General features: G+C 75.1%; 47 protein-coding genes and 2 pseudogenes (1 of these 49 running past the window's edge). 15 read left to right on the top strand and 34 right to left on the bottom strand.

The window, feature by feature from the left end; all coding sequences use genetic code 11:
• Window positions 1–632, bottom strand: partial view of a transferase gene (locus ACZ5OX_RS18530; RefSeq protein ID WP_465631056.1) — the 5' portion only. 577 nt of this gene lie to the left of the window's left edge; 632 of the gene's 1,209 nt are visible here — the first part of the coding sequence; its start codon is at window positions 630–632; its stop codon lies beyond the left edge, outside the window.
• Window positions 633–906: 274 nt separating this feature from the next.
• Between ACZ5OX_RS18530 and ACZ5OX_RS18525 the strand changes: the two are divergent.
• A pseudogene (locus ACZ5OX_RS18525) lies at window positions 907–1,752 on the top strand (aminotransferase class I/II-fold pyridoxal phosphate-dependent enzyme); the annotation flags it as partial.
• Between the two features lie 157 nt (window positions 1,753–1,909).
• Here the strand turns inward: ACZ5OX_RS18525 and ACZ5OX_RS18520 are convergent.
• The 3 genes from ACZ5OX_RS18520 to ACZ5OX_RS18510 form a co-directional block, all read right to left on the bottom strand.
• Window positions 1,910–2,782, bottom strand: a complete 873-nt coding sequence (locus ACZ5OX_RS18520) for a serine hydrolase (RefSeq protein ID WP_465631054.1) — start codon at window positions 2,780–2,782, stop codon at window positions 1,910–1,912.
• 97 nt (window positions 2,783–2,879) lie between these two features.
• Window positions 2,880–3,521 (bottom strand): DUF1707 SHOCT-like domain-containing protein, encoded by a 642-nt coding sequence (locus ACZ5OX_RS18515; RefSeq protein WP_465631052.1) that lies wholly within the window; start codon window positions 3,519–3,521, stop codon window positions 2,880–2,882.
• A 453-nt stretch (window positions 3,522–3,974) separates the two neighbouring features.
• Window positions 3,975–4,550 carry a TetR/AcrR family transcriptional regulator gene (locus ACZ5OX_RS18510; RefSeq protein ID WP_465631050.1) on the bottom strand — a complete coding sequence of 192 codons (576 nt, stop codon included), beginning with the start codon at window positions 4,548–4,550 and terminating at the stop codon, window positions 3,975–3,977.
• Between the two features lie 101 nt (window positions 4,551–4,651).
• On the opposite strand from ACZ5OX_RS18510, the gene ACZ5OX_RS18505 reads away from it, so the two are divergent.
• Together ACZ5OX_RS18505 and ACZ5OX_RS18500 are read left to right on the top strand one after the other, a co-directional pair.
• Entirely contained in the window at window positions 4,652–5,887 is a 1,236-nt protein-coding gene (locus ACZ5OX_RS18505; RefSeq protein ID WP_465631048.1) for an MFS transporter, read from the top strand.
• A gap of 59 nt (window positions 5,888–5,946) precedes the next feature.
• Complete coding sequence (locus ACZ5OX_RS18500; protein ID WP_449808291.1) at window positions 5,947–6,336, top strand: nuclear transport factor 2 family protein; 390 nt, start codon at window positions 5,947–5,949, stop codon at window positions 6,334–6,336.
• A 76-nt stretch (window positions 6,337–6,412) separates the two neighbouring features.
• Here ACZ5OX_RS18500 and ACZ5OX_RS18495 read toward each other — a convergent pair whose 3' ends face one another.
• From ACZ5OX_RS18495 to ACZ5OX_RS18480, 4 genes are all read right to left on the bottom strand, one after another.
• Window positions 6,413–7,303 carry a phosphotransferase gene (locus ACZ5OX_RS18495; RefSeq protein ID WP_465631394.1) on the bottom strand — a complete coding sequence of 297 codons (891 nt, stop codon included), beginning with the start codon at window positions 7,301–7,303 and terminating at the stop codon, window positions 6,413–6,415.
• Window positions 7,304–7,491: 188 nt separating this feature from the next.
• Window positions 7,492–7,941: a nuclear transport factor 2 family protein gene (locus tag ACZ5OX_RS18490; protein WP_465631046.1), complete on the bottom strand. Its 450-nt coding sequence runs from the start codon at window positions 7,939–7,941 to the stop codon at window positions 7,492–7,494.
• Window positions 7,942–8,122: 181 nt separating this feature from the next.
• The gene (locus ACZ5OX_RS18485; RefSeq protein WP_465631044.1) at window positions 8,123–8,875 is read right to left on the bottom strand and encodes an HAD hydrolase family protein; all 753 of its coding nucleotides are present in this window, start codon (window positions 8,873–8,875) and stop codon (window positions 8,123–8,125) included.
• Window positions 8,876–8,937: 62 nt separating this feature from the next.
• Window positions 8,938–9,510 (bottom strand): hypothetical protein, encoded by a 573-nt coding sequence (locus ACZ5OX_RS18480; protein WP_465631042.1) that lies wholly within the window; start codon window positions 9,508–9,510, stop codon window positions 8,938–8,940.
• Window positions 9,511–9,611: 101 nt separating this feature from the next.
• Between ACZ5OX_RS18480 and ACZ5OX_RS18475 the strand changes: the two genes are divergently transcribed.
• Window positions 9,612–10,622, top strand: coding sequence for a DUF2510 domain-containing protein (locus ACZ5OX_RS18475; protein ID WP_465631040.1), 1,011 nt, complete (start codon window positions 9,612–9,614; stop codon window positions 10,620–10,622).
• A gap of 163 nt (window positions 10,623–10,785) precedes the next feature.
• On the opposite strand, the gene ACZ5OX_RS18470 is transcribed toward ACZ5OX_RS18475, so the two are convergent.
• The 5 genes from ACZ5OX_RS18470 to ACZ5OX_RS18450 form a co-directional block, all read right to left on the bottom strand.
• Window positions 10,786–11,307, bottom strand: coding sequence for a hypothetical protein (locus ACZ5OX_RS18470; RefSeq protein ID WP_392872370.1), 522 nt, complete (start codon window positions 11,305–11,307; stop codon window positions 10,786–10,788).
• Complete coding sequence (locus ACZ5OX_RS18465) at window positions 11,304–11,858, bottom strand: hypothetical protein (RefSeq protein WP_465631038.1); 555 nt, start codon at window positions 11,856–11,858, stop codon at window positions 11,304–11,306. Before ACZ5OX_RS18465 ends, ACZ5OX_RS18470 begins: the two co-directional genes overlap by 4 nt.
• 99 nt (window positions 11,859–11,957) lie before the next feature.
• Entirely contained in the window at window positions 11,958–13,547 is a 1,590-nt protein-coding gene (locus tag ACZ5OX_RS18460) for a hypothetical protein (protein ID WP_465631036.1), read from the bottom strand.
• Window positions 13,548–13,626: 79 nt separating this feature from the next.
• Complete coding sequence (locus tag ACZ5OX_RS18455; RefSeq protein ID WP_465631034.1) at window positions 13,627–14,463, bottom strand: leucyl/phenylalanyl-tRNA--protein transferase; 837 nt, start codon at window positions 14,461–14,463, stop codon at window positions 13,627–13,629.
• The gene (locus tag ACZ5OX_RS18450) at window positions 14,460–17,852 is read right to left on the bottom strand and encodes an amino acid adenylation domain-containing protein (RefSeq protein WP_465631032.1); all 3,393 of its coding nucleotides are present in this window, start codon (window positions 17,850–17,852) and stop codon (window positions 14,460–14,462) included. The genes ACZ5OX_RS18455 and ACZ5OX_RS18450 overlap by 4 nt, the downstream gene beginning before the upstream one ends.
• A gap of 273 nt (window positions 17,853–18,125) precedes the next feature.
• Between ACZ5OX_RS18450 and ACZ5OX_RS18445 the strand changes: the two genes are divergently transcribed.
• Window positions 18,126–21,356, top strand: a complete 3,231-nt coding sequence (locus tag ACZ5OX_RS18445; protein ID WP_465631030.1) for an EAL domain-containing protein — start codon at window positions 18,126–18,128, stop codon at window positions 21,354–21,356.
• Window positions 21,357–21,440: 84 nt separating this feature from the next.
• Here the strand turns inward: ACZ5OX_RS18445 and ACZ5OX_RS18440 are convergent, their stop codons facing one another.
• The 3 genes from ACZ5OX_RS18440 to ACZ5OX_RS18430 all read right to left on the bottom strand — a co-directional run bounded on the left by ACZ5OX_RS18440 (window position 21,441) and on the right by ACZ5OX_RS18430 (window position 26,517).
• Entirely contained in the window at window positions 21,441–23,237 is a 1,797-nt protein-coding gene (locus tag ACZ5OX_RS18440; RefSeq protein WP_465631028.1) for an alpha/beta fold hydrolase, read from the bottom strand.
• Between the two features lie 172 nt (window positions 23,238–23,409).
• The gene (locus ACZ5OX_RS18435; protein WP_465631026.1) at window positions 23,410–24,630 is read right to left on the bottom strand and encodes a putative PEP-binding protein; all 1,221 of its coding nucleotides are present in this window, start codon (window positions 24,628–24,630) and stop codon (window positions 23,410–23,412) included.
• Window positions 24,631–26,517 carry an FAD/NAD(P)-binding protein gene (locus ACZ5OX_RS18430; RefSeq protein WP_465631024.1) on the bottom strand — a complete coding sequence of 629 codons (1,887 nt, stop codon included), beginning with the start codon at window positions 26,515–26,517 and terminating at the stop codon, window positions 24,631–24,633.
• Between the two features lie 154 nt (window positions 26,518–26,671).
• Between ACZ5OX_RS18430 and ACZ5OX_RS18425 the strand changes: the two genes are divergently transcribed.
• Window positions 26,672–27,166, top strand: a complete 495-nt coding sequence (locus tag ACZ5OX_RS18425) for a hypothetical protein (RefSeq protein WP_465631022.1) — start codon at window positions 26,672–26,674, stop codon at window positions 27,164–27,166.
• A 34-nt stretch (window positions 27,167–27,200) separates the two neighbouring features.
• Here the strand turns inward: ACZ5OX_RS18425 and ACZ5OX_RS18420 are convergent, their stop codons facing one another.
• Window positions 27,201–27,467: a hypothetical protein gene (locus ACZ5OX_RS18420; RefSeq protein ID WP_465631021.1), complete on the bottom strand. Its 267-nt coding sequence runs from the start codon at window positions 27,465–27,467 to the stop codon at window positions 27,201–27,203.
• A gap of 256 nt (window positions 27,468–27,723) precedes the next feature.
• Here ACZ5OX_RS18420 and ACZ5OX_RS18415 point away from each other — a divergent pair, with 256 nt between their 5' ends.
• Window positions 27,724–28,956, top strand: coding sequence for an alpha/beta hydrolase family protein (locus ACZ5OX_RS18415; RefSeq protein WP_465631019.1), 1,233 nt, complete (start codon window positions 27,724–27,726; stop codon window positions 28,954–28,956).
• Window positions 28,957–29,116: 160 nt separating this feature from the next.
• Here the strand turns inward: ACZ5OX_RS18415 and ACZ5OX_RS18410 are convergent, their stop codons facing one another.
• The 4 genes from ACZ5OX_RS18410 to ACZ5OX_RS18395 form a co-directional block, all read right to left on the bottom strand.
• Window positions 29,117–29,878: a hypothetical protein gene (locus tag ACZ5OX_RS18410; RefSeq protein ID WP_465631017.1), complete on the bottom strand. Its 762-nt coding sequence runs from the start codon at window positions 29,876–29,878 to the stop codon at window positions 29,117–29,119.
• Between the two features lie 89 nt (window positions 29,879–29,967).
• Window positions 29,968–30,528: a PadR family transcriptional regulator gene (locus tag ACZ5OX_RS18405; RefSeq protein ID WP_465631015.1), complete on the bottom strand. Its 561-nt coding sequence runs from the start codon at window positions 30,526–30,528 to the stop codon at window positions 29,968–29,970.
• Window positions 30,529–30,594: 66 nt separating this feature from the next.
• Window positions 30,595–31,140 carry a hypothetical protein gene (locus ACZ5OX_RS18400; protein ID WP_465631013.1) on the bottom strand — a complete coding sequence of 182 codons (546 nt, stop codon included), beginning with the start codon at window positions 31,138–31,140 and terminating at the stop codon, window positions 30,595–30,597.
• Window positions 31,141–31,293: 153 nt separating this feature from the next.
• Entirely contained in the window at window positions 31,294–33,336 is a 2,043-nt protein-coding gene (locus ACZ5OX_RS18395; RefSeq protein WP_465631011.1) for an oxidoreductase, read from the bottom strand.
• Between the two features lie 224 nt (window positions 33,337–33,560).
• On the opposite strand from ACZ5OX_RS18395, the gene ACZ5OX_RS18390 reads away from it, so the two are divergent.
• On the top strand, window positions 33,561–34,784 hold the full coding sequence (locus tag ACZ5OX_RS18390) for an FAD binding domain-containing protein (protein ID WP_465631009.1): 1,224 nt from the start codon (window positions 33,561–33,563) through the stop codon (window positions 34,782–34,784).
• 45 nt (window positions 34,785–34,829) lie between these two features.
• On the opposite strand, the gene ACZ5OX_RS18385 is transcribed toward ACZ5OX_RS18390, so the two are convergent.
• Together ACZ5OX_RS18385 and ACZ5OX_RS18380 are read right to left on the bottom strand one after the other, a co-directional pair.
• Window positions 34,830–35,405: a TerD family protein gene (locus ACZ5OX_RS18385; RefSeq protein WP_049650185.1), complete on the bottom strand. Its 576-nt coding sequence runs from the start codon at window positions 35,403–35,405 to the stop codon at window positions 34,830–34,832.
• A gap of 143 nt (window positions 35,406–35,548) precedes the next feature.
• Window positions 35,549–35,965 (bottom strand): hypothetical protein, encoded by a 417-nt coding sequence (locus ACZ5OX_RS18380; RefSeq protein WP_465631007.1) that lies wholly within the window; start codon window positions 35,963–35,965, stop codon window positions 35,549–35,551.
• Window positions 35,966–36,149: 184 nt separating this feature from the next.
• Here ACZ5OX_RS18380 and ACZ5OX_RS18375 point away from each other — a divergent pair, with 184 nt between their 5' ends.
• Window positions 36,150–36,443, top strand: coding sequence for a hypothetical protein (locus ACZ5OX_RS18375; RefSeq protein WP_449788631.1), 294 nt, complete (start codon window positions 36,150–36,152; stop codon window positions 36,441–36,443).
• Window positions 36,444–36,584: 141 nt separating this feature from the next.
• Here ACZ5OX_RS18375 and ACZ5OX_RS18370 read toward each other — a convergent pair whose 3' ends face one another.
• Together ACZ5OX_RS18370 and ACZ5OX_RS18365 are read right to left on the bottom strand one after the other, a co-directional pair.
• On the bottom strand, window positions 36,585–38,168 hold the full coding sequence (locus ACZ5OX_RS18370; RefSeq protein WP_465631005.1) for a glycerol-3-phosphate dehydrogenase/oxidase: 1,584 nt from the start codon (window positions 38,166–38,168) through the stop codon (window positions 36,585–36,587).
• On the bottom strand, window positions 38,165–38,767 hold the full coding sequence (locus tag ACZ5OX_RS18365) for a TetR/AcrR family transcriptional regulator (RefSeq protein ID WP_465631003.1): 603 nt from the start codon (window positions 38,765–38,767) through the stop codon (window positions 38,165–38,167). Before ACZ5OX_RS18365 ends, ACZ5OX_RS18370 begins: the two co-directional genes overlap by 4 nt.
• A 74-nt stretch (window positions 38,768–38,841) precedes the next feature.
• Between ACZ5OX_RS18365 and ACZ5OX_RS18360 the strand changes: the two genes are divergently transcribed.
• Both ACZ5OX_RS18360 and ACZ5OX_RS18355 read left to right on the top strand, forming a co-directional pair.
• Complete coding sequence (locus ACZ5OX_RS18360) at window positions 38,842–40,410, top strand: FAD-binding oxidoreductase (RefSeq protein ID WP_465631001.1); 1,569 nt, start codon at window positions 38,842–38,844, stop codon at window positions 40,408–40,410.
• A complete protein-coding gene (locus tag ACZ5OX_RS18355) occupies window positions 40,407–41,315 on the top strand; it encodes a diacylglycerol kinase (protein WP_465630999.1) in 909 nt (302 codons plus the stop codon). The genes ACZ5OX_RS18360 and ACZ5OX_RS18355 overlap by 4 nt, the downstream gene beginning before the upstream one ends.
• A gap of 105 nt (window positions 41,316–41,420) precedes the next feature.
• Here the strand turns inward: ACZ5OX_RS18355 and ACZ5OX_RS18350 are convergent.
• A pseudogene (locus ACZ5OX_RS18350) lies at window positions 41,421–41,594 on the bottom strand (DUF6342 family protein); the annotation flags it as partial.
• A gap of 149 nt (window positions 41,595–41,743) precedes the next feature.
• On the opposite strand from ACZ5OX_RS18350, the gene ACZ5OX_RS18345 reads away from it, so the two are divergent.
• Entirely contained in the window at window positions 41,744–42,892 is a 1,149-nt protein-coding gene (locus tag ACZ5OX_RS18345; RefSeq protein ID WP_465630997.1) for a Cmx/CmrA family chloramphenicol efflux MFS transporter, read from the top strand.
• Window positions 42,893–43,134: 242 nt separating this feature from the next.
• Here ACZ5OX_RS18345 and ACZ5OX_RS18340 read toward each other — a convergent pair whose 3' ends face one another.
• The 4 genes from ACZ5OX_RS18340 to ACZ5OX_RS18325 all read right to left on the bottom strand — a co-directional run bounded on the left by ACZ5OX_RS18340 (window position 43,135) and on the right by ACZ5OX_RS18325 (window position 48,459).
• Entirely contained in the window at window positions 43,135–45,660 is a 2,526-nt protein-coding gene (locus tag ACZ5OX_RS18340) for an FtsX-like permease family protein (protein WP_465630996.1), read from the bottom strand.
• Window positions 45,657–46,520: an ABC transporter ATP-binding protein gene (locus tag ACZ5OX_RS18335; protein ID WP_465630994.1), complete on the bottom strand. Its 864-nt coding sequence runs from the start codon at window positions 46,518–46,520 to the stop codon at window positions 45,657–45,659. Before ACZ5OX_RS18335 ends, ACZ5OX_RS18340 begins: the two co-directional genes overlap by 4 nt.
• Window positions 46,521–46,625: 105 nt before the next feature.
• Entirely contained in the window at window positions 46,626–47,420 is a 795-nt protein-coding gene (locus ACZ5OX_RS18330) for an aminotransferase class IV (protein ID WP_465630992.1), read from the bottom strand.
• The gene (locus ACZ5OX_RS18325; RefSeq protein WP_465630990.1) at window positions 47,413–48,459 is read right to left on the bottom strand and encodes a GNAT family N-acetyltransferase; all 1,047 of its coding nucleotides are present in this window, start codon (window positions 48,457–48,459) and stop codon (window positions 47,413–47,415) included. The genes ACZ5OX_RS18330 and ACZ5OX_RS18325 overlap by 8 nt, the downstream gene beginning before the upstream one ends.
• Before the next feature lie 301 nt (window positions 48,460–48,760).
• Between ACZ5OX_RS18325 and ACZ5OX_RS18320 the strand changes: the two genes are divergently transcribed.
• Window positions 48,761–49,963: a hypothetical protein gene (locus ACZ5OX_RS18320; protein ID WP_465630988.1), complete on the top strand. Its 1,203-nt coding sequence runs from the start codon at window positions 48,761–48,763 to the stop codon at window positions 49,961–49,963.
• Window positions 49,870–51,042 (top strand): glycosyltransferase family 4 protein, encoded by a 1,173-nt coding sequence (locus ACZ5OX_RS18315; RefSeq protein WP_465631392.1) that lies wholly within the window; start codon window positions 49,870–49,872, stop codon window positions 51,040–51,042. The genes ACZ5OX_RS18320 and ACZ5OX_RS18315 overlap by 94 nt, the downstream gene beginning before the upstream one ends.
• Here the strand turns inward: ACZ5OX_RS18315 and ACZ5OX_RS18310 are convergent.
• From ACZ5OX_RS18310 to ACZ5OX_RS18295, 4 genes are all read right to left on the bottom strand, one after another.
• Complete coding sequence (locus tag ACZ5OX_RS18310; protein ID WP_392872484.1) at window positions 51,014–51,376, bottom strand: hypothetical protein; 363 nt, start codon at window positions 51,374–51,376, stop codon at window positions 51,014–51,016. The two genes, ACZ5OX_RS18315 and ACZ5OX_RS18310, sit on opposite strands and share 29 nt — an antisense overlap.
• 68 nt (window positions 51,377–51,444) lie before the next feature.
• Window positions 51,445–52,101, bottom strand: coding sequence for a response regulator (locus ACZ5OX_RS18305; RefSeq protein WP_465630987.1), 657 nt, complete (start codon window positions 52,099–52,101; stop codon window positions 51,445–51,447).
• A complete protein-coding gene (locus ACZ5OX_RS18300; RefSeq protein WP_465630985.1) occupies window positions 52,086–53,396 on the bottom strand; it encodes a sensor histidine kinase in 1,311 nt (436 codons plus the stop codon). The genes ACZ5OX_RS18305 and ACZ5OX_RS18300 overlap by 16 nt, the downstream gene beginning before the upstream one ends.
• Window positions 53,397–53,406: 10 nt before the next feature.
• On the bottom strand, window positions 53,407–54,405 hold the full coding sequence (locus ACZ5OX_RS18295) for a DMT family transporter (RefSeq protein WP_465630984.1): 999 nt from the start codon (window positions 54,403–54,405) through the stop codon (window positions 53,407–53,409).
• A 105-nt stretch (window positions 54,406–54,510) separates the two neighbouring features.
• On the opposite strand from ACZ5OX_RS18295, the gene ACZ5OX_RS18290 reads away from it, so the two are divergent.
• Window positions 54,511–55,395: a LysR family transcriptional regulator gene (locus tag ACZ5OX_RS18290; RefSeq protein WP_465630982.1), complete on the top strand. Its 885-nt coding sequence runs from the start codon at window positions 54,511–54,513 to the stop codon at window positions 55,393–55,395.
• Window positions 55,396–55,808: the final 413 nt, after the last annotated feature.

Raw genomic sequence — 55,808 nt, 5'->3', positions numbered from 1 at the left:
AGGGTCTCGCCCGGCCGTCCCACCGCGATCACCGGGCCCACGGCGCCCAGCGCGGCGGCGAACTGCACCTCCCGGGTGCGCAGGCCCGCCGCCGTCCGGGCGTCCTCCCTGGCGGCGGCCTCGTCGTCGAAGCTGCGCAGGTAGAGCACGGGTCTGCGGCCGTCCCGCAGCAGCGCCTGGGCGGCCCCGCGAGCCGCGTACGGGCGGGTGCGGCGCAGGACCAGGAGTCCGGCCCCCGCGGCGGCCGCACCGCCGACCAGCAGCAGGAGCGACACCCTCGGCGGGAGTCCCTCGCTCCGCTCCGACGCCGCGACGGCGAGGGCTCCGCCCCCGGACAGCACGCAGCCGGCGGCCTGGGCGATCCGGACGGCGCGCCGCCGGCGCGGCTGCGGCGTGCCGTACCGGTTGACCAGCGCGACGATCTCGGCGACCCCGGACCGGCGGCGGTGGCGCAGCCACAGGGCGGGCCCGAGCAGCGCCAGGGCGACCGCCCCACAGCACCACGCCCCCACCCTGCTCCCGCGCACCTGCTCGCCCATGCCCACGTTGACCAGCAGGTGCAGCGCCGCATAGGCCGCGGTGACCGCGACCGCCGTGATCGACCGGGCGACCACGCGGAGCCGGGACGACACGTCGATCCACCCCCTAGCCTTCGCGCAGCCCTTCGAGCGGTCCTGCGCGCAGCGCCTCGAGCCAACCCGGCGAACAGCCGATTGAGCAGCCGGTTGAGCAGGACCCTTCCATGCGATACCGCAACCGGCGGACCGTCATGCGTGTGCGACCGGTACCCGTTTCCCGGCGCACGCCCCGGGCGGGCGGTCTTGTGCCCGCGCCGGGTCGCGGTACAGGCTGGCGGCCGACCCGGCCAGTCGACGCCCTGGAGGTGCGGTGCCGTCCCTGTTCCGCATGCTCGACCTGCACGAGGCCGTGGAGCGCGAACGGCAGCACCCGGACGGGCGGCTGTTCGTCTCCGACTACAACGGCGGGCACCCGTTCGTCGCCGACTACCTCGGCCCGCTCGCCCACACCCCGCCGTACCTGCTCGGCGACGTCACCCGCTACTCGGCGATCGACGAGGACCGCGCCCTGCGGGCCAAGATCGCCCGGCTGCACAGCGCGTACGACGAAGTGGAGTACGGGCCGGAGCAGGTGATCCCGGCGGGCGGCTCCAGCAGCCTGCTCGGCACCTTCTGCACCTGGCTGCAGCTGAGCGGCGTGCGGCGCGTCCACTACCTGCCGCCCGTCTACTACAAGTTCGCCTACTTCTTCCGGAAGTTCGGCATCGAGCCGGTCCGGGTGAGCGAACTGCACGCCCGACAGGAGGGCTTCGCACCGGAGTTGCCCGAGGAGCGGACGGTGCTCCTGCTCACCGATCCGCTCTGGTACGCCGGGCAGCCGGTCCCGGCCGGGGTGCTCGAGCGGATCGGCGAGTGGCAACGGGCCACCGGGTCACTGGTGTTCGTGGACGGCACCTTCCAGTACCTGCGCTGGGACGGCGGCCGCCGCGAGGAGAGCGCCGCCCTGCCGGCCGACCTCACGGTACGGCTGGTGAGCCCCACCAAGTACCTGTCCATCCACGGCTACCGCTGCGCCCACCTGCTCGTCCCCGAACGGCTGCGCGAGCCGCTCGCCGACCTCCACATCAACCTGCACGGGGACGTCACGGTCGCCGACCGCCTGTTCGCCCACCGCGCCGCCGACCTGATGCTCGACGGGGAGGGCAACCGGCGGCTGGTGGAACACATCCGGGCCAACCACCGGCGGATCCTCCGCAGCGGCGCACTACGGGACCGCGCGCCGGTGGACACCGGGTACTTCCTGTTCGCCCGGGTCGCCGCCCCGGCCGCCCGGCTGCTCGCGCTCGACGAGCGGCACTTCGAACTCACCGGCCACGAGGGGTTCGTACGGATCAACCTGCTGAACGAGGCGGCGCTGGACGGGCTGACGGCTCCGGGCGCGCTGACGGCTCCGGGCGGACCGGCGTCGTCGGGCGGGCCGGCGTCGTCGGGCGGACCGGCGGCGCCGGCCGGCTGATCTGGTCCCGGCGGTCCCACACCGCCTTGGAGATCCGGGCGAGCAGCCGGGCCGCCGGGTCGGTGCGGTCGGTGCCGTCGGCGAGCCGGCCGGTGTAGCAGACGGCGATCAGGTAGGGCGGGCAGTCGGCCGGCTGGACCAGGCCGACGCTGAGCCGGACGCCGGGGAACCAGCCGTTCTTGAAGGCGATCCGGGTGTTGGAGGGCAGGCCGGCGGCCAGGTCCACCCGGAACTCGTTGCACTCGAGGAGGGCGAGGAGTTCGGGCTCCCCGGCGAGCGAGCGCAGCAGCCGCACCAGGTCGTGGGCGCTCACCCGGTTGTGCACGCCCTGGGCGCGCGCCGCGTAGTCCTCGATGCCGCGCGGGGTGGAGCTGTGCGTGGCTCCGGCGCGGCGCCACACCTCGGCGACGGCCTGCGGGGTGGTGCGGGCCAGGCAGATGTTGGTGGCCAGGTTGGAGGAGTGGGTGATCATCCGCTCGGCGAGCAGGCGCAGCGGCACGTGGGTGCCGAGCAGTTCCCAGGGCAGCGGATCGCTGTCCCAGTCCGGGTCGTTGCCGAACTCGCCGCCCACGACGGACTCGAAGCGGTTCACCACCGGCACCTCGGCGTCGAGGTTCGCCCCGCCGCGGCAGAGCGCCGCGAGCACCGCGACCTTCATCGTGCTGGCGGCGTCGTGAAGTTCGTCCGGGTTGTGGACGAACACCGGCTCCGCTCGTTCCGCCCAGGGGGCCACCACCACAGAGAGCATGGAGGAAGGGTAGGGGAGGTCGGCGCCGGACCTCGACGGTTGCGGCACGCGACACGAACCCGGCGCTCCCGTGTGGCGCCCCGCAAACGCGACGCGTTCACCCGTTCGCGTTCCTCCGCGGCAGCCCCCGGCCGGCGGTCCTGCGCGGCTGCCGCACGACCACGCGGCCGTGGCGTTTGGTGCCGACCAGCTCCACGCGCAGGGTGGTCGGCACACCGGAGTCCGGCGCCCGGCGGTTCCTGACCCGGCTGAACTCCAGTGCCAGGCCGTCGGAATCGACCACGATGCCCGGCCGGGTGATCAGCGTCAGGGTCTTGCCCTCCATGTCCAGGTCGATCCGCAGGGTGTCCTGGGTGATCACCGCCTCGGTGAAGTCGAGGGTCACGTCGCACCACTCCACAAAGAGCTCCAGCCGGCGCGGCACCACCCAGCGGCCCTCCCGCCGGACCGGGCTCCACCGCTGGTCGATCCGCAGGACGTCCTTGACCTCCGCCACCACCCCGTCGGCGGAGACCGACACGGCCGGCAAGTCGGCGGTGAGCCCGGCCAGTTCGCCGAGCGTCCGGGCCGACAGCGCGACCTCCAGGCGCTCGTCCAGCTCGTCCGGGGTCAGCCGGCCGTCACCCGCCGCGACCCGCAGCAGCTCGGCCACCCGGTCCCGGTCGGCGTGCGAGGCCCGCATCGCGGACTGCGGGCCCCGGCCGGCCTGCGTCCCGGTAGGCACGATCTCTCCCGGCATGGTTCCCGTCCTGAACTCGACGATGGTCTTCGCGCGTTGCTCAGCGGCGCGAACGAGAACTCACGATATATCGCGATAGGGCTTCTCGCCAGGCCCGCTCGGCGGGGCGCGCCGCGGGCGGCCCGCGGGCTCACCGGCATGCGGCAGGTGTGCAGTCCGCCCGCCCGCGCGATGGCGCCCGCGCCGTCGTCCGCACGGGGCTCGGGACCGGGGATCTCCCTCGGACCTCCTCGTCGCGCTCACCCCGGCGTCAGTTGACGAAGTGCGTCAGTTGACGAAGTAGCTGAACCCGACCGTCGCCACGGACGTCCCGGCGGCGATCTCGCGCGTCAGTGCCCCTGGCAGTTCGCCGCGGAGTACACGTCGCCCTTCGGGCCATGGATCCCCCTGCCACCCTGTCCATGTCAGAACACCGGCCCCCCGAAGCGACGACAGCACCCGGCCCCGGGAGGGTCACGCCTGCCCGGGGTGCGCCTCTCCGGCCGGCAGGGCCCGGACGGCGTGGGCGATGTCCGTGCGCAGCCCGTCGAGGGTGTGGTCGGGGCCGAGGATCATGCGGCGGAGCTGGGGCATGGCGAGGCTCCAGCCGACCATGCCGAGCGTGAGGAACAGTCGCGCCCGGGGGTCGCCGGTGTCGTCCGCGGACCGCGCCGCCCGGAGCTTGTCCTGGTAGTGGCGGGTGCGGGCCTCTTCGCCGGGGACGGGCTGGTCGCCGAGTTCGAGGGCTTCCCACAGGAGCAGTCGCAGGGCCTCGGGATGGGCCAGGTGGTAGTCGAAGAGGCGCTCGGCGTACGCGGACAGGTCCTCGTCGCCGGGCGGGACGGCCTGGGCGAGGTCGGCCATGAGGCGTTCGAGGACGGCGGCGAAGAGCCTGTCCTTGTCGCCGAAGTAGTCGTAGATCGCCCGCTTGTTGGCCTGGGCCTGGGCGGCGATGCGGTCCACGCGGGCGCCGGCGACGCCATGCGCGGCGAATTCGGTGGCCGCCGCCGCGAGGATCCGCTCCTTGGTTGCCGTCGAGTCGTACGCCATGGAGCGATGGTAACGAACCGGTTCGTTTGACGTTCCCGCGACCGGTCTGCCACGCTCACGTCGAGCAACCGAACCAACTAGTTCGTTCGATAGGAGTGGTGATGCCCCGGACCGATCCGTCCGCCCCGCCGTCCCCCGCAGCCGCGCCCCGGCCCGCGCCCGCCGCGCCGGGCCGGCGGCTGCCGCTGGTGATGGCGCTGGCCTGCGGCGTCAGCGTGGCCAACGTCTACTTCCCGCAGGCCCTCACCCCGCTCGTCGCCGACGGGCTCGGCGTCACCCCGGACACCGCGGCGAACCTCGCCACGGTCACCCAGCTCGGCTACGCCGCGGGGATCTTCCTCCTGGTGCCGCTCGGCGACCGGCTCCCCCGCCGTCCGCTGATCACCGTGCTGCTGGCCGTCACGGGCTGCGCGCTGCTGGCCGCCGGACTCGCCCCCGCCGCCGGTCCGCTGGTCGCGGCGGGCGCGGTGGTCGGCCTGGCCACGGTCGTCCCGCAGCTGCTCCTCCCGCTGGCTGCCGGCCTGGTCGCGCCCGACCGGCGCGGCACCGTGATCGGCACCCTCCAGGGTGGCCTGATCGGCGGCATCCTGCTGGCCCGCACCTTCGGCGGCGTCCTGGGCGAGCACCTCGGCTGGCGCGCCCCGTACCTGGCCGCCGCCGCCCTCACCGGCCTGCTCGCCCTCGTCCTCGGGCTGACCCTGCCCGGCACCGCGCCGGCCGTCCGCGACCGGTACCCGGCCCTGCTCGCCGACACCGTGCGGATGCTGCGCACCGAGCCGGGCCTGCGCCGCTCCGCGCTCTGCCAGGCCGCGCTCTTCGGCGGCTTCAGCGCCGCCTGGACGGCGCTCGCCCTGCTGCTCGCCGGCCCGCACTACCGCCTCGGCGCCCAAGCGGTCGGCCTGCTGGCGCTGATCGGGGCGGCGAGCATGTTCTGCGCCCCGGCCGCCGGACGCCGGGTCGACCGGTACGGCCCGGACCGGGTGAACGGCTGGTGCGCCGCCGCCACCCTCGCCGCCGCCGCGGTGCTCGCCGGGGGCAGCGCCGGCGGCGCGCCGGGCCTGGTCGCGCTGGCCGCCGGCCTGCTGCTGCTGGACGTGGCGGTGCAGTGCAGCCAGGTCGCCAACCAGGCCCGCATCTTCGCCCTGCGCCCGGAGGCCCGCAGCCGACTGAACACCGCCTACATGACCTGCTCGTTCCTCGGCGGCAGCGCCGGATCCTGGCTCGGCATCCGCCTGCACGACCGGCTCGGCTGGCCGGGGGTCTGCGGTCTCCTCGCGGTCTCCGCGGCCGCCGCGCTGACCGCCCTGAGGGCCGGGGGCGGCCGCCGGGGGCGGTGAGCCTCACCACGACGTCACACCAGCACACCGTCAAGTCACCATCTCCCGAAGGATCTTCCATGACTTTCCCGGCCATGCCGCCCGCCGTTCTCCGGTTCTTCCAGGCCTCCCAGGAAGGCGACGCCGACGCCTGGGCGGGCGCCTTCGCCGAGGACGGCGTCTTCCACGACCCGGTCGGCACGCCGCCGATCACCGGGCGCGCCGCGATCCACGAGTTCATCGCCTCCGTCCTGCCCGGCTTCCGCCCCTTCCTGGGGCTGACGCCCCTGGAGGCGCACACCGTCGGCAACCACGTCGCGGTCTCCTGGCGGGGCGCGGCCGTCGCCCTGGACGGCAGGCCGGTCAACTGGTCCGGCATCAACGTCTACGAGCTGGACGACACCGGGCTCATCCGGGAGGCCAGGGCGTACTTCAACAGCGCCGTCTTCCGGGCCCAGCTCGCCGGCTGACGCCGCTCGGCGCGTACGGCCGAGCCGGGGGCGACTCCGGCCCGGCCGTCAGCCGTGATCCGTCAGCGGTCGGCGGTCAGCCGTCCAGCAGGTGCAGGGCCTGGCGCAGGTTGTGCTCGGCGATGCCGGCCATCGCCTCGCGGGCCGGGAAGTCCCCGTCGAGCAGGCGCAGCGGTCCCGCCGTCAGCGAGAGGCGCTGCGCCGGCGCGTAGAGGGCGAGCCGGTCCTCGTCCAGGCCGTCCGCCGCCAGCGGAAGGTAGCCGGCCTCGGGCAGGCGGATCCGCAGGAAGACGTGCTCCCACTCGGCGTCGAAGTACATCGCGCCCTCGACGTCGATCAGCACCGGACGGCCTTCGGCATCCACCAGGACGTGGTCGGGCCCGAGTTCGCCGTGCACCACGCTGTACTCGGCGCGGGGCCGCACCGCCGCCGCCAGGGCCCGCAGCCGTTCCGCGAACCGGTCCCGGACTTCCGCGATCCGGGGGTCGCGGGCCGCCGCCTCCGCGAGGTCGCGCAGCGCGCGGTCCAGCACGACGCCCTCGCAGGACGGCCCGTGCGAGGCTCCTCCTCCGTCGACGACCGCCACCTTCCCGTAGCCGGGCGCCCGGTGGCCGCGCATGGCGTCCAGCGCCTCGCCGAGCCGGGCCAGCACCGGGGCGGCGGCGCGCGGGTCGCGGGCGAGCAGCTTCTCCAGGTTCTCGCCGGGGACGTCCTCGACGATCGCGAGGTCGCCCGTGCCCGGGGCGCCGTCCCGGTCCCCGGCGCGCCGGACGAACCGGAGCGCCGGGACCCGGACGCCGAGCGCGTCCAGCCGTGCGTGCGCGGCCTCGAACAGGTCGAGCCCGAGGCCGGGCGAGAACGGGTCGGCGAGGTCGTCGTCCCCCTCGGCCGCCGGCCAGTAGTTCTCGGCGCCGGCCCAGCGGTAGGCGATCGCCGTCGTCCCGTCGTCCATGAAGAGGCGGTACACGCCCTTCTTGCTGCCGCCCGCCAGCCGTTCGACCGACTCCAGTCGCCGCCCGGCGCCCAGCGCGGCCCGTGCCGCACCTGCCAACAGCTCCCGCACCGCTGCCCGCCCCTCCTCGGCCCGGCCGCCTCCTTCGGGCCGGCACGCCCTGTCGCCGACCGCCCGACTACCCACCGCCTACTGCCTACTGCCTACTGCCGGATGTGGCGGCTCAGGTCGCCGACCAGGGTGATCCGCACCCGCCGCTCCGCGAACCGCCACCGGCCGTCCTCCCCGCGCGCGAAGCGGTCGTTGTACCGGCCGGCGGCGATGGTCCGCAGCGGCAGCTCGGGCAGTGCCTGCAGCACGGTGACGTACGAGCGGGCGACCGCCGTCCCCGCGCGCTCGTCGACCTCGACGACCACGTTGGTGGTGACGTGCTGGGTCCGCGGCGTGCCGTCGGCGTGGACGACGATCATCCCGCGGAACATCGCCTCGATCGCCTCGCTCCCGCTCACCGGCTCCCCGCCGCCGACGAAGACGGCGTCGGCGAGCAGGGCGCCGAGCCCCGCGAAGTCACCGTCGTCGACGAGTTCGGCGTAGCGCGCGATCAGGGCCTCGATCGCCCGGTGGCTCTGCACCGGGTCGGCAGGTGTGGACATGCTCTCCCCCAGGGGTCGCGCGGCGGTCATCTCCCCGAACCCTCGCACATCTTGATCACGCGCCGGAAAATCACTGGCGGGCCGGTGCCCGGCGCGGCGGCCGGGGCGGTGCCGGGGCGGCCTGACGCGGACGGCCCGGGCGCCCGGCGGTCACCGGCCGGACGCCCCGACCCGACGACCCCTATGCCAGCCGGGAGATCTCCGCCGCGACGGCCTCCGGTTCGGCGGCGACGGTGACGCCGGCGACGCCGTCCAGGCCCGGGTGGGTGCCGACCCGGACGGAGTGCCGCGCGTTGCGCAGCAGGTCGAGGTCGTTGATGTCGTTGCCGAAGGCGTCGTAGGCGTCGATCCCCAGCGAGGTCAGCGCCTCCCACTTGTTGGTGGTGCCCGGGGCGAAGTCGATGATCGCCTCGTCGAGGTGGTGGTTGACGTTCAGTCCGAGCGCGCGGCAGGCCTCGGCGAGGCCCGGGAGGTCGGTCGCCTCGACCACCAGGAACTTGACCACGGCGGAGAGTTCGGCGAGCTCCACCCGGCGGGCGAGGCCGCCCTGGTCGACCCGGCCGCGGATCGGGTGGTCGGCCGGTCCGGTGTAGGCGTAGTCCCAGGGGCCGTCGGCGAGGTAGCCCGCCCGGAACCGCTCCACCTCGCCCAGCAGCCGGCCGAGTTCGTCGGCCTCGAACGCGGTCCGCGCCCGCACCTGGCCGTCGACGGAGACCAGGCTGCCGTTGCCGCCGATGAGCGTGGCGGTGGGGAACGCCCCGTCGAGGACGGGCAGGAGGTCGCGGACCGGCCGGGCGGAGGCGAAGACCAGCTGGTGGCCGGCCTGCTCGCAGGCGCCGAGGGCGGCGAGGATCCTGCTGTCGATCGTCCTCCCGTCGAAGCAGAGCGTGCCGTCGATGTCGAAGACCATGGTGCGGGCGTTGGAGGAGATCATCGGATGATGCTATCCAGGCGGGTGCGCACCCGGTCCACCACCCGTCGTCTGCCCGGGCGCTCCTACCAGTAGTCGGCCATCAGCTCGTGGTCCACCGTCATGGCGGCCCGGTCCAGAGCGGGCAGGCCCAGGTGGTCGCAGATCAGGGCGGTGAGCCGCTGTTCGCGGTCCTGGGCCCCGGAGCACTCGCCCCTGGGGTCGAGCCCGGCCGTCGTGACGAGGGAGACCAGCCCCTCGGGCAGGCACTCCTCGGTGAACAGGGTGTTCTCGTAGCTGACGGAGAAGGAGAACCGGCCGTCCCGGAAGTGGTACGCCTCCGGGCCGTGGGCCTTGCCGATGCAGGGGTTGGGCACGAACACCGCCAACTCGGCGCCCTCGGGGCAGAGCCCGCGGTAGTCGACGACGCCGTAGTCGTCGCGGGCGTGGTCGAACAACGGGTGCACGATCACGCCCCAGTCGCCGGGCGCCGGGTCCCCGCCCCGGGCGAACGGCGGGCGGCGCTGCGCGATCAGCCCGTCGGCCACTGCGGCCGGGGTGGTGCCCCTGAAGTACACCAGGACGGTCTCGTCCTCGCCGTGGTGCCGTCCGCGCAGCCAGTCGATCGGGCCCCGGTGGATCCAGTCGTAGTCGGTCATGGCCGGCACCGTAACCCTCGGCACCGACACCGCCCGTCGGGTGCGACGAGCGCGGCACCCCTCCCACCGGGGGGCGGCCCGCCGCCGGGTACCGTACGGCCGTGAACAACGCGACGCCTCCCGGGTGGTACCCGGTCCCCGGTCCGGACGGCGCCCCCGGCCACGAGCGCTGGTGGGACGGCACGGCCTGGACCAACGACGTCCGGCCGGTCCAGGGCGGCGGCTACGGCTATCCGGGCCTGGAGGCGCACTCCGGGCCCCAGGCCCACCCGGCACAGCAGCCCTACCCGGCGCAACAGGCCTACCCGGCCTACCCCGCGCAGCCGCAGCCGTACCCCGCCGTGAACCACGGCCACCCCGGCCCCGGCTACCCGCCCGTGGCCCCCGCCCCGCAGCGGGTCAGGCCGGGCGTGGTCATCGCCGTCGCGGTCGCCGTCCTGGCGGTCGGCGGCGGCATCGCCGGGCTCGCGCTCAGCCACGGCGGTGACCCGGTGGCGGACCCGACCACCGACCCCACCGTCTCCGTCAGCCGCAGCACCGAGCCGACGACGAGCCCGAGCCCCACCCCCACCCCCGCCCCGAAGCCGTCCACGCCCAAGCCCGCCCCGGTCCTCAGGACCACCGTCGCGGACCAGCAGCACTCGATCACCCTCCCGGTGTTCGAGGGCTGGGAGGTGGCGGCGAAGGACACCCCGCAGTGGTCGGTCTACCTCGGCAGCGGCCGCTACACCTGTGCGAACGGCAAGGCCTGCATCCGCGGCCGGTTCTCGGTGGAGAAGAACACCATCCAGGGCGACACCCCCAAGGCGGCCGCCGACGCCGCCATGCCGACCGTCGCCAAGCAGATCTTCAGCGGGATGACCTCGCAGACCGACTACGGCTCCGGCAGCCTCGCCGTGGCCGGCGTGGCCGGCTACGCCACCCGCTGGCACATCACCAACGCCGACGGCACCCAGGGGTACGTCCTGCTGGCCGCCCTCCCCGCGAAGGGCGGCGGCTACGTGGTCTTCGACGGCGGCGTGGACGACGACCCGGCCGCCCCGGACGTCTCGGTGCTGGACCAGATCCTCCTGGGCGTCAAGAAGGACGACGCCCCGACCGCCGGCACCTGACGCCGCGTTCCGGGGCCCGGCGGCCGGTCGGCTCCACGGCCGCGGGAACGCTCCGGGAGCCGCCGGGCGCGAGGAGGACCGGCTCGGCCGTGTACGGGTCCGGGGAGCGCGCCCGGGTCCCCGCGTCCGCCGCATCCCCCGTCGAGACGACGCCGCTCCCGGGCTACGCGGGCTGGTCGCCCGGGAGTTGCTCCGGCGTGGAGGGCATCGGGAGCACCCGCGGGCGGGCGGTGAGGCGGTCGCTGCGGCGCAGGACGAAGACCACCGGCAGGGCGATCAGGCTGGGCCCGGCGAGCAGGCCGGCCAGCCACTGGCGGCCGGCCAGACCGACGACCACCGAGCCGACGAGCATCCCGGCCGCGAGCACGAAGCCCGCCACCAGGCCGCCGAGGTAGAGCTGGTGGGCGCGCCGCTCCTTGCCCTCCTGGGCGGCGATCCGGGCGCGCTCGGTGACGTGCTCCTCCCGTATCCGGGCCGCCTCGAGCGCCGAGGCCGACGCCGCCCGGTCGCGTTCCAGCGCCGCCTGGTGGCGTTCCCTGGCGCTCTCCCTGGCGTGCTCGCGCTGGAGTTCCAGTTCGAGGTGCTCCAGGGCCACCCGCAGGTGCTCGGGCGGAAGTTGGGCCCACTGGGTGGCGATCTCCAGGGCCGTCGGGCGGCGGGTGCGGCCCTCCTCGGGGGTGGTCACCGGTCGTCACCTCGGGGCGTGGGGGCGGTTCGGTCGGGGTTGCGGGCGGCGCCGGGCGGCGGGCCGAGGCGGAGGAAGAGCCGCTCCAGGCCGTCGGTGACGGTCTCGGCGGCCACGGGGGTGAGCGGGTCGTCGGCGTAGTCGAGCAGGGGCCGGTACCGGGCCCCGGAACCGTCCCCGGCGACCACCGCGTCGTCCGCCCAGGTGAAGACGCTTCCGGCGACGACTCCGACGTCGCCGACGTCGCCGTGGTGAAAGACCATCCCCGTACCCGGAGTCGGCGCTCGGCCCGCAGGACGGGCCCCGGGCCCGGTGAACGCCCTGCCCGCGGGTACGGGGCCGCTCGGCAGCGCGGCGCGCGTGTTTCTGCGGCGTCCGGCCCCCCACGCGCCCGGTCGGTCCGGCGCCGGCAGCGACAACGCGGCCAGCACCGCCGCCGCCACCGCCGGGACGACCACCCACCAGCCGATCCCGGTGGCGGCGTGCAGCACCAGCGTCCCGACCCAGACCAGGACGGCCACCCCGCCGAACACCCGGCGCCTGTTCCCCACCTCGCTCCCCCTTCCGTCGGTCCGAGCCTACCCACGACGAGGGCCCCCCGGTCGGAGAACTCGACCGAGGGGCCCGTGGGATGACGGCAGGTCAGTGGATCAGCCGTGCTGCGGCGCCGGGAGCGTGGCCGAGCCGGCGAGCAGCGGCCACTCCCGGTGGAACGGCGGCAGCGGCAGCTTGCCCTCGATGATCGGGGTGCCGAAGACCTTCAGGTGGGCGAGCAGTGAGCCGTTCAGGTCGATGCCGCCGACCAGGGACCAACTTCCCGTCACCTGCGGCGGGTTGCCGGAGGAGTCGGCGACCAGCGAGCCTTCGGCCCGGGCGCTCAGGTAGGGGGCGACGCGGGTCTCCACGCCGACGGTGTCGTACAGGCCGAGGCTGATCTCGGCGCCGAGCGCGGCCCGCACGCCCGCCTTGCCGGTGAGCCGCACGTGCACCGGGGTGACCTTGGTCTCGGCATCGGTGACCGGGGTCCAGCCCTTGCCGCCGGTGTAGTCGGCGCGCACCGCCCAGGTGCCGGTGGCGTCCTGCTCGGCCTCCAGGTGGACCTGGCCGTCGGCGCTGACCTCCAGGTAGCAGGTGAGGCCGAGGTTGACGACCACCGGCAGGCCGGCGACGGTCAGCACCGGGCTGGCCTGCAGCTTGGCGAAGGGTACCCGGACGGGCGCCGCGCCGGTGCTGCGGGCGGCGTCACCGGTGACCTTCCACTGGGCGTGGGCGCCGAGGTCGAAGCCGATCGAGGCGGTGCGCGGGCTGCCGGCCGCCGCACCGTGGTAGGCGAAGTGGACGGCGGGGTGGAGCTGGAGCGAGCCGGACGCGTCGAGGCTCGCGCCGTCGGGCAGCGGGACGGGGGCCTTGACGTTCACTTCGAGGGTGCCGGAGGCGTCGGCCTGGATGCCGCCCGCGGTCAGGCCCGCGGTCGCCTTGAGGTCCTTGACCAGCGGGGTCACGGTGATGCCGCGCGGGTCGACGGGGACGTTGCCGTCGGCCTCGGTGCCGCCGAGGAGTTCGGCCAGGGTGGCCGGACGGGTGGTCAGGGCGAGGGTGTTGCCCGGGGCGGGGCGGACGCCGGTGACGGCTACCAGTGCGCCCTGGGGTGCGGCGGTGGTGGGCGGGCTGGCGATCAGCTGCCCGGGCTGGACGGCCGCCGTGGCCGCGGTCGGGCCGGCACCGGGCGAGGCGGAGGCGGCGGCGGGAGCCGAAGCGGACGCGGACGCCGAGGCGGAGGCGGAGGCGGAGGCGGAGGCGGAGGCGGGGGCCGAGGCTGGGGCCGAGGGCGGGGCGGCCGGCTCCGTCGCCGACAGCACCGCCGTCCCGGCCGCCGGGTCGTACGCCGTCAGTTGGAGGTTCCTGGTCGCCGCGGTGACGGCGCCGCCGTCCTTGCCCGGGCTGCCGATGGCGGCCTGCCGGTCGCCGGCGGGCGCGGCGGTGACGGGCGCCTTGCCCGTGGTCGGACGGCCGGCGGCGGGGGTGCCCGCCTTGGCGTGCGGGGTGCCGCCCGAAGGTGCCGCGGCGGCGGCCGGGCTGCCCCCGGCGGCGGTCGCGGCCGGGTCGGCGACGGTGGCGGCGGCCGGTGCGGCACCGGCCTGGGAGGGGCCGGGGCTGGTCGGCCCGCACGCGGCGGCCCCGGCGAGGACGAGGGTGAGGACGGCGGGGCCGGCGGCCCTGCCTATGGAACTCTTGAACACGCGGCGTCATGTTACTGACGAGGAATAAGTTTGTCGAAGACAGGCCAAAAAAGCCAACCCGATCAGGTTTAACCACAGGTCAGCCGGGCTTCCCCAGCCGCGCCGCCGGCAGCGGCGCCCCATCGGGAACCCCACCCCCGCCCCCGTCCGTCAGCTCCGCGAGGTACCGCGAGCGCGCCATCGGCTCGGCCCCGAGGCTCCGCACGTGCGGCCCGTCCCACTGGGCGTCGAGCAGCCGCCCGCCCGCCGCGGCGAACCGCGCCCCGAGGTCGGCGACGGCGACCCGGGCGGCGTCCGGGCGGCGGTGGAACATCGAGTCCAGGCTCAGCACCGGGCCGACCGCGATCCCGAACACCCCGCCGATCAGCTCCTCCCCCTCCCAGACCTCCCCGCTGTGCGCCGCCCCCAGCTCGTGCAGCCGCAGCAGGACATCCGTCAACTCCCTGGTGAGCCAGACCGGTTGGCGCCCCTCGGCGCAGCCCTCCAGCACCCGGCCGAAGGCCCGGTCCGCGCTCGTCCACCACGAGGACCGGTTGCGCAGCCGCCGCGCCAGCCGGCTCCCGAGCCGGACGCCGTCGGGGGCGATCACCGGCCGGGGGTCGGGCGACCACCAGGCCAGCGCGTACGGGTCCGCCCCGCCCGGCAGCAGCGCCACCTCTCCCGCCTCGACCGCGTCCCCGTACACCGCCTCGTTGTACGCGCCGGCGTACACGTCCGCCGCCGGCAGCGGGAACAGCCCGCGCCGGTACGCCGCCAGCAGGCCCCCGGGGCCGAGCGCCCCGAGCGACCCGCCGAAGGCCACCGGGCCGTCCCCGGGCCCGCGCCGCACGTCCAGCCTCTCCAGCCCCGCCAACGCCTCCGCCCCCGACAACGCCTCCGCCCCCGACAGCCCCTCCGACCCTTCGAAGGGCCTCACGACGCCGCCGCCCGCAGGAAGCCCTCCCGCTCCAGCCCCGCCAGGTAGTGGTCGATCAACCCCGCCTCCACCGGCGGCAGTTCGATCCCGCTCCCGGCCAGCGCCGCGTCCGCGGCCGCCCGCTCGAACAGCGGGAACGTCGGCCGGAAGTACATCTCGCTGATCGACAGCTCCGCCCCCGGCGCCCGGTCCACGAACAGCGGGACGAAGGGCGCGATCGGGTGCGTCGGGTTCCCGGCGGCGAACCGGACCAGCCGCCGCACCCAGTCCCCGTACGGCAGTCGGGCGACCCGGTGGCCGCGTGCCCGCAGCCGCTCGGCGAGGTCGGCGAGGACGCCCGGCCGCGGGGAGGTGAGGTGGTAGGCCTCGCCGGCGGCGGGCGCGTGGGCGGCGATGTGGGCGACGGCGCGGGCGAACCGGTCGGCGGGGACGAAGTCGAGCAGCAGCTGCACGTCCGGGCTGGTCCCGCTGTCGGCCAGGTAGGCGATCAGCGCGCACAGTTCGGTGCCGGTGTTCATCACCCCGCCCCCGAGGTCCCCGGTGACGTCGTTGGTGCGCAGCACGGTGACCGGCAGCCCGGCGGCGGCCGCGTTGTGCAGCAGCTGTTCGGCGACCCACTTGCTCTCGACGTAGCCGACGCCGAGCCGCTCCGGGTGGGCGAGCGGGGTCCGCTCGGTGACCTCGGCGATGCCGGCCGCGCCGAAGCCGGCCAGGACGGCGAGCGTGGAGAGGTAGTGCACCGGGATGCCCCGACTGTGGCCGGCGAGCCGGACGACCTCGCGGGTGCCGCCGACGTTGGGTTGCCGCAACTGGTGGTACGGATAGAGGAAGTTGACCTGCCCGCCGAGGTGGTGGATCGCGTCCAGGCGCCCGGCCAGCCAGTCGTACCGGCGGTCCGTCAGCCCGAGCCGCGGCCGGGCGAGGTCGCCGACCAGCGGCACCACCCGCCGGTCGGCGAGGTCGTGCCGCAGGAAGCGCTGCTGCGCCGCGCGCAGCCGTTCCAGCGCGTGCTCCTCGTCGGGTGCGCGGACCAGGCAGTGGATGCGCGCCCGGGTGGTGGCGAGCAGCGCGTCCAGCAGGTGGGCGCCACAGAAGCCGGTGGCGCCGGTGAGCAGGATCTCGGCGGGGTCGGCGCGTGAGGGCGCCGGGTTCCAGGACTGCCGGGGGTCCTCGGTGAGCCGGGCCTCCGCGAACCAGTCGACGTCGGTGTCCCGTACGGCGCCGGCGGGGGCGTCCGTGCGCGCCGCCCGCAGCACCCCCGCGAAGGCCCGCAGGACGGGCTCGCGCAGCAGCGCCCGGGTGAGTGCCCGCACCTGCCCGACGTCGACGCCGAACATGATCCGGGCCCGTGCCAGCATCTCCATGGCGAGCAGCGAGGTACCGCCGAGCGCGAAGAAGTCGTTGTCCGGGCCGACGTGTTCGACGCCGATCAGCTCGGCCCACAGCTGCCCGACGGCCGCCTCGACCGCCCCGGCACCCACCCGGTCGGGATCGGGCGGCGCGAGGACGGGTACGGGCGCGGGGACGGGCCCGGGCACAGGGACGGGGACGGGGACGGGCCCGGCCGCCTCGGCGCGCACCTGAGCGCGCGGCAAGCGCCCCCGGTCGATCTTCCCCGCCGCCGTGAGCGGCATCGCCTCCAGCGGCACGAACGCGGTCGGCACCAGGTACTCCGGCAGCCGCTCGGCCAGGAACGCCCGGATTCCGGCCGCCCCGCCGCTCGCCCCGGCGACGAGCGTGTAGTACGCCGTGAGCGCGCGGCCGCCGTCCGCCGCCCCGCCGCGGGCCGTGACCCCGGCCTGCCGGACGTCGGGGTGCGCGGCCAGGACGGCCTCGATCTCGGCCGGGTCCACCCGGTACCCGCGCACCTTCACCTGGTCGTCGAAGCGCCCGAGGATCTCCAGCTGCCCGTCCGCCCGCCACCGCCCGGCGTCGCCGGTGCGGTACATCCGCTCACCGGGCAGCAGCGCGTACGGGTCGGGCAGGAAGGACTCGGCGGTGAGCCCGGCCTGCCGCCAGTAGCCCCGGGCGAGGCCCGGTCCGCCGAGGTGGATCTGCCCCTTCACGCCGGGCCGGACGGGGTGCAGCCGGGCGTCGAGCACGTGCACCCGCACGCCGGGCAGCGGCCGCCCGATCGGCACGGACGCGACGGGGCTGGCCGCCGGCCCGCCACCGTGCGGCGCCCCGCCGAGCAGGTCCGCCGTGACCTCGCAGAGCGTCGAGGTCACGGCCGCCTCGGTGACCCCGTACGCGTTGACCAGCCGGGCGCCCGGCAGCCGCTCCAGGCAGCGGCGGCAGTCGTCGGCGTGCATGGAGTCCCCGCCGACCACCACCAGCCGCAGTTCCCGGGGGCCGGGCCCGCCGGGCGGGAGCAGATCGAGCAGGTGGTGCCAGTACGCGGGGGTGAAGTCGGCGACGGCCAGGCCCAGCCCGGGTAGCCGGCCGGCCAGTTCGGTGGGGGCCCAGGTGCCGCCCGCGCTCCCGCCGCCGAGCACCACCGTCGCGCCCGCCAGCAGCGCGCCGAGCACCTGTTCCAGCGCGGTGTCGGCGCCCAGCGCGGCCAGGTGCAGGACGCGTTCACCGGGGCGCAGCCGGTAGGCCTGGATGATCCGGTCGAGGGTGAACAGCAGTGCACGGTGGGTGACGGGCACGCCCTTGGGGCGGCCGGTGGTCCCCGAGGTGTAGATCAGGTAGGCGAGGTCGTCGGGGACGGCGCCGTCGTCGCTCAGGAACTCCCCGACGTGCGGCAGCTCCCCCGCGTACGGCGAGTCCCCGGCGTACGGTGAGCCCCCGGGGCCGCCGCCGCGCGGGTCGGGGGCCGGGGCCGGGACGGGCACCCGGTCCGTCCCCGGAAAGCCCTCGCCGTCGCAGACCACCACCCGCGCCCCGCAGTCCTCGACCAGCCGGACCAACCGCCGCCGGGGGTGGGCCGGGTCCAGCGGCAGGAAGGCCCCGCCCGCCTTGAGCACGGCCAGCCAGGCGGTCACCATCCCGGCCCCGCGCTCCAGGCAGACCGGCACCACCTGCTCAGGACCGACCCCGCGGGCCCGCAGCGCGGCGGCCAACCGGTCGCTGCCCAGGTCGAGTTCGCGGTAGCTCAGCGTGGCGTCGTCGGCGACGACGGCGGCCGCCTCCGGGTCGTGCGCCGCCCGCGCGCGGAACAGTCCGTGCACCGTGTCCGCGAATCCGGCCGCCGCGCGCCGTACGGGGGTGCCCTCGGGGAAGCCCAGTTCGGCCGGGTGCCACTCGCGCTCGACCCAGTCCCGACAGTCGGCCCGTCCGGCCGGCCCGTGGACCTGCCACCAGCCCGCCGGAACGGTCAAGCCCCCCGGCCAGATCGCGTACTGACCGTCGTCGTTGCGGACCACGGCGTGACGACCGGAGCTCACATCCGTTCGTACGCCCCGTGCGCTGTCTGCTGCGTCGTCCACCGGCTTGACCTCGTGCTGTGGCGGCAGAATGCTTGGGAGTGCGACATTTCCGACTATACGCACTCCTGCCCCGTCGAGGACGTCCGGTCGCACCCCCACCGGACGCCTCACTGCTGCGCGAAAGCGCTCATCCGTCCCATCCGGGTCGGCGCCGCACGCCCGACCCGGCCCGCCCTCGCCCGAACTCCCCCGCCCGACCGGCGGGGTGATGTCGCGGAGGAGGTAGCCTCGTTGACTCGCCGGTGCCGACGCCTGATGGTCTGTTACCTGCTCTGGATGGTGCTGTTCACCGGCATCTACTACGCGAATCCGAGCCAGCGGATCATCTGGTGGACGGGCATCGGCCTCGGCGGCGTCGCCGCCATCGTGGTCGGCGTCCGCCTCAACCGGCCCGCGCACGCGCGGTTCTGGTACGTGCTGGCGCTCGCCAACCTCAGCTTCACCGTGGGCGAGGTGATCCAGGCCGTCCAGTTGGACATCCTGCACCTGCCCAACCCGTTCCCGTCCGTCGCGGACGCCTTCTACCTCGCCGAGTACGTGCTGTACGCGGTCGGCGTGCTGGGCTTCATCCGCTGGCGCACGGCCCGTCAGGACCGCGCCGGGCTGCTCGACGCGCTCATCCCCACCATCGGGCTGGCCCTGCTCGCCTGGATCTACCTGATCCTCCCGTACGCCCGGAACCCGGACCTCGACTGGTTCCAGAAGGCCGTCTCGATCGCCTACCCGCTCGGCGACGTGGTCGTGCTCGCCCTGCTGCTGCGTCTGCTGACCCCGCACGGGGGCACCTCCCGCTCGCTGCGGCTGCTCGCCTTCGGCTCGCTCGGCCTGCTGGTCTCCGACGTGCTGTACGGGCTGATCCAACTGCACGGCACCTGGCACATCGGCACCCCGGTCGAACTCGGCTGGGCCGCCTTCTACACCGCCTGGGGCGCGGCGGCGCTGCACCCGTCGATGGTCGAGCTGACCCGGCCGGTGCCCACCCAGCAGCCGGACCTGAGCACCGCCCGGCTGGTGCTGCTCACCCTCGCCTCGCTGATCGCCCCGGCGATCCTGATCATCGAGGCGCTGGCCGGCAACACCGGCAACGCCGGGGTGATCGGCGCCTTCTCCGCGCTGCTCTACCTGCTGGTGCTGGCCCGGCTGGCGGTGGTGGCCTCCGCCCGTCGGCAGGCCGTGGCCCGTGAGCGGGCGCTGCGCGAGGCGGGTGCCCGGCTGACCGCGGCCGTCAGCGTGGAGGAGGTGGCCGACGCCGTCCAGTCCGCCGCCTCCACCCTGATGCCGGCCGAGGCCGGGCACGTCGCCCTGCTCGCGGTGACCGAGGACGGCGTGCTGCACGTCCGGCACGCCGGTAGCGGCACCGCCCGGCGGACGCCGGGGGACGCCGCGCCGTCCGACCAGGTGCTCCGGCTCGCCGCCGTCCGGGAGACCCTGCTGCTGCCGGTGGCCGCCCTGGGCCTGGCCGCCGACGACCCGCCCGGTGCCCCGAAGGCCGGCGGCGCGAAGGCCGACGGCACCGGACCCGGTGCCGCCAGGCCCGGTGCCGCCCGCCCCGGCGGCATGCCGTACGCCCTGGTCTGCCCGCTCACCCTGGCCGAGCGCCCCTCCGGCGACCCGCTGATCGGCGCGCTCATCGTCACCGGCACCGAGCAGGAGCTGACCAGCCTCTGGAGCTCGCTGGAGATCCTCGCCGCCCAGGCGGCCCTGGCCGTCGAGCGGGTGGTGCTGAGCCAGGAGGTCACCCGCCGCAACAGCGAGCTGTACTTCCGCACCCTGGTGCAGAACTCCAGCGACGTCATCCTGATCCTCGACGCCGACGACGGCGTGCGCTACGCCTCCCCGTCCGCCGCGACGGTGCTCGGCCATCCGAACCTGACCGGCGCCCCGCTGACCGACCTCGTGCCGCCCGAGGACAGCCGGGAGGTCGGCAAGGCGCTGGCCCGGATGCGCGAGATGCGCGAGGCGGCCGACCAGCCCCGGGGCGAGCAGCCGCGCGAGCACTGGCGGCTGCTGCGCCAGGACCACACCCCGATCGAGGCCGAGGTCCGCTTCAACGACCTGCGCGCGGACCCGACCGTCGGCGCCCTGGTACTCACCCTGCGCGACGTGACCGAGCAGCGGCAGATGGAGCGCGAGCTGACCCACCGGGCCTTCCACGACTCGCTGACCGGGCTGGCCAACCGGGTGCTGTTCCAGGACCGGGTCGGCCACGCGCTCTCCCGGGGCGAGCGCAGCGGGGCCGTCACCGGGGTGCTCTTCATCGACCTGGACGACTTCAAGGTGGTCAACGACACCCAGGGCCACGCGGTCGGCGACGAACTGCTGGTCGCCGTCTCGCTGCGGATCTCCACCGCGCTGCGCGCCTCGGACACCGCCGCCCGGCTCGGCGGCGACGAGTTCGCGGTGCTGGTGGAGGACGCGCGGCGGCCGGAGGACGTGGACACCATCGCGGACGGGGTGCTGGCGGTGTTCGCCGAGCCGTTCAGGCTCAAGTCGGGCGCGGTGCGGGTGACGGCCAGCGTCGGCGTGGCGACGACCGAGGACAGCGTGGACGCGACCGAGCTGCTCGCCCACGCCGACCTCGCGCTCTACGCCGCCAAGGCGGCCGGCCGCCGCCAGTGGCGCCACTACCGGCCGGCCCTGCAGACCGGGATGGTGGAGCGGCTCGAACTGAACGAGCACCTGGACTCGGCGATCGCGGAGTCGGCCTTCCAGCTGTACTACCAGCCGATCGTCGACCTGCGTTCGGGCGATCTGGTCGCCTTCGAGGCGCTGGTCCGCTGGCCGCACGACCGGCGCGGCATGGTGCTGCCCGACGAGTTCATCGCCCTCGCCGAGGAGAGCGGCCAGATCGTCCCGCTCGGCGCCTGGGTGCTGGAGCGCGCCGCCCAGGAGGTCGCCGCCTGGCAGGCCGCGAGCTCGGCGGTCCGGATGGCCGCCGGCCGGCCGCCGCTGCGGGTCAACGTCAACGTCTCCGCCCGGCAGTTCCGCGACGCCGGCTTCGTGGACGTGGTCCGCCGGGCGCTGGCCACCACCGGCATCGACCCGCGCACCCTCGTCCTGGAGCTCACCGAGACCGTGCTGATGCGCCGCGACGACCGCATCCACGCCGACATGGCCACCCTGTCCGACCTCGGCGTCGGCATCGCCATCGACGACTTCGGCACCGGCTACTCCTCGCTGTCCTACCTGCGCGAGTTCCCGATCTCCCTGCTCAAGATCGACAAGTCCTTCATCGACGGGCTCGGCCACTCGCCCCAGCAGTACGCCCTGGTCGAGGGCATCACCCGGATCGCCGACACCCTCGGGGTCCAGGTGATCGCCGAGGGCATCGAGACCCCCGATCAGCGCGACCTGCTCACCGCCATGGGCTGCCCGCTCGGCCAGGGGTACCTCTTCGCCCACCCCATGGACTCCCCCAGGGCCCGCGCCCTGGTCCGCGGGACCGCCCACGAACTGGCCTGAGGGGCGCGGCGAGGGGAGCCCGGGGGCCGGGAACGGCCCGCCGCGGCCAGGCGGCGGGCCGTCGTCGTCGAGCACGGTCCGGAATCAGCCCAGCGGCAGCTCCAGGCGGGACTCGCTGCCGCGCGGCGAGCTGATGGTGGTGGTGCTGACGACCTGCGCCCAGGCCGCGGGCAGGTACAGCGGGTCGGCGCTGGTGACGACCAGCGCCAGCCGGTGTTCGGCCGCCACGTCGTACGAGGTGGCCTGGAGCTTCCAGCTGACGGTGGCGTCCTCCTCCGGGGTCAGCCCGGTCGCGGTGTACGGCTCGTGGGTGATGATCCGCGCGCTGCCGTCCGGGGCGATGTCGAAGAGGTAGGCCACCAGGGTCGCGGTGTCCCCGGTGCTGCGCACCGTCAGCCGGACCTCCGCGGCGCCCCGGATGCGGCGGGCCACGTCACCGCCCTGGGTCGTCAGTGCCTCCGTCGACCAGGACAGCAGCCGCGACGGCTCGAACTGCTCCGAGTCGTACCGCTTGGGGTTGCCGAACCACTCCTTCTCCCCGGTCTTGAGGAGTTCACCCGCGTTGGCCTCGGTCGGGTTGCCGGCGATGAAGTCCTGCGACCACCCGGCGGTCGGCTTGTCGCTCAGCGTTCCCTCGCCGGTGAGGTTCCACGTCTCGCCGCCGGTGGTGACCTCGCTCCAGGAGGAGTACGACTCCCGGTGCGCCGGGACGGTGATCCGCCTGCCGCCGATGCCGGTGCCGGTGGTCTTGTAGGTGAACATGGACTGGTTGATCACCTGTGGCCAGTTCGGCACGTCGTTGGCGGCCCCGAGCAGGTGGTGGTCCAGCCAGTCGTAGGCCTCCTGGATCGGCACCGCCAGCCCGGGGAACGGCCAGCCGAGCGGCAGGCCCACCAGACCGGGGCCCTCGGGGGCGCCGTGGTCGCCGATCCACAGGTTCAGGTGCTTCGGCACGGTGAGCGCGTCGAAGGTCTCGATCACCGGGCCGACCGGGAAGAGCGTCTCGTGCCAGGTGTTCGAGATGAAGGTCGGGATGCCGCGTTCGTTCGTCCTGTCGACGTAGGTCTGCGGGGAGCGCTTGGCGCCCCACTCCACCACGGCGTCGAGGTTCACGCCCTTGCGGAAGTCGGTGAGGATCCGCCGGCCCTCCTCGTCGAACTTCTCCTCCATCGCGCCGCCGGTGAAGCCGATCAGGGCCTCGACGGCCGCCAGGTGCCGGGTGCCGTTGGCGTAGAGGCTGGTGGCGAGGTTGCCCCAGGTGCTCAGGGCGACGACGGCGGCAACGCGGTTCTGCGGGTCGTGGGCGGCGACCAACTGGCTGATCCCGGAGCCGTAGGACTCGCCCAGGAAGCCGATCTTGGTGGGGCCGAAGTACCGCTCGGCGAAGTCGATCACCTTCGAGCCGTCGGCCCAGTCCTTGTCGCCGCCGACGTCGATGTGGCCCCCGGAGGTCGACAGCCAGCCCTTGTAGCCGATCCCGCGCGGGGTGTACGCGAGGACGTGGTACCCCTTCTGCGCCAGCTTGAGGTACAGGTACAGGAAGGGCAGCCAGCCGAACGGGTTCCAGCCGGCCGGGACGATCACCGCCGGGTGGGGCTTGCCGTCGCGGAGCTTGATGGCGAGCCCCGACAGCCGGACGTCGCCGGCGCCGTCGATGCCGTGGAGGTCCGTCTCGGCCTTCGCCCGCACCTCCCCGACCAACTCCGCCAGCACCGGCGGCAGCTGCACGGCCTCACCCCGCAGCGCGGCGAGCAGCGCCTCGGCCACGCCGAGGGTGGACGCGCTGGGGGTGAGGCCGTCGCCCCAGATGCCGTTGGTGGCGATGTCGGTGAGCGTGGCCTCGGTGATCGCCGGGATCGGCTCTCCGCTGATGCTGGTCATACCAACCACCCTTTCCGTGGAAGGATTACTGACCGCATCCTGATCACATCCGACCGGAAGGAAACTGATCGCATGTCAGATTCACCGGTACGGGTGGAGCGTTGGTCCAACTCCCGACAATGACAAGAGGGTTGTAGTATTCGCGCCCCCGACTTCCGTCCAGCGGCCTCGCTCAGGACCGGAGCACGAGGGAACGGAGCTCGGCGGTGCACATCATGTAGCCGTCCGGGGTGGGCACATGGGCGAGGTAGTGGGCGAGGTCCGTGCCCAGCGAGAACACCCGCACCGGGGTGCCCGCGGCACGCGCGGACTCCACCACCCTGCGCACGCCGTCCAGGACGGCCGGGTGCCGGGTCTGGTAGGACTCCGCCACCAGGTGGTTGCCGCGGTCCGCGGCCAGGTAGAACTGCACCAGGTCCTTGACCCCGACGAACAGTTCGCTGGCCCCGGCCGCGCAGATCTCCGCCGTGGCGTGCACCGCCGCCGGCGTCTCGATGAACGCGGACAGCGGCACCTCGGCCGGCAGCTCCAGGTGCGCCCTGAGCCGGGCGAACTCCTGCGCGTCGTTGAGGAACGGGACGGAGAGCCGCACCAGGCCGGCGTCCTCGCCGAGCCGCTCGCGCAGCGAACCGAGCATGGCGTGCAGCGCGTCCCGGTAGGCGGTCGACCCCAGCAGCCAGCGGGCGCCGTGCAGGCCCAGTTCGGGGTTGGGCTCGACCGCGACCGGGGCCAGCTCGGTGACGCTGGCGGCGTGGTCGGAGCGCAGGTCCAGGAGCCTCAGGACCAGCCGCTGGCCGGGCAGCAGCGCCTCGACGAAGCCGCACAGCCGGTCCGCGAGGGCCCGCCCGTAGGCCGCCGCTTCAGCCGGGCCGCCCTCCAGGGCGTCGAGCGGGCTCAGCGCCGCCGCCAGGCAGAGGAACTCCTCCCGGATGAAGAAGCAGTCGACCCGCTTCGCGTTCGGCCCGCAGGAGTTGATCGTCCGGATGTCCTGCATGTCCGCGATCACCGCGCAGGCCGAGCCGAGGTCGTCCAGCGAGGGGCTCCCGACCCCGGAGCCCGGGTCGCTCCCGGCGGCGGCGCCGGACTCGACCACGATCGACTCGCTGTCGAGGTCCAGCACCGCCTCGCCGACCAGGTCGGCGAGGTCCGCCTCGTCGACCCGGAGCACCGGTATGCCCCGGCCGCGGCAGAGGGACTGCATGTGGCCGGTGAGCCCGCCCGAACCGCAGACGACGGCGGCCGCCGCCACGATCGCGTCGTACAGGCCGGCGTGGAGGGAGGGGGCGACGAGGATGGATCCGTCGAGTGGACGTCTCGTGCGATTGCAGGTACCGCGCACTTCGCTCTGAATGCCACCGGTCAGCAGGGATCCCTGAATCCGTCGCCCGTTCAACTAGTCCTCCTGTTCTCCGGCGGTCGCCATTCCCAGCTGTCGACGCAGTTGTCGTGGTGTCACGGAGACATCGGTGAGCCGTTCGACCGCGACCCGGTTGACGGCCGCCCTCATCAGGCGGTCGTACCGGGCGGCGTCCGTCGGACGGGTCGGACGGTCACCCATGGACCGAATACGGGCGTCCAGCCGGGAATCGAGCAGTTCACGCTCGATCCGACCGCGCGAGGCCATTCTCCTGGCCTCCAGTAACACAGCGTCCTCGAATCCCTCCCGGACCGCTTCCTCCAGATTGCCGAGGGCGCCGCGGCGCCGGACCAGGCCCAGGGAGAGCTCCTCGAAGGAAACGTCCTCCTCCGGTTCCAGCCGCTCGACCACGTGGGCGGCGACCGCGATCGAATGGTTCTTGATCGCGGCGAGGTTGAAGGTGAACGCACCCGTCCGGCCGTTGCGCACGATCTCGTCGCCCTCCCGCAGCGCGCCGACCGCGGAGACCGGTCCGGACTCCCCGCCGGAGCCCAGCAACGCCCCCCGCCCGTCGACCTCCAGGCCGCGCCCGGTGCGCTCGTGGGGCACCGCGAGCCCGCGCCGCAGGAGGTTGCGCCACAGCGGCTGCTCGACCCTGGTGTAGTCCGACTCCCGGCCGAAGTTGGACACCACCAGGTCGGCCTCGATCGCGTGCTTCTCCTGCGCGGAGACGACCGACACCAGCAGCCGGCCCGACTCCGCCGGGACGACCGCCTCCACCCTGCCGACGACCAGCTCCACCGCCCCGTCCGTCCCGTCCGCCCGGTCCAGCGCCCGCTCGACGACCGCCATGGTGTACTCCAGCACCCCGACCCGCAGCGCGGCCAGCGCGGTGCCGAACTCGTCCAGCAAGCCGCGCAGTTCGGCGGTGGGAATGCGCTCGATGGCCTCGGGCAGGTGCGGCTCCCACGCCTTGACCACCCGCTCGGCGACCACCACCGGGGAGACCTCGGGATGCTCCCGGACGACCGTCGAGCACGCCGTGTCCCACTCGGCCCGGACCCGGTCGAGGAACTCCGCGCGGTTCCGGTACGGCTGCAACAGGGTCTTCGGACAGGGCAGGCTCAACACCCCGTGCTCGTGGCCGTCGGGGTACGTCCGGAACAGCGTCCCGGTCCTGGAGATCAACCGGATCCTCCCGGTGTGGCCCCGGCGCAGCAGGAGGCCCGCCGAGTCGTAGGCGCTCAGGACGGAACCGACGATCGCGACGTCCGCCCCGGAGGGCAGCGAGACGAGCTTGCGGATCCCGGCCGCGGAGTACGGGTTGCGGATGAAGGACGCGTGCGTACGGACCTCGGAGGCGAAGGCCGGCTCCCGGAGTTCGAGGCCGGTCGCCAGGACGACGTGGTCGGCGCGGAGCACGGTCACCACCGGGGGCCCGTCGGGAGCCGGCTGTTCGACCGTCACGTCGACGCCGGTGGGGCCGACCTCCAGATCGACCGCGTCGCCGTCCGCCTCGACGAGCACCACCCCCGGACGGGCTTCGCGTCTCGCCTCGGCGAGCCGGTCGTCCAGGTAGTCCTGGAAGATCCGCCGGGGCGCCGGCCCCTGTTCGGCGAACCGGAGCCCGGCCCAGGGCTCCGGCCAACCACCGCGGTCCGCCTCGTGGTTGGCCCAGCGGACGAAGTCCAGGACGTCCTCGCGGAACACCGACATCCGGCCGGCCTGGATGTTGAACACGTAGTCCCAGGGGTTGCCGTCCCGGTGGTAGGCGACGCCCGCGCAGCGGTAGTCGGAGCGCCGCTCCAGCAGGACGACCTCCAGCGGTCTGCGCGCGAAGCAGAGCAGCCGGATCGCCGTGGCGGTGCCGGCCAGGCCCGCCCCGACTATGAGGACTCTCGGACGCGTACCAGATCGACTCATGGTCAAGCCTTCCCGTCGAGGGATGGGACCCGGTTCCGCCGTCCCGGACACCGGGCGCAAAGGTCTGCTGAGGAAGTGTGACGCGGAAGGAGTGCTCAGGGTCCCGGAACGGCCGAATGAGGGCCGCCCGTCCCCGGTCTGGTTGGATGGGGGCGTGAACAGCGCCGCCCATCCGGAATCAGGTCTCTCGAAGAGCGTCTGGAGCGACGCCGACTTCGAGGAGATGGGCTGGCACGACGCCACCGTCGACGGTCTGTACGTGCACCAGGGTGACGAGTTCGAGGCCCGGCTCCTCCTCGACCTCGACTACGTCGTCCGCTGGGTCGACCCGGTCCGGCCCGCGAAGACCTTCTCCTTCTGGGTCGCCCCCGCGACGCTCGTCTTCGACGGGGTGTGGGACCTGGACGGCGGTCTCGACTTCAGGAGGACCGCCCCGGAGCTGGAGATCGCCGACCTGCACCGACGGGCCCCGGACGACGGCAACCGGGATTCGCCGCACTGGCACGTCGAGGGCCACTCCTTCGACCTGAGGTTCCGCGCGTCGGGCTTCCGCCAGTACTTCCGCGAGGCCCCGCGGCTCTCGCCGGGCCCGGTCCTCTCCCACGCCGAGCGCGGAGGCTGCCGCTTCACCGAGGTCGGCTTCGCCTGAGCGGGCCCGCCGACCGGGGCGGGCCCGGCCGCCCTCAGAGCCGGTGCAGCGCCGCCTCGCAGAGCCGGCACCGCTGCTGCTCCAACTCGGGCGGGTACCACGGCTCGCCGGGTCGGGAGGGGCGGTAGTGGGCGTGCTCCATCGGGGCGGTGTCCAGTCCGCAGAGGGTTCGCGCCTGCGGGTCCTCCGGGACGTCCGGGTCCTGGCCGGCGGCGTGCACCGCGACCACGCCCGGCCCGACACCCTCGGGGCCGAGGGCCTGGTCCGGGCCCAGTTCGAAGAGGACGACGATCGAGGCCACGGTCCCACCGTGGCGGGCGGCGGCCGCCCGCGCATTTCGATCTTCACCCGGCCGGACCCCGGGCCGCCACCTGCGGTGGACTTCCCGGACTGACTTGCACGTCAATGTGCTGCAGATGCTGATCGACAAGGATTTCATCCGAGCCTCGCCGTCCGCATCGGCCCGGGGACGTAAATCCGTGGGCCGACGCGGGGTGACGGAGGATCAGTCGGTGGGCCGATGCCGTCCACTCGGCGACCGTGACAGCGTTCCGCGCATGGACACCACGCCGACCGCCTCCTCTTCCGGACCGACCCGCCGCCGGGTGCTGGGCGCCGCCCTCGCGCTGGGCGCCGTCGCTCCGCTGGGCCTCGCCCGCACCGCCTCGGCCGCCACCGCTCCCGCCTCCTCCGGCGCCGCCGCGCCCTCGCGGCTCACCCTGCCCGCGCCGACCGGCCCGTTCCCGGTGGGCATGGTGCCGCTGCACCTGCGCGACGAGTCCCGGCTGGACCCGAACGCCAGGCCCGGACGGTTCCGCGAGCTGATGGCCACCGTCTGGTACCCGGCCCGGGCCGCGGACGCCGACTCCTACCCGCCGGCGCCCTGGATGACCGAGGGCGCCCTGAAGGCCTTCCTCGACGACGCCGGCTACCCGCTGCCCCTCTCGCTCGCCCCGCTCACCTCGGGCCACCAGGGCGCGCCCGTCCACCGGTCCGGCCGGCCGCTGCCCGTCGTCCTCTACTCGCACGGCGCGGGCAGCCACCGCGCCGACCACACCGTCGTGGTCCAGGAGTTGGCCAGCCACGGCTTCGCCGTCGTCACCGTCGACCACACCCACGACGGGTTCACCGAGTTCCCGGACGGCACCGTCGTGACCCGTGACGCCCCCTTCCCGGGGCTGTACCCGAGGGACTACGCCGCCGACCTGCTCTTCCTGCTCGACCAGGTCGTCGGCCTCGCCGACGGACGCAATCCGGACGTCGACGGCCGCACCCTGCCGTCCGGCCTGCTCGGCGGTGTGGACGCGCGGAACATCGGCGCCTTCGGCTGGTCCAAGGGCGGCACCGGAACGGCCCTCGCCATGGTCGCCGACCGGCGCATCCGCGCCGGGCTCGCGCTGGACGGGCCGATGGCGTGCAACCCCGCCATCACCACCGACATCGACCGGCCGTTCATGATGATGACCGCCGACTTCGCCCGGGCCACCAACCCGTACGCCGAGACCTTCTGGGGCCACCTGCGCGGCTGGCGCCTGGACGTCCAGGCCACCGGCGCCGTGCACGGCTCGTACGGCGACACCATGACGCTGATCCCCCAGGCGGGCAGGCTGCTCGGCATGACCGAGCAGCAGATCCGGTCCCAGGTGGGCACCCTCGACCCGCAGCGCGGGATCCTCGTCCAACAGGCCTACCCGCTCGCCTTCTTCGACCTCCACCTGCGCAACCGCCACCACGGCAGGCTGCTCGACGGCCCGTCGAAGGCCTTCCCCGAGGTCGTCTACCACCCGTAGGCGCCGGCGGACCCGCCCGGTGGGCGGCCGTCACGGGGGTGCGGCCGCCCACCGGGCGGGTCCCGGCCCGTCACCCGGCTCCCCGGTGACCACGCCCGCGTGAAGGCGCGTCCCGGCTTCGGGCGGTTCCACCGGGTGCGACCGGTGTGGTCACGACCGCTCAGGCGCGCTGTCCTTCGGAGGCCACGGCGGTGGGGGCGGTGGTGCTGCCGGCCTGGGTGCCGAGGGTGTGCTCGACCTTGGCGACGGCGGTGCGGTACCGCATCGAGGCGTCCTGGGCGTCCTGCTCGTTGCCGCCCTGGCGTTCGAAGTAGCCGAAGACCATGGCCACCGTGCCGAAGCGCTCGACGCCGACGTAGCCGTCGAGTCGGACGCCGGCCAGGGTGCCGTCGAGGTGGACGGCGGGGGCGTCCTTGCGGTCGCCGAGGGTCACCGGGGTGGCGGTGAAGGTCACGGTGTCGGCGGTGCCGGAGCTGAAGGTGATGGTGTGACAGGTCTTCAGGGCGTCGGCGGCGGAGTTGAGGTCGGCGGTGAGCTGGTCGGGCGCCTCGGCCGCCAGGGCCTGGGTGACCATCGGGTTGCCGTCCGGACCGTCGAGTTCGGTCTCGGCGCGCGGGATCGGCGCGCCCGGCTGGGTGACGTACATGTTGATCAGGGCGTTGAGCGCGGCGCAGCCGGTCACCGGGGACGACGGGCTCGCGCCGGGGCTGGGGCTGGGGCTGGGGCTGGGGCTCTGCGTCACCGGGATCTCGGTCCAGTCGGGGCCGAGGTCGGACGCGGTCAGCAGGGCCGACTTCAGCTGGTCGGCGGAGGGGAGGTCCGCGGTCGGTGCGGCGGACGCCGGCAGGGTTGCCGGGCCCAGGAGTACCGCCAGGGCGGCGGCCGCGGCGGCGAGGGTGTGGATGGGCCTGGGACGGGACATGCGGGCCCCCGGTCGAGAGTTCGGGCAGGGACAGCCACCAGTGTCCCACCGGGGTTGCGACGGGGCGCGCGGGCGGGGATCCGCGCAGGTCAGGCGCCGTCCGCTGGCTCTGTGGCGGGTAGCGCTTCGAGGGCTTCCAGGGTCTCGGCGAGCCACTGCACCCAGAAGGTCTCCAGTCCGATGCCGGCCCGCAGCACCGCGTGCTGGAGCCGGTTCTCGGCGTCCGCCCGCTCGGCCGGGAAGTCGCGCCGCTCGATCTCCCGGTAGTCGTCCAACTGCTCGCGGTGCAGGGCGAGATGGCGTTCCAGCTCGGCCGTCAGCCCGTCCGTGCCGACCACCGCGGCCGCTCGCAGCCGCAGCAGCAGGGGCTCCCGGACGGCGCGCGGCTCGGCGCCCTCGGCGGTCCAGCGGGCGAGTTCGGCGCGGCCCTCGGGCAGGACCTCGTACTCCTTCCGCTGCCCGCGCACCGGTCCTTCCGGCTGGAGGTTCCGGATGTGCCCGGAGGCCTCCAGCCGGCCCAGTTCGCGGTAGATCTGCTGGTGGGTGGCGGGCCAGAAGAAGCCGATCGACTTGTCGAACCGCCTGGTCAGCTCCAGCCCCGAGGACGGCTTCTCCAGCAGGGCGGTGAGGATGGCGTGCGGCAGCGACATGCCGTCGATCGTACGGGGCCCGTCGCGGGCGGCGGGCTCGGCTCAGCCCCCGGCCGCGGGCTCGGCTCAGCCCCGGGCGGGCGCGGAGGCGTACCGGGCGAGCAGCGCGCCCAGCCCGTCGGGGTCGGCGGTGCCGCGCTTGGGCAGGATGGTGAGGCAGGCGTTGTTCTTGTCGGCGCTCAGCAGCACGAACAGCCCAGGGGTCTCCACGTAGTACGGGGCCGCCTGCCAGGTCAGGGTGCTGGTGGAGTGGCGGTTGGCGATGGTCACGCCGGCGGCTTCGACGGTGACCTCGTACTCGCCCTTGTCGGCGGCCAGCCGGTGGAACTGGCTCGCCTGGAGCCGGGGCAGCACGAGGATCAGGCCCACGGCGGCGATCAGCAGGGCCACCAGCGCGGAGTCGATCCCCTCCCCGATGGCGATCTTGAGCGCGCCGACGGCCACGGTGCCCACCGCGATCAGGTTCAGGAACAGCCGGTTGCGCCGGCCCGCGCGAGTCGTCCGGGCCCGGGCCGCCAGGGCCTCCCGGAAGTCCTCCACCGTCGGCGTGTACGCGAGCTCGATCCGCTCGTCCACCGCCGGCCCGTGCCCCGTCCCGACCTGCTCGTCCATCGACCTGCTCCCCCTCGATCCGCTCCGTGACCTGCGCATTCGACCTGCGCTTCGGCCTGCGGATCCTAGCAACACCCGGCGGGCGGGCCGCGAGTGGTTTCCGGCCGGCGTCCCGCGGCTCGCACCGCGGGACGCCGGCCCGGGGGCGGGGCCTCAGAGCGAGGCGGCCAGCTCGGTGCCCTGCTTGATGGCGCGCTTGGCGTCCAGTTCGGCGGCCACGTCCGCGCCGCCGATCAGGTGCACCGACAGGCCGCGCTCGCGCAGCGCCTCGTACAGGTCGCGGCGCGGCTCCTGGCCGGTGCAGAGCACGACGGTGTCCACGGGCAGGAGTTGGCGCTCGCCGTCCACGGTGAGGTGCAGCCCGGCGTCGTCGATCAGCTCGTAGGTGACACCGGGGACCATCACCACGCCGCGGTGCTTGAGTTCGGTGCGGTGGATCCAGCCGGTGGTCTTGCCGAGGCCGGCGCCGACCTTGGTGGTCTTGCGCTGGAGCAGGTGGACGCTGCGCGGGGGCTTCGGCCGCTCCGGGGCGCGCAGGCCGCCGCGCTCGCGGTACTCCGGGTCGATGCCCCACTTGGCCTGGAACGCGGGCGGGTTGAGGCTCGCCGCGTCGCCCGGGTCGGTGAGGAACTCGGCCACGTCGAAGCCGATGCCGCCCGCGCCGAGGATGGCGACCCGCTCGCCGACCGGCGCGCCGTCGCGCAGCACGTCGAGGTAGCCGAGCACGCTGGGGTGGTCGATTCCCGGGACGTCGGCGGGAGTTCGCGGGGTGACGCCGGTGGCGAGCACGATCTCGTCGTGGCCGTTCCCGGCCAGCTGCTCGGCGGTGACGGTCGCGCCGAGCCGCAGCGTGACGGCCAACTCGGCCAGCCGGGTGCGGAAGTAGCGCAGCGTCTCGTCGAACTCCTCCTTGCCGGGGATGCGCCGGGCGATGTTCAGCTGCCCTCCGATCGTCTCGGCGGCGTCGTACAGCGTGACGTCGTGGCCGCGTTCGGCGGCGGAGACGGCGAACGCGAGTCCGGCCGGGCCCGCCCCGACGACGCCGATCCGCTTGCGCGACCGCGTGGGCCCGAGGACGAGTTCGGTCTCGTGGCAGGCGCGCGGGTTGACCAGGCAGGAGGTGATCTGGAGGCTGAAGGTGTGGTCGAGGCAGGCCTGGTTGCAGCCGATGCAGGTGTTGATGGCCTCGGCGCGGTCCGCCCTGGCCTTGGCGACGAAGTCGGCGTCGGCGAGCAGCGGGCGGGCCATCGAGACCAGGTCGGCACTGCCCTCGGCGAGCAACTTCTCGGCGATTTCGGGGGTGTTGATGCGGTTGGTGGTGACCAGCGGGATGCCGACCTTCCCCATCACCTCCTTCGTCACCCAGGCGAAGGCGCCGCGCGGCACCGAGGTGGCGATGGTGGGGATGCGGGCCTCGTGCCAGCCGATGCCGCTGTTGATGATGGTCGCCCCGGCGGCCTCGACGGCCTGGGCGAGCCGCACGACCTCCTCCAGGGTGGAGCCGCCGGGGACCAGGTCGAGCATGGAGAGCCGGTAGACGATGATGAAGTCCTCGCCGACCCGTTCGCGGACCCGGCGGACGATCTCCACCGGGAAGCGCATCCGCTGCTCGTACGCCCCGCCCCACTCGTCCTCGCGGTGGTTGGTGGCGGCGACGACGAACTCGTTGATCAGGTAGCCCTCGGAGCCCATGATCTCGACGCCGTCGTACCCGGCGCGGCGGGCCAGTTCGGCACAGCGGGCGAAGTCCTCGATGGTCTGCTCGACCTGCTCGGCGGTGAGCTCGTTGGGCGTGAAGGGGCTGATCGGGGCCTGGATCGCGCTGGGGGCGACGAGGTCGCGATGGTAGGCGTAGCGGCCGAAGTGCAGGATCTGCAGGGCGATCTTCCCGCCGGCGGCGTGCACCGCGTCGGTGACCGTCCGGTGCTTGTCGGCCTCCTCCTCGGTGGTCAGCATCGCGCCGCCCTCCCAGGGGCGCCCGGCCTCGTTGGGGGCGATGCCGCCGGTGACGATCAGGCCGACGCCGCCGCGGGCCCGCTCGGCGTAGAAGGCGGCCATCCGCTCGTAGCCGCCGGGGGCCTCCTCCAGGCCGACGTGCATCGAGCCCATGATCACGCGGTTGGGCAGGGTGGTGAAGCCGAGGTCGAGCGGGCTGAGCAGGTGCGGGTAGCGGCTGCTGCCGGGGTGGGCGCTCATCGACGTCTCCTGGGGCGCGGGCGGGGGTCGTTGGTTACCGCAGAGTAGGGGACGGGCGGCGGGATATGCAACTAGTTGCATAAAGCCCGGGAACCCGCTTCGATGCGCCCTTCGGATGGCGCAGAACACGGCACCCGGAGCGGACGGGCGGCGTATCGTCGTGTCCCGGACAGGGTGGGGAACGTCGCGAGCTCGGGAGAGGGGCGACTGTGCGGGGTGGCTCGGTGGCCGTGGTCGGGGGCAGCATCGCCGGGAGCGCCTTCGCCGGCGCCGCCGCCCGGCTCGGCGCGGAACGGGTGGTGGTGCTGGAACGCAGCCCCGGCCGCCTGGAGGACCGCGGCGTGGGGCTGTGCACCCACAACGACCGCTTCGACGAACTGGTCCGGGCCGGGCACCTCGACGCCGACACCCGCCGCCACCGGCTCACCGTCCGCCGCTGGGTCACCCGCGGCGCGGCCGGCGAGGGCGACGGACCGGACGGCTGCGGGCGCCTGCTCTGGGCCCAGCCCTTCCCGTTCCACTCCCACCACTGGGGCGTGCTCTGGCAGGCGCTGCGCGAACGGACGCCCGAGCAGGTCGAGTTCCGGCTGGGCGCCACCGTGACGGCCGTCGGCAACGGCCGGGACGGCGCCTGGGCCGAAGCGGGTCGCGGCCGCGAGGAGTACGACCTGGTGATCGGCGCCGACGGCTACCGCTCGGTGGTCCGCGCCGCCGTCTGCCCCCAGGCCGGGCCCGAGTACGCCGGGTACGTGTGCTGGCGCGGCAGCTACGACTCCGCCCTGCTGGCCGAACTTCCCGGCGGCGCGGCGCCCTGGCCCGAGGAACAGTGCGTCACCGCCTGCTACCCCGGCGGCCAGGTGGTGATCTACCGCATCCCCGGGGTCGAGCCCGGCCGCACCCGGGTGAACTGGGTCTTCTACGCCCCCACCCCCGCCTGGCTACGGCTCGACGGCCCGACCAGCATCCCGGCGGGCACCCTCGGCGACGGACAGCTGGACGAACTGCGGCAGCTCGCCGAGCGACACCTGCCGCCGTACTGGGCCGGCCTGGTCACCCTGACCCCGCGCGAACGGACCTTCCTGCAGCCGATCTACGACCTGGCGGCCCCGCACCGCACGGCCGGCCGGCTGCTGATCGGCGGGGACGCGGCCACCGTGGTGCGCCCGCACAACACCAGCGGCGTGGTGAAGGCGATGCAGGACGCCCACGCCTTCGAGCTGGCCGGACGGGAGCACGGCTCCTGGCCGGCCCTGCTGGCCGCCTACGACCGCGAACGCACGGCGTCCGGGCGGGAGTTGGTCGATCTGGGCCGCACCCTCGGCCGGGCCCAGGTCACCGCGGCGCCGGACTGGTCGGGGATGGACGAGCCGGCCATGACCGCCTGGTGGCAGCAACAGTTCACCGGCGGCGGGGGTTTCGGCGGCCACGTACTCGGCCGGACGGGCTGAGCACTCGCCGCGACCGTCGAAACCCCGTCAGATCACCGCGGACGATCAGACGTTGACGCCGTAGTCGGTCGCGATGCCGCGCAGGCCGGAGGCGTAGCCCTGGCCGATGGCGCGGAACTTCCACTCGTTGCCGTTGCGGTACAGCTCGCCGAAGACCATCGCGGTCTCGGTGGAGGCGTCCTCGGTCAGGTCGTAGCGCGCGATCTCGAGGCCGTTGGCCTGGTTGACGATCCGGATGAACGCGTTGCGCACCTGGCCGAAGTTCTGCAGCCGGGCGTCGGCGTCGTAGATCGACACCGGGAAGACCACCTTGGCCACGTCGGCCGGGACGCGGTCCAGGTCGACCTTGATCTGCTCGTCGTCCCCGTCCCCGCCGCCGGTCAGGTTGTCGCCGCTGTGCTCGACCGAACCCTCGGGGCTGCGGAGGTTGTTGAAGAAGACGAAGTGCTGGTCCGAGACCACCTTGCCCAGCGCGTTGCACAGCAGCGCACTGGCGTCCAGGTCGTAGTCGGCCCCGGTGGTGGTGCGCACGTCCCAGCCGAGACCGACGATCACGGCGCTCAGACCGGGCGCCTCCTTGCTCAGCGAGACGTTGCCGCCCTTGGCCAGCGAAACTCCCACAATGCCCTCCTCTGATCTCTCCCTGTGGACGAATCTACAACACTGTAGAGATCACGAGAATCCGTCTGCGGGTGGGCCCGCCCCGGGAATTTCTCCGGGTCGCGCACGGGAACCGCTCACTACTCACTACTCACTGCTCACGCTCACTGCACGGCGTCGATCTCGATCCGCAGCGCGCCGTCCTCGGCCAGCGACCTGCGGCCCCAGCCCAGCAGCAGGCTCAGCACCTCGCGCTCGGCGGCCGGAAGCCGGATCAGGTCCACCCGCTCGACCTCCCGGACCAGCCCGGCCATCGACGGCCGCCCGATCCGGCTGCGGAAGTCGAGGTCCGGCTCGTGCCGGGCGAGGGTGGGCAGCGCCCGCGCACCCAGACGGCGCAGGACGGCCCGCAGCGCGCCCCCGTCCACCCACGCCTCCAGCCGCCCGGACCCCGGCGCCGGGCCGGCCTTCCGCCCCGTCCTCACCTTGACCGGCACCCGGTACAGCCCGAGGACGTACTCGTGCTCCGCCACCTCGTCGTCCGGCCCGTACGGCCGCAGGCCACCCGCTGTGCTCCGCATGCCGAGCACCCTAACGACCCGCCGCCCCGGGCCTGTCCTCCAACCCCCGTTGCCCGCCCGGAGGGCGGGCGCCCCGCAGACGCGAGTTCGAAGACAGGCCTTAAACTGTCAGTGGATTTCCCCTCGTCGGATCTTCCCCGCCCCCTCGTTCCCCCTCGTCGCGGCCCGGTCGCCGGAGGTCCCGATGCGCCAGCGGTACAGCTTCCACCTCGACCAGGGCGGGCACTCGGTGACCGTCAACATCCGCTCCGGCCGGATCACCGAGACCGAGGTGCTGGTCGACGGCAAGGAGTGCGCCTTCCACCGCGTCCACGGGCACGGCACCTACCCGCTGACCCTCGCCACCCAGGTCGCCGAGGAGCCGCCGAAGCCGCTCGCGGTGCGGCTGGAGCGCACCGGCCGCGCCGAGCACCCGCTCTCCTGCGTGCTGGAGCTGTCCGGCGCCGAACACCCGATGCCCGAGCGCACGGCCCGCTGACCCCGACGGCCCGCCGACCCCGCTTCAGCACGTCCGGCTCACCTGGCTCGCCGTCCGCCGCTACCGGCCCGGGACGCTCGCGGACGAGCGGGCCCGGACGCGCTGGGTCGAGCCGGACCTCGCGCCCCTCCCCCGGGCCGCTCAGCCCTCCTGACCCGCCCCGCGGCACTCTCCGAGGATCTCCTCGACGGTCTTGCGGGCCCGCTCGGCGTCCTCCGCGACCAGCCCGATCCTGGTGCGGCGGTCGAGCACGTCGGCCATGTCCAGCGCGCCCTCGTGGCTGACGGCGTAGGCGATCTCGGCGCGGGTCACGTCCAGGCCCTCCGCGACCGGCGTCAACTCCCCCGCCGCCAACACCTCGTGGGCCGCACCACCGTGGCGGGCGATGAGCGAGGCGGGCACCGAACCGGCGCCCCCATCCCCGGTGGGCAGCGGGCGGCTGTCCCGGTGGCCGGGGGCGCCGATCAGCGGCAGCCGGGCCGTCCAGCAGGCCCGGGCCGACAGGCCGCGCAGCCGGACGGCGGCGTCCACCGCGTCCTCGGCCATCTTGCGGTAGGTGGTGAGCTTGCCGCCGACCACGGTGACCACCCCGTCCGGGTTCTCCAGCACGGCGTGCTCGCGGGAGATGTCGGCGGTGCTGCCGTCCCCGGTGTCGATCAGCGGGCGCAGCCCGGCGTAGGCCCCGCGCACGTCCGCCCTGGTCAGAGCGGTCTCGAGGGCGGCGTTGACGGTGTCGAGGAGGAAGGAGAGCTCGGCCTCGGTGGGCTGGGGCTCGTCCGGGATCGGGCCCGGGGCGTCCTCGTCGGTCAGGCCGATCGCGACCCGGCCGAGCTGCTGCGGCAGGGCGAAGACGAACCGGCTGGTGGAGCCGGGCACCGGCACGGTGAGGGCGGCGGTCGGGTTGCCGAGCGCCTGCGCGTCCACCAGCAGGTGGGTGCCCCGGCTGGGCCGGAGCCTGATCGAGGCGTCCACCTCGCCCGCCCAGACGCCGGTGGCGTTGACCACCGCGCCGGCCCGGACGGCCAGTTCCTGCCCGGTGAGGGTGTCGACCAGCCGGGCCGAGGTGCCGGTGACCTGCTCGGCGCGCACCCTGGTCAGCACGCTCGCCCCGTACTGCGCGGCGGTCCTGGCCAGGGCGACCACCAGCCGGGCGTCGTCCACGAGTTGGCCGTCGTGCGCCACCAGCGCGCCGCGCAGCCCGTCCGTCCGTACGCCCGGCACCAGCCTGCGGGTCCGGTCGGCGTCGATCCGGCGCACCCGCGGCAGCAGCGCGCCCGGGGTGCCGGCCGTCAGGCGCAGCGCGTCCCCGGCATGGAAGCCGGTGCGGATCAGCGTGGCCTGGCCGGGGCGCAGCAGGTCGGGGAGCAGCGGCACCAGTTGGGGCAGCGCCCGGATCAGGTGCGGGGCGGTGCGGGTCATCAGCACGCCGCGCTCGACGGCGCTCTCCCGGGCCACCTTGATCCGCCCGGAGGCGAGGTAGCGCAGGCCGCCGTGCACCAGCTTGGAGCTCCAGCGGCTCGTGCCGAAGGCCAGGTCGCGGGCCTCGACCAGCACCGTGCGCAGGCCGCGTGAGGCCGCGTCCAGGGCCACGCCGGCACCGGTGACGCCGCCGCCGATGACCAGGAGGTCGATCCGGGGGCCGTCACCGAGCGCTTCGAGCTCCAGCGTGCGGCGTGCGGCGTCGAGTCGGGAGGTCCCGGCGTACGGGCCTGCGGTGGGGGTCATGGAGCGAGGTATCCGTTCAGTGCTCTGGCCAGTTCGCGCCGCCAGGCCGCCTCGGGCAGCAGGGAGGCGACCATGCGGTGCGACTGGACGGTGGACTGGGCGATCAGCAGGACCATGGCGGCCAGTTCGAGCGGCTCGCCGGCCCGGATCGAGCCGTGCTCCTGGCCCTGCTCGATGCCGGTGCGCAGCGCCTCCAGCAGGCCGCGCTGGCTGGCGCCGAGCCGCTCGACGACGTACTGGAGGAGCAGGTCGGAGTCGTCGGAGTGCAGCAGTGCGCCGAGCACCGGGTGGTCGCGCAGCCGGACGGCGATCTCCACGACCCGGCCGACGAGGGTCTCCCGGTCGTGGACGTCCAGCCCGGCGCCCTCCAGGGTGGTCATGATCTCCCTGGTGAGCAGTGCGCCGATCACCGCCCGGACGTCGGGCCAGCGGCGGTAGACGGTCGGGCGGCTGACCCCGGCGCGGCGGGCGATCTCGGCCAGCTGGGTGCGGCGCACGCCGAGGTGGACGATCAGGTCGGCGGCGGCGTCCAGGATCGCGTCGTCGGTGCTGCGCTCCCCGGCGGCCGGGGGCTGAGGCTCGGCGTTACTACTTGACATGATGTGTGAAACTGTAACGCATGGCACCTGAAACGCAAGCGGGACCGGCCGGCGCCGCACTTCCGCTCCCCCCGATGAAGTGGGACGCCTGGGGCGACCCGGCCCTGGCCAAGGAGCTGTCCGCCGACATCAAGGGACTGCTCGCCGCGGCCCTCGGCGTGACCGGCGATGCCACCCCCGGGCCGAGCGCCGACGAGGTCGTGCTGCGCCCGTCCCGGCTCTCCGCCGAAGCCCTCGCCGCCCTGGCCGCCGCCGTCGGCGAGGCCAACGTCAGCGCCGCCGACGCCGACCGGCTGCCGCGCGCCGGCGGCAAGTCCACGCCGGACCTGCTGCGCCGCCGCAGCCGCGAGGCGCAGGACGCGCCCGACGCGGTCGTGCTGCCCGGCGACGAGCAGGAGGTCGCCGCCGTCCTCGCGGTGTGCGCCGAACTCCGCATCGCCGTCGTCCCGTTCGGCGGCGGCACCAGCGTGGTCGGCGGCCTCGACCCCGAGCGCGGCGGCCTCGACGCCGTCGTCTCGCTCGACCTGCGCCGCTTCGACCAGTTGCTCGAACTGGACGAGACCTCCGGCGAGGCCGTCCTCGGCGCGGGCCTCACCGGCCCGGCCGCGGAGGCGCTGCTCGCCGAACGCGGCTGGGAGCTCGGCCACTACCCCCAGAGCTTCCGCTACGCCACCATCGGCGGCTTCGCGGCCACCCGCTCCTCCGGCCAGGACTCCGCCGGGTACGGGCGCTTCGACGAGATGGTGCGCGGCCTGCGCGTCGTCACCCCCGCCGGCGTGCTCGACCTCGGCCGCGCCCCCGCCTCCGCCGCCGGCCCCGACCTGCGCCAGCTCTTCCTCGGCTCCGAGGGCACCCTCGGCGTGATCACCGCCGTCCGGCTGCGGGTTCACCCGCTGCCCGCCGTCAAGGCGTACGAGGCGTGGAGCTTCCCCGACTTCGCCACCGGGACGGCCGCGCTGCGCGCCGTCGAGCAGCAGGACACCGGCCCGACCGTGATCCGGCTCTCCGACGAGGCCGAGACCATGATCAACCTGGCGATGACCGAGCAGATCGGCGGCGCCCCGACGGTCAGCGGCTGCCTGGCCGTCACCGTCTTCGAGGGCAGCGCCGCCCAGGTCGCCGCCCGGCAGCAGCTCACCCACGACGCCCTGCTCGCCGCCGGCGGCACCTCGCTCGGCGAGGCCCCCGCCCGGGCCTGGGAGCACGGCCGGTTCAACGCCCCCTACCTGCGCGACTCCCTGCTCAGCGCGGGCGCGCTCTGCGAGACCCTGGAGACCGCGACGAGCTGGAGCCGGCTGCCGGCCCTGCGCACCGCCGTCACCGAGGCGCTCACCGGGGCCCTGCCCGGCGCCCTCGTGCTCTGCCACATCTCGCACGTCTACCCGACCGGCGCCTCGCTCTACTTCACCGTCGTCTCCGCCCTCGGCGAGGAGCCGCTGACCCGCTGGGGCGTCGCCAAGCGCGCCGCCGGGGACGCCATCATCGGCGCGGGCGGCACCATCAGCCACCACCACGCCGTCGGCGCCGACCACCGGCCGTGGATGACCGAGGAGGTCGGCGACCTCGGCGTGCGCATCCTGCGCGCCGTCAAGGCCGAACTCGACCCGGCGGGCATCCTCAACCCGGGCAAGTTGATCCCGTGAACGAGGTGAGAACCGTCCGCAGGGTCGCCGTTCTCACCAACCCGGCGGCGGGCGTCGGCCATGCCGAGCCCGCCGCCCACCGGGCCACCGCCCGGCTGCGGGCCCTCGGCATCGAGGTCGAACCGCACGCCGGGCGCTCCCCCGAGGACGCCGTCCGCCTCGCCCGCGAGGCGGCGGCCGAGGGGGTGGACGCCGTGGCCGTGGTCGGCGGCGACGGCATGATCAACCTCGCCCTCCAGGCCCTGGCCGGCACCCCCGTGCCACTCGGCGTGATACCCGCCGGCACCGGCAACGACCACGCCCGTGAGTACGGGCTGCCGCTCGGCGCCCCCGAAGCCGCCGCCGACGTCATCGCCGCCGGGCGCACCCGCGGCATCGACCTCGGCCGGGTCACCGGCCCGGACGGCGCCGTCCGCTGGTACGGCTCCGTCCTCGCCACCGGCTTCGACTCGCTGGTCAGCGACCGCGCCAACCGGCTGCGCTGGCCGCGCGGCCGGATGCGCTACAACCTCGCCATCGCCGTCGAGTTCGCCAACCTGCGCCCGCTGCCGTTCCGGATCACCCTCACCGACGGCACCGTCATCGAACGCGACCTGACCCTGGCCGCCGTCGGCAACACCCGCAGCTACGGCGGCGGCATGCTGATCTGCCCCGCCGCCCTGCCCGACGACGGCCTGCTCGACGTCACCCTCGTCGACGCCATGCCGCGGCTGCGCATCGCCCGCTTCTTCCCGACGCTCTTCAAGGGCACCCACATCAGCCACCCGGAGGTCACCACGCTGCGCACCGAGTCCCTGCGGATCGAGTCCCCCGGCATCACCGCCTACGCCGACGGGGAGTTCATCACCCGGCTCCCGGTGGACGTCGCGGTGGCGAAGGACGCCCTGCGGGTGCTGGTGCCGTGAGCCGGTGGCCGGCGCCGCCCGACGGCGGCCGGGCCGGCGAACGGCGGAGGTCCGCGCGCTCCGGTGAGCGCGTGGACCCCGGTACCGCCAGTAGGTCGGGTTCTTCTGGTCGGTGAACACCTGGCCGGCGATGGACAGGACGCCGCGGGAGTCCAGCACGGCGATGATCTTCTTCACGTCGCCCTGGTGGGTCGAAACCGGGTGCTCCGACGGCGGACGGTCGGGTAGCCTGCGGGCATGTCGAGCCCTGAGGCATCCAGGGTGGGGGCTTTCGGTCACGCGCCGTCAGCCCCCTGAAACCCGGAACCCCCGAACCGAACCACCGAGTTCCGGTCCGGGCGAGCGCCACGTCTGCGCCGTCCGGGGGCTGAGCGTGCGGTGACGAGACGTCCGTTCCTCGTTCCCACCGCCCTCCTCGGAGCCTCTCCATGCCTCTTCCGCTCTACCTGCTCGCCCTGGCCGTGTTCGCCATGGGCACCTCGGAGTTCATGCTCGCCGGGCTGCTGCCCGACCTCGCCGCCGACCTCGGCGTCCCCGTCGGCGCCGCCGGCGGGCTGACCTCGGCCTTCGCGGTCGGGATGGCGGTCGGCGCGCCCCTGATGGCCGTGCTCGTCCGCAACCGGTCGGGTCGCGGCAGCCTGCTCGGGTTCGTCCTGGCCTTCGCGGCGGCACACGCCGTCGGGGCGCTCACCGCGAGCTTCCCGGTGCTGTTCGCCACCCGGGTGGTGGCCGCGCTCGCCAACGCCGGGTTCCTGGCGGTGGCCCTGACCACCGTCGCCGCGCTGGTCCCGACGGACCGCAAGGGGCGGGCGATCGCCGTGCTGCTGTCGGGAACGACGGTGGCGACGGTGGCCGGCGTCCCCGGCGGGGCGGTGCTGGGCGCGGTGTTCGGGTGGCGGGCCGCGTTCTGGGCCGTCGCGCTGCTCTGCCTGCCGGCCGCCGCCGGGATCGCCAAGTACCTTCCGTCTCCGGCCACTTCGTCCGACGGGAGCGCGACAACAGAACTGCGCTCGGAGGTTGCCGAGTTGCGCCGCCCCCCGCTGCTCCGCGCGATGCTGCTCGCCGCCCTGGTCAACGCGGCCACCTTCGGCGGCTTCACCTTCCTCGCCCCCGTGGTGACCGGCCGCGCCGGGCTGGGCGAGCTGTGGGTGCCGGTCGCGCTGGTGCTGTTCGGAGCGGGGTCGTTCGCCGGGGTCAGCGTCGCCGGACGGCTCGCGGACCGGCGCCCCGGCCTGGTCCTCGCGGTCGGAGGCCCGCTGCTGCTGGTGGGCTGGCCGGCGCTCGCCGTCGTCTCGGACGCGCCGGGCGCGCTGCTGCCGCTGGTGTTCCTGCTGGGCGCGCTGTCCTTCGCGGTCGGCGGCACGCTGATCACGCGGGTGCTGTACGAGGCGGCCGGCGCCCCCACCCTGGCGGGCGCCTACGCCGCCGCCGCGCTCAACCTCGGGGCCACCGCCGGTCCGCTGCTCGCCGCCGCGACCCTCGGCACCGCGGCCGGCGGCCTCGGGCCGTACTACGCCGCCGGCCTGCTGGTCGCCACGGCGCTGCTGGTCGCGACGGTACGGCCGCCGGTCGGCTGAGGAGCCGCAGTCCGGCGGCGCCGGAACGCGAGTGCCGCAGGGCCCGGCGCACGCCCTGCGGCACTCCGGCGGCCGGGGCGGCCCTCCCGTCAGCGCACCGTGAAGTCCGCCATCATCGCCATGTCCTCGTGCTCCATTTTCGTCTGCCACCCACTCGGGCCGTCGCCCTCACCCGAACGAGGGGTGCGCCCGAGTCGTCCTCGAGCGCACCCCTCTCACCGCGTCCCGCTTCCGCTCCGCCGCTACTGGCGTGCCGTGCCCAGCGTCGCCGGCCGGGTCCGCAGCAGCGCCCGGACCGGCACCCCGGTCGCCGCGAGGCAGAGCAGCACGGCTCCGGCGGCCAGCGGCAGGGCGAGCATCGGCGGCACGTACGGGGCGGAGTTGGCGACGCCCCGGGCGACCGGCACCAGGGTGATCCCGGCGATCGCCGCGCCGACCGCCAGCCCGGTCGAGGCGACCAGCAGCGCCTCCCAGCGCATCATGCCGCGCACCTGGCGCCGGGTGGTGCCGGCCAGTCGCAGCAGCGCGACCTCACGGCGCCGGTCCAGCACCGTCATCACCAGGGTGTTGGCGGCGCTGACGGCGGCGAACCCGCCGAGTACGGCGGCCATCACGGTGTTGGCCCAGCCGCTGAGCTCCAGGTCCTTGTCGGCCTGGGCGACGAAACCGGCCCGGTCGGTCACGGCGACGCCGGTCAGGGCGCCCAGTCCGGCGGTCACCGCCGCGGGGTCGGCGCCCGGCGCGTCGGCGACCAGCACCTGGCTGTCGTACCCGGTGGTGACGTGCGTGGCCACGGCGGCCCGGGGCAGCAGCGCCTGGCCGACGCCGAGCCCGCGGTCGTACACCGCGACCACGGCGGGCCGCACGGCGGTGCCGTCGCCGAGCCAGAGCTTCACCCGGTCGCCGACCCGGGCGCCGAACGCGTCGGCCATGGTGGCGCTCAGCGCGATGGTGTCGGGGGCGCGGCCGAGGTCGGCGAGCGTGCCGCTGCGCACGCCCAGGTCGAGCACCTTCGGCAGCCGGGCCGGGTCGCCGTCGACGCCGAGCACGGGGGCGGAGCCCGGCTGGCCGCCGTTCTCGAAGACGACTCCGGTGCGCAGCACGCCGACGGCGGTGTCCACGCCGGGCACCCGGGCGGCCCGCTCGGCCGTCCCGGCGGGCAGGCCGGGGCCGGTGGAGGCGATCACGTGGTCGGCGGTGACACCGGCCCGGACGTTCTCGCCGGTGGTGTGGCGCACGGTGCTCTGGAGGACCAGCAGGGTGCCGCAGAAGGCGGTGACCAGCACGATCGGGGTGATCGCGGAGGCCAGCCTGCGGGCGTTGGCGCGGGTGTTGTCGGCGGCCAGCGAGCCGGGCGCGCCGCCGGCCCGCAGCGGGGCGCCGAGCACCACGGCGGCGGCGCGGGCCAGCCAGGGGCCGAGCAGGGCGACGGCCAGCATGAAGCACATCACCACGCCGAGCGCGGTCTGGGCGGCCTTGGTGCCGTCCAGGGAGGTGGCGACGGCGGCGGCCGCGGCGCCACCGGCGACGAAGACCAGCCCGAGGACGGTGCGCACCCGGCCCGGGCGGGGCGGCTCGACGGCGGCCTCGCCGAGCGCCTGGGCGGCCCGCATCCGGGACGGCCGGCGGGCGGCCAGGAAGCCGGCGGTCAGCGCGGCGAGGGTGCAGACCAGGACGGCGGCGAGCACCGGCAGCGGGCCGACGTCCAGGCGGACGTCCGCGGGGACGGCGCCGCGCTCGACCAGCTGGCCGAACCACCAGCGGGCGAGGGCGAGTCCGGGCAGGACGCCGAGGGCCGCGGCGAGCGGTGCGACCAGCATCGCCTCGGCGGCGATGGTGCGGCGGATCTGGCGCGGGGTGGCGCCGATGGCGCGCAGCAGGGCGAACTCGCGGGCGCGCTGGCCGGTGGCGAGGGCGACGGTGCTCATCACCACGAAGACCGCGGTCATGGTGGCGTAGCCGCCGAAGGTGCCGCCGAGCGCGATCAGCATGGTGCGGGCGTCACCGAGGGCGGGGTGCTCGACGGCGCTCCGGTCGTGCCCGGTGAAGGTCCTGGCGTCGCCGCCGACGGCCTGGCGGACCTGCGCGGCGAGCGCGGCGGTGGTGACGCCCTCGCGGGGCTGTACGGCGACGGCGTCGATCCGGCCGGGGTGGCCGGAGAGGCGGTCGGCGGTGGCGTCGGCGAACCAGGCGGTGGGGCCGGCCTGCTGGGCGGCGGCCAGGCCGGAGACCCGGTAGTCCGCGGTGCCGCCGGGCGCGGTGAGCGTGAGGCTCGCGCCGGGCACGAGATGGGCGGCGTGCGCCGTGTCGGCGTCCAACACCACCTCGTTCGCGCCGGGGGCGCGGCCCTCGACCAGCTTGTCGCCCGGCCCGGCGATGCCGAGCGCGGCGAAGCCCCGGCCGGTCAGGGCCGGCGCCCGGTCGGTGGCGGGCAGCGGGAAGGCGGTGTCCGGGCGGGCGGCCGCGACCCCGGGCAGGGCGGCCAGCCGGGCGACCAGTGCGGCGTCCGTCCGGGCCCGCTCCGGGACGGCCTGCTCCTCGGTCTCGGTGTCCTCGCCGATCTTCCGCTGGAACTTCACGGTCTGCTCGGCCGCGACCACCACCGGGGCGGCCGCGTACCGGGTCGGCGCGAGGCTCGCGGTCAGGCCGGTCTGCAACAGCACTCCGCAGGCGACCACCACGGCGGCGCCCAGCAGCAGGGCGACCAGGGTGCCCGCGAAGGACGCGGGCCGGAAGCGCACCGAGGCGCGCGCGAGTCCGTTCGTCATGCCGCCGCTCCCACCGGGCGGGCGGTCAGCGCGACCATCCGGTCCGCGACGGCCTGCGGGGTCGGGTGCGACAGGTCGTCGACGATCGCGCCGCCGGCCAGGAACAGCGCCCGGTCGGCGAAGGAGGCCGCCACCGGGTCGTGGGTCACCATCACCACCGTCGCGCCGAGCGAGTCCACGGCCTGCCGCAGCAGGGACAGCACCTCGTGCGCGGTCCGGGTGTCCAGCGCGCCGGTCGGCTCGTCGGCGAACACCACGTCCGGGCGGGTGATCAGCGCGCGGGCGATCGCCACCCGCTGCTGCTGGCCGCCGGAGAGCTGGCCGGGCCGCCGCCCGGCGTGCTCGCCGAGGCCCACCCGCGCCAGCAGCTCCCGCGCCCGGGCACGGTCCTGGCGCTCCCCGGCGAGGCGCTGCGGGAGCAGCACGTTCTGCTCGACGGTCAGCGAGGGCAGCAGGTTGAAGGACTGGAAGACGAAGCCGATCCGGCTGCGGCGCAGCTTGGTCAGCCGGTCCTCGCCGAGCGCGGTGATGTCCTCGCCGCCCAGCAGGACCTGCCCGGCGTCCGGGCGGTCCAGGCCCGCCGCGCACTGGAGGAAGGTGGACTTGCCGGAGCCGGACGGGCCCATCACCGCGGTGAAGCTGCCGTGGGCGAGCGCCAGGTCGACGCCGCGCAGCGCCTGCACCGTCGCCTCGCCGCGCCCGTAGGTGCGGCGCACCCCGCGCAGCTCGATCGCGGGGGCCGCCTGCGGGGCCGGGGCGTACGGGGCGCCGCCGAACCGGTCCGCGGTGTGGCCGTGGCCGTGGCCGTACCGGTCCGTTCCGAACTCGTCGGTCCTGCGGTGGTCTTGGCGGCGTGCCATGGGTGGGCCTTCCTTCGGTTCTGCGTCGCTCGTCGTCAACGCGCTCAAACCTAGGAAGCGCGGGCTCCGCGGACCATGCAGGCCACCGGCGGACCGGAGGTGGGGTTATCCCCCCACCCGTTCGCCGGGAATCCCCAGGTAGGAGGCTCGCAGCTCGGCGAGCACCGGGTGCGCGGGGTCGAAGGCGGTGCCGTCCACGGCCGCCAGCGGACGCACCCCGACGCCCGCGTTGACCGCGAAGGCGGCGGTGAAGCGGGCCAGCGCGTCGGCGGGCAGCGGCACGCGGGACTGCGGGCCGCGGTACGCGGCGGACAGCAGGGCCTCGGTGACGCCGGGCAGGCTGGGGCCCTGCGGCCAGACCAGCTCGTCCCCGGCCAGGAAGCCGACGTTCCAGGTCGCACCCTCGACCACCAGGCCGCCCTCGTCGACCAGCAACACGTCGTCGAAGCCCGCCAGTTGGGCCTGCCGGCGGTGGTGCACCAGGCCGAACAGGCCGACGTGCTTCACCTCGGGCAGCTCCCGCCGGTAGGGGGTGGTGCGGACCCGCAGCGGGGCGGGGTCGGACGTCGCGGCCGGGCGGGTGGTCACCAGCAGGGCGGGTGCGGCCGGGGCGGCGGGGCGCTCCAGGCCGAGCGCCGGGTCGTACACGGTGACGCGGACGATCACCGGCGCGCCGTCGGCCGGCAGCACCGCACCGATCCGCTCCCGCACGACCGCCCGGTCCAACTCGGCGCCGAACAGCAGCCGGCAGTCCCGGACCAGCCGGTCCAGGTGCAGCGCCAGACCGCGCACCCGGCCCGCCTCGGCGCGCAGGGTGGTGAAGTGCCCGTAGTTGAGCAGCCCCAGCGCGGCCAGCCGCGCCGGGTCGGCGGGGGCGCCGTCGATCTCGATCTCAGCCATCCCCCGAGTCTGCCAGCCGCGAGGAAACCGGCGGGGCCTGCTCCGGCGCCGCCCGCCCGGGCGAGGCCTGCTCCGGCAGCGGGGGCTCCGAGAGGCGGGATTCCGGCAGCGCGGACTCCGGCAGCGGGGACTCCGGCAGCGGCACCGGGCGGTATGGGCTCGCCACCGGCCGTCCCGCCGCCCGGGCCAACCGTTCGAACTCCTCGATCCGGTACGCCAGGCCCTCCGGCTCCCCGGCGTCCGACCAGCGCCACGCCTCCGCCCACCACTGCGGGCCGCGCACCAGCGGCCGGCCGGCCAGCGCCAGGTACAGGGCGAGCGTGGAGCGGGCGTACTCGTGCACCCAGGCGTCGCAGCCCCGGTAGTCCGCCGTCTCGTCCAGCCGCAGCCAGCGGCCCTCCTGCCCGGCGGCCAGTATCGGCACCCAGCCGCGCAGCCGGTCCTCGACCAGCAGGAGCAGCCGGCCGTCCTGCTCCCGCACGCGGTGCGCGGGGAGTTGGGGCATCCGGGCGAAGGACAGCGAGCGCTTCCAGCCCACCACCCACAGGCCCCGGCGCAGGTAGTAGCGGACCGCCGGCTGCCAGGCCCAGTGCGCCTCCAGCCGGAACCCGGGCAGGCCCTCGGCGGTGGCCGCCGCGTACACCTCGTCCAGCGCGGCGGCGGCCAGGCCGCGGCCGCGCGCCTCCGGCGTCACGTAGAGGGAGGAGACGGCGAGCTGGCTCGGGCCCTTCGTCCAGTTGTCCACCGCGACGGTGCCGACGACCGTGCCGCCGTCGTCCTGGATCCAGTAGCGCCGCCGGTACAGCTCGCCGCCGGGCCACTCCCGCCCGCTCTCCCCCAGCCGCTCCCGCCACCCGCGCTCCGCCTGCGGCGCCAGCCCGTCCGGGTCCACCAGCTCGCCCAGCCCGCCCTCCACCAGGGACGCCAAGTCCCAGAGCGCGAACCGCCGTTCCTCCCCCGGCCCGGCCGCCCGCAGCCGCGGCCCCGCCGCCAGCCGGTCCTGCGCCCGCTCCACCGCCGCATCCCACGACCTCAGCACACGGCGAGGATAGCGGCCCCGCCGGGACGATCAGTAATCCGCCTGCCACCGAACGTCAGTGCGGGCCGGGGGCGTTCGGCCCCCGGGCCGGACGGACCGGCTCGCCGCCCGCGGCAGCGGGACGGTGCCGCGGACACGTGCGGCGCCCGGGCGGAGGTAGGGGAAACCCGACCACGGGACTCGACTTGACCGTGCTGACCCCGCCGGCCTGCGGCGATGCAATGAAGGGGTGACGAAACGGGCGTGGTGGTGGTGCGGTGGGTGGCTGGCCGCGGCGGGGTGGGCGGGGGCGTTCCCGCTGGTGTCCGGGCTCGGGCCGCACCGGAGTTGGGGGGCCTGGGCGGCCGGCGGGTACCTGCTCGCGGCGCTCGTCGTGGCGACGGCACGGCGGCGCGGGCCCGAGCTGTCGGTGGCGGTCGCGGCCGTCGGGGCGGTGCTGGTGCCGCTGCTCGTGCTACTGCCGACCGGGCAGGGGCAGAGCGAGGTCGGGGTGATCGAGCGCTCCGGGTCACTGCTGCTGCACACCGGCACGCCGTACCGGGCCGACCCGCAGGCCGTCGAGGAGTACGACCCGTACCTCCCGGGGATGGCCCTGCTGGGCCTGCCCCGGGCGCTGCTGGGCGGTTCGCCGCTGGGTGACGCCCGGCTCTGGTGCGCGGCCGTCTTCCTGGTCTGCGTGCTGCGGACGGTGCCCGCCGGGCGCCGGCTCGGCGCCGCCGCGCTCACCGCCTCGCCGGTGGTCGCGCTGCCGCTCTGCGTCAGCGGGGTCGACCTGCCGCTCATCGGCCTGTGCCGGCTCGCCCTGGTCCGCGCCGCCGAACGGCGGCCGGTGGCGGCCGGGTCGGCGCTGGCCGCCGCCTGTTCGCTGAAGTGGACGGCCTGGCCGGCGCTCGCCGTGGTGGCGGCCCTGTTGGCGGCCGCCGCCGGGCGGCGCGCGGCGCTGCGCGGGACGGCCGTCGCGGTGGGGGCGGCGGCGGTGGCGGTGCTGCCGGTGGCGCTGCGCGCGCCCGGGCCGCTGGTGGAGCAGGTGTTCGCCTTCCCCACCGGTCGCGGCCGGCTGGCGACCCCGGCCGCCAGCCCGCTGCCCGGGCGGCTGCTCGCCGATCTCGGCCCGGTGGGCTGGTACGCCGCCGTCGGCCTGCTGCTGCTCGCCGGGCTCGCCGTCGGGGCCTCGCTGGTCACCCGCCCGCCCCGCACCGCGGCCGCCGCGGCGCACCGGCTGGCCCTGGGGCTGTCGGCAGCCTTCCTGCTGGCGCCCGCCGGGCGGTTCGGCTACCTCGCGCTGCCGCTCGTCCTCGTCCTGCTCTCCTCCTCGTCCTCCGTTCCGAAAGGCCTGCCATGGGCACCACCCTCGTCGTCACCAACGACTTCCCGCCGCGCCAGGGCGGCATCGAGACCTTCGTCCGGGCCATGGCCGACCGCGTCCCCGGTCACGACGTCGTGGTCTACACCTCGGCCGAACCGGGCGCCGGGCGCCACGACGCCGCTCTCCCCTACCCGGTGATCCGCGACCGCGCCCGCGTGCTGCTGCCGACCCCGCGGGCCACCCGCCGAGCCGCGGAGATCGCCCGCGCCCACGGCTGCGACCGGGTCTGGTTCGGCGCCGCGGCCCCGCTCGCCGCGATGGCGCCCGCCCTGCGGCGGCAGGCCCCGGGCATCCGCCGCACCGTCGCCACCACCCACGGCCACGAGATCTGGTGGGCCCGCACCCCGGGCGCCCGCGGCCTGCTGCGCCGGATCGGCCGCGGTACGGACGTGGTGACCTACCTCGGCGCCTACACCCGGGCCCGGATCGCGCCCGCGCTCGGGCCGGACGCCCGGCTGGCGCGCCTGGTGCCGGGGGTCGACCCGTCGGTGTTCCGGCCCACCGGCGCCGGGAGCCCGGCGACCGCACCGGTGGTCCTCTGCGTGGCGCGACTGGTCCCGCGCAAGGGCCAGGACGTGCTGATCCGGGCGCTGCCCGCGGTCCGCCGGGCCGTGCCCGGGACCACCCTGGTGCTGGTCGGCCGGGGCCCGGACGAGGGCCGGCTGCGGGGCCTCGCCCGCCGGCTCACCGAGCCTGGCAGCGTGGTGTTCACCGGTGGCCTCGACCACGCCGCGACCGCCGTCCACTACGCCGAGGCGGACGTCTTCGCGATGCCGTGCCGCACCCGCCGGCTGGGCCTGGAGGCCGAGGGCCTGGGCATCGTCTTCCTGGAGGCGGCGGCCGCCGGCCTCCCGGTGGTGGCCGGCCGCTCCGGCGGCGCCCCGGACACCGTCCTGGACGGTGTCACCGGCGCGGTGGTCGACGGCCGGGCCCCCGCCGAGGTGGCCGCCGCCCTGACCCGGATCCTGCTGGCCCCGCCCGCCGAGCGCGCCCGGATGGGAGCGGCGGGACGGCGCTGGGCCGAGGAGCACTGGACCTGGGAGGCCTCGGCCCGGCGGCTCACCGACCTGCTCGACCCCACCGTGCCCCTGCCGGAAGCGGCCGCTCAGGACACCCCGGCCGCTGCGGGCGGCGCCCCGGCCACTCCGGACGCCCCGGCCACTGAGGGCGGCGCTCCGGCCGCGCACGTCACTCCGGTTGCCCCCGCAGGTGCCTGACCAGGCGGGCGATCGCCGGGGCCCCGCCGTTGGCGTGGACCGCCGTCACCCAGTTCCGCGCCTGACCGGCCAGGTCGTCCCGGCTCGGGCAGGAGAAGCTGAACAGCCAGACGTGGGCGGACAGGTCACGCTCCGGCAGTGCCCGCCACTCCTCGCCGCCGGCCTGCGTCAGCATGTCCTGGCAGGCCGTCAGCGCCTGGTCGCCGTCCCCGGCCCACTCCTGGCGCAGCCACAGCAGGAAGTTCGCCTGGGCCGTCGTGGTGTCGTCCTTGGTCGCCTCGCCCTTGAGCAGTCGGTTGACGAGCGCGCTCTGGGGTTCCCGTGTCCTTGCCATGACGCCATCGTTCCGGCACCGCGACCGCCCTGACAAGGGGGTGATCCGTCATCCGGCGGGCCGGCCGCTCACTCCCCGCGCAGGTGGGCCAGCACCGCGAGCACCCGCCGGTTGCCCTCCGTCGGGTCCAGGTCCAGCTTCATGAAGATGTTCCCGCAGTGCTTCACCACCGAGGCCTCGGTGATGCTCAACCGGCCCGCCACGGCCTGGTTGTTGAGGCCTTCGGCGATCAGCGCGAGCACCTCGCGCTCGCGCGGGGTGAGACGGGCGAGCGGGCGGTCGGCGGACTGGCCGCGCAGCAGCACCCGGACCACCTCGGGGTCGATCACCGTCTCCCCGCCGGCGACCCGCCGCAGCGCATCCAGGAACTCCGCGACGTCGCCGACCCGGTCCTTCAACAGGTAGCCCAGACCGGCCGGTTGGGCACCGGCGGCGGCGAGCAGCCGGGTCGCGTACGGGGTGGCCACGTACTGGGAGAGGACCAGGACGGGCAGGCCCGGGTGGCGCTCGCGCAGGGCGAGGGCGGCGCGCAGGCCCTCGTCGGTGTGGTCGGGGGGCATCCGGACGTCGGTGAGCACGATGTCGGGACGGTCGGCGTCGACGGCCGCCGCCAGCGCCCGGGCGTCGCCGACGGCGGCGGTCACCACGTGGCCGCCGAGGGCGAGGAGTTCGACCAGTCCGGCGCGCAGCAGCACCGCGTCCTCGGCGATCACGACCCGGAGCACGGCACCTCCAACCGCAGCGTCGTCGGGCCGCCCGTCGGGCTCGTCACCATCAGCCGTCCTCTCAGCAGTGCCACCCTGTCGGCGAGTCCCGCCAGCCCGGCCCCGGCGGCCGGGTCGGCCCCGCCGCGGCCGTCGTCGGTCACCTGGACGACCAGCCGGCCGCGCGAGACCCGCCCGTGGACGGTGATCGCGGTGGCACCGCTGTGCTTGGCGGCGTTGGTGAGCGCCTCGGTGACGGTGAAGTAGGCGGTGGTCTCCACGGGGGCGGGCAGCCGCTCCGGGAGCTCGATGTCGGTGGCCACCGGGATCGGGTGGCGCTGGGCGACCTCGTCCACGGCGGCGGCGAGCCCGTGGTCGGTGAGCACCTGCGGGTGGATGCCGCGCACCAGCCCGCGCAGCTGCTCCAGCGCCTGCCGGGCCTCGCCGCGCGCCCGGGTGACGAGTTCCGCCGCCCGGCCGTCCCGCTCGCGCAGCTCGTACTCGGCGAGCCCCAGGGTCATGCTCAGCGCGACCAGCTGCTGCTGCGCTCCGTCGTGCAGGTCGCGCTCGATCCGGCGCCGCTCGGCCTCGAAGGCGTCGGCCAACCGGGCACGGGAGCGGGTGAGTTCGAGGACCTGGCGGCCGAGGTCGTCCTCCCGGGGCCCGAGCAGGAAGCGGGCCAGGGCGACCTCGGCGGCGGTCAGCAGCGCACCGGCGTAGGCGCAGAGCAGCAGGCCGGCCAGCCCGGCGGCGGCGAACGGCAGGGCGGCGAGCGGCCCGTGGACGGTGTGCCCGGGGATCAGCATCACCGTCTCCGGCGCGAGCGCCCAGACCACCAGCGGGGAGAGCACGTACAGGCCGGAGAGCACCAGGAGGACGGTGAAGCCGAGCGCGGCGGCGGCCAGCACCGTCGAGGCGAGTACCGCGTGGGCGAGTTCGCGCCAGGTGGCCCGCTCGCGCAGCCGGGTGCGGATGCGTGCGCGGCGGCCCGCCCCGGGCAGGCTTCGGTGCGGGTCGGGCAGCGGGACCGGCTCGACCAGCCGCAGCCGCCACCGGGCCGCGGTGGCGGCCGGGATGCCTGCGAGCGCCAGGACAAGCAGCACCGGCAGCCCGATGCCGACCACCGACAGGCCCACGCCGAGCACCAGCAGCACCGCGAGGACCACCAGCTGCACCGGGCCGAGCAGGGCGCTGCCCAGCAGGTACGCCCAGCAGCGCGGCACCCGGCGGGTGAAGGGGAAGCGCAGCGGGTGCGCCCACAGCGCCTCACGGACGGACGCCGGCCGCCGCTCCCCCTCGCTGCTCCCCTCGTTCACCCGGTCAACCCTAACGGAACGTCGGACGGCCCTTCGGGGCTCCGCCCGGGGCCGCCACCTGGGACTCCGCCGGAGCCTCCGCCCGGGCTGCCCCCTGGGCCTCCGCCGGAGCCTCCGCCCGGGCCCGGCGCGGCCTGGTCAGCGCGACGGCCACGATCACCAGCGCGCCGCCGGCCAGGGCGTTCCAGCCCACCGGCTCGTGCAGAACGGCCGCGCCGAGCGCCGTCGACCAGAGCGGCATCGCGTACGTGACGGCGGAGGCCACGGTCGTCCCCGCACTGCGCACCAGCGCGATGTTGAGCAGGTACGCCACGCCGGTGCCGAGCACGCCGAGCACCAGCAGGGCGAGCGCGGCGCCGGCCCCGGGCCAGTGCGGGACACCCGCGGCGAGCGGCGCGACCAGGGCCAGCTCGACGGCGGCACAGGTGATCTGGAGCACGGACAGGGCGGCCACCGACTCCGAGCGGCCGGACAGGAAGCGACGCAGGTAGACGTAGCCGGCGCCGTAGCAGCAGGTGGCGGCCAGGCAGGCCAGCGCGCCGGTCGTCGCGCCGGCACCGAGGCCGTGCCAGACTCCGAGCAGGGTGAGCACGCCGAGGAAGCCGAGCCCGAGTCCGGCCAGCCGCCGGGCGCCCGGACGGCGCTCCTCGGGGACGGTCAGCACCGCGAACAGCAGGGTGAACAGCGGGGTGGTCGCGTTCACCACCCCGGCGAGCAGCGAGCTGACCCTGGTCTCGCCGAACGGGAAGAGGGTGAACGGCACGGCGTTGAGCAGCACCGCGACCACCGCCGAGTGGCCCCACAGCGCCCGGTCGCGCGGGACCCGCTCGCCGCGTACCGCGAAGATCACCCACAGCGCGGCCGCGCCCAGCAGGCAGCGCCACAGAGCCACCCAGATCGGCGGCACCCCCGCGTCGACCGCCACCTTGATCAGGGCGAAGCTCGCGCCCCAGATCGCCGACAGGGCCACGAAGCCCGGCAGCCAGCGCCGCATCCCCACCACCTCCATGTCCGACTCCCGTGTCCGAGTCCGTGCCATCAGCTGGACAGAGACTGGCCCGGCGCCACACCATGAGTCCAACAAGTGGCATTGCACCGGCGATGAGGAAGTCTCATGACCTCGGACGTCAACCTGGCCCAGCTCAGGGCCCTGGTCGCGGTCGCCGACACCGGTGGCTTCGGCGCGGCCGCCGACGAGTTGGGCATCAGCCAGTCCGCGGTCTCGCACGCCGTCGCCGCCCTGGAACGGGCCCTCGGCGCGCCCGTGCTGTGGCGCGGCAGCCCGTGCCGCGCCACCCCACTGGGCGAACAGGTCCTGCCGCACGCCCGGACGGCCGTCGCCTCGGCCGCCGCCGTCCGCGCGATCGCCGCCCGGCACTCCGGCGGCCTGACCGGCACCATACGGCTGGCGGCGCCGACCACCGTCTGCCAGGCACTGCTGCCCGGGCTGCTGAAGGACTGGCGGGCGGCCCACCCGCAGCTGGCCGTCCGGGTCTTCGAGGGCGAGGACGACGAGCTGCCGGCCTGGCTGGAGGCGGGCATGGTGGACGCCGCCGTACTGATGGACGTCGGCCGTCTGCCGCCCGGGGCGGTCGCGCTCGGCGCCGACTCCATGCACGTGCTGCTGCGCCGCGACCACCCGCTGGCCGGCGAACCGACCGTCCACGTGGCCGAGTTGGAGGACGACGACTTCCTGCTCTCGGAGGGCGGCTGCGAGCGCCACGTCCGCGAGGCCTACCGACGGGCCGGGGTCCGCTTCACTCCGCGGCACCGCATCCGCGACCTGAACACCCTGATCGGCATGGTGCACGCGGGCCTCGGGGTGTCGGTGATGCCCGCGCTGGCGATGACCATGCTCCCGGCCGACTGCGTGCTGATCCCGATCCGCCCCGCCGTCCACCGGACGCTGACGCTCACCGGGCCGAGCGGCCGCCCGTGGTCCCCGGCGGTCAGTGGTCTGCTGGCGGGCGTGGGCGCGGACCTCGTCGGCAGGACCTGAGCGGGCCCGCCGCCAGGGCCTGACCGAGCCCCGCCGCCAGGGCCTGAGCTGCCGCAACGGCTCCCCCATCGGTCGGGTGGATTCACCGGCCGCTGACGGGGCGTCCGGCGAGGGGGGCGAGCGGTGGGGTGGAGGGGCGGTGGGGTGGCGGAGCGGTGGGGTGGAATGCGCTGATCCACGCCGTTTCGGCGCCCCGGCCGTCGCCGTCGCCGCTGGACGGTGAACGAGGTGCCGGGCACCGGCGGCCAGTGGGGCGTCTGGGCCGCCGCGGGCCCTGCTGACGGAACGACCGCCGGTGGGGGGGGGGGGGGGGGGGCCCCCCCCCCCCCCCCTGGGGGGGGGGGGGCGGCACGGTGGACCCTTCCTCCGCGCCCTCCTGGTAGTTTCTGTATTTCCCCAAAAGGGCGCGCCCC

This window comes from Kitasatospora sp. NPDC032121 (assembly GCF_055580145.1).
The sequence above is the reverse complement of the archived record's forward strand: the minus strand, read 5'-3'. Positions and strand labels throughout refer to the sequence as shown.

What these genes read in the sequence shown, in the direction of transcription:
- ACZ5OX_RS18500 (WP_449808291.1), top strand. Translation starts at nt 5,947, where the DNA reads ATGACTTTCCCGGCCATGCCGCCCGCCGTTCTCCGGTTCTTCCAGGCC.
- ACZ5OX_RS18415 (WP_465631019.1), top strand. Translation starts at nt 27,724, where the DNA reads ATGGACACCACGCCGACCGCCTCCTCTTCCGGACCGACCCGCCGCCGG.
- ACZ5OX_RS18410 (WP_465631017.1), bottom strand. Translation starts at nt 29,878, where the DNA reads ATGTCCCGTCCCAGGCCCATCCACACCCTCGCCGCCGCGGCCGCCGCC.
- ACZ5OX_RS18430 (WP_465631024.1), bottom strand. Translation starts at nt 26,517, where the DNA reads ATGAGTCGATCTGGTACGCGTCCGAGAGTCCTCATAGTCGGGGCGGGC.
- ACZ5OX_RS18365 (WP_465631003.1), bottom strand. Translation starts at nt 38,767, where the DNA reads ATGTCAAGTAGTAACGCCGAGCCTCAGCCCCCGGCCGCCGGGGAGCGC.
- ACZ5OX_RS18345 (WP_465630997.1), top strand. Translation starts at nt 41,744, where the DNA reads ATGCCTCTTCCGCTCTACCTGCTCGCCCTGGCCGTGTTCGCCATGGGC.
- ACZ5OX_RS18330 (WP_465630992.1), bottom strand. Translation starts at nt 47,420, where the DNA reads ATGGCTGAGATCGAGATCGACGGCGCCCCCGCCGACCCGGCGCGGCTG.
- ACZ5OX_RS18480 (WP_465631042.1), bottom strand. Translation starts at nt 9,510, where the DNA reads ATGACCGACTACGACTGGATCCACCGGGGCCCGATCGACTGGCTGCGC.
- ACZ5OX_RS18515 (WP_465631052.1), bottom strand. Translation starts at nt 3,521, where the DNA reads ATGCCGGGAGAGATCGTGCCTACCGGGACGCAGGCCGGCCGGGGCCCG.
- ACZ5OX_RS18380 (WP_465631007.1), bottom strand. Translation starts at nt 35,965, where the DNA reads ATGCGGAGCACAGCGGGTGGCCTGCGGCCGTACGGGCCGGACGACGAG.
- ACZ5OX_RS18295 (WP_465630984.1), bottom strand. Translation starts at nt 54,405, where the DNA reads ATGGAGGTGGTGGGGATGCGGCGCTGGCTGCCGGGCTTCGTGGCCCTG.
- ACZ5OX_RS18375 (WP_449788631.1), top strand. Translation starts at nt 36,150, where the DNA reads ATGCGCCAGCGGTACAGCTTCCACCTCGACCAGGGCGGGCACTCGGTG.
- ACZ5OX_RS18490 (WP_465631046.1), bottom strand. Translation starts at nt 7,941, where the DNA reads ATGTCCACACCTGCCGACCCGGTGCAGAGCCACCGGGCGATCGAGGCC.
- ACZ5OX_RS18370 (WP_465631005.1), bottom strand. Translation starts at nt 38,168, where the DNA reads ATGACCCCCACCGCAGGCCCGTACGCCGGGACCTCCCGACTCGACGCC.
- ACZ5OX_RS18510 (WP_465631050.1), bottom strand. Translation starts at nt 4,550, where the DNA reads ATGGCGTACGACTCGACGGCAACCAAGGAGCGGATCCTCGCGGCGGCG.
- ACZ5OX_RS18400 (WP_465631013.1), bottom strand. Translation starts at nt 31,140, where the DNA reads ATGGACGAGCAGGTCGGGACGGGGCACGGGCCGGCGGTGGACGAGCGG.
- ACZ5OX_RS18335 (WP_465630994.1), bottom strand. Translation starts at nt 46,520, where the DNA reads ATGGCACGCCGCCAAGACCACCGCAGGACCGACGAGTTCGGAACGGAC.
- ACZ5OX_RS18310 (WP_392872484.1), bottom strand. Translation starts at nt 51,376, where the DNA reads ATGGCAAGGACACGGGAACCCCAGAGCGCGCTCGTCAACCGACTGCTC.
- ACZ5OX_RS18440 (WP_465631028.1), bottom strand. Translation starts at nt 23,237, where the DNA reads ATGACCAGCATCAGCGGAGAGCCGATCCCGGCGATCACCGAGGCCACG.
- ACZ5OX_RS18505 (WP_465631048.1), top strand. Translation starts at nt 4,652, where the DNA reads ATGCCCCGGACCGATCCGTCCGCCCCGCCGTCCCCCGCAGCCGCGCCC.
- ACZ5OX_RS18340 (WP_465630996.1), bottom strand. Translation starts at nt 45,660, where the DNA reads ATGACGAACGGACTCGCGCGCGCCTCGGTGCGCTTCCGGCCCGCGTCC.
- ACZ5OX_RS18405 (WP_465631015.1), bottom strand. Translation starts at nt 30,528, where the DNA reads ATGTCGCTGCCGCACGCCATCCTCACCGCCCTGCTGGAGAAGCCGTCC.
- ACZ5OX_RS18485 (WP_465631044.1), bottom strand. Translation starts at nt 8,875, where the DNA reads ATGATCTCCTCCAACGCCCGCACCATGGTCTTCGACATCGACGGCACG.
- ACZ5OX_RS18360 (WP_465631001.1), top strand. Translation starts at nt 38,842, where the DNA reads ATGAAGTGGGACGCCTGGGGCGACCCGGCCCTGGCCAAGGAGCTGTCC.
- ACZ5OX_RS18315 (WP_465631392.1), top strand. Translation starts at nt 49,870, where the DNA reads ATGGCCGACCGCGTCCCCGGTCACGACGTCGTGGTCTACACCTCGGCC.
- ACZ5OX_RS18290 (WP_465630982.1), top strand. Translation starts at nt 54,511, where the DNA reads ATGACCTCGGACGTCAACCTGGCCCAGCTCAGGGCCCTGGTCGCGGTC.
- ACZ5OX_RS18395 (WP_465631011.1), bottom strand. Translation starts at nt 33,336, where the DNA reads ATGAGCGCCCACCCCGGCAGCAGCCGCTACCCGCACCTGCTCAGCCCG.
- ACZ5OX_RS18520 (WP_465631054.1), bottom strand. Translation starts at nt 2,782, where the DNA reads ATGCTCTCTGTGGTGGTGGCCCCCTGGGCGGAACGAGCGGAGCCGGTG.